Origin of the sequence: Paenibacillus sacheonensis (assembly GCF_009909195.1) — a bacterium.
GTDB lineage: Bacteria > Bacillota > Bacilli > Paenibacillales > Paenibacillaceae > Paenibacillus_Z > Paenibacillus_Z sacheonensis.
In genome coordinates, this window is record NZ_JAAAMU010000006.1 from 115,344 (window position 1) to 173,014 (window position 57,671).

45 protein-coding genes (2 of these 45 cut by a window edge) are annotated in these 57,671 nt (G+C 57.9%); 16 read left to right on the forward strand and 29 right to left on the reverse strand.

The window, feature by feature from the left end; translation table 11 throughout:
• Positions 1–21 carry the 5' portion of a cache domain-containing sensor histidine kinase gene (locus GT003_RS13435; RefSeq protein WP_161698485.1) on the reverse strand. Its footprint begins 1,794 nt before the window's first position, so 21 of the gene's 1,815 nt are visible here — the first part of the coding sequence; its start codon is at positions 19–21; its stop codon lies off the left edge, out of view.
• A gap of 559 nt (positions 22–580) precedes the next feature.
• Here GT003_RS13435 and trpS point away from each other — a divergent pair.
• A complete protein-coding gene (gene trpS / locus GT003_RS13440) occupies positions 581–1,585 on the forward strand; it encodes a tryptophan--tRNA ligase (protein ID WP_161698487.1) in 1,005 nt (334 codons plus the stop codon).
• A 126-nt stretch (positions 1,586–1,711) separates the two neighbouring features.
• The gene (locus GT003_RS13445) at positions 1,712–2,023 is read left to right on the forward strand and encodes a putative quinol monooxygenase (protein ID WP_161698489.1); all 312 of its coding nucleotides are present in this window, start codon (positions 1,712–1,714) and stop codon (positions 2,021–2,023) included.
• A 148-nt stretch (positions 2,024–2,171) separates the two neighbouring features.
• On the opposite strand, the gene GT003_RS13450 is transcribed toward GT003_RS13445, so the two are convergent.
• The 3 genes from GT003_RS13450 to GT003_RS13460 all read right to left on the reverse strand — a co-directional run bounded on the left by GT003_RS13450 (position 2,172) and on the right by GT003_RS13460 (position 5,243).
• Positions 2,172–3,167: a phosphotransferase enzyme family protein gene (locus GT003_RS13450; RefSeq protein WP_161698491.1), complete on the reverse strand. Its 996-nt coding sequence runs from the start codon at positions 3,165–3,167 to the stop codon at positions 2,172–2,174.
• A gap of 307 nt (positions 3,168–3,474) precedes the next feature.
• Positions 3,475–4,515, reverse strand: a complete 1,041-nt coding sequence (locus tag GT003_RS13455; RefSeq protein ID WP_161698493.1) for an ABC transporter substrate-binding protein — start codon at positions 4,513–4,515, stop codon at positions 3,475–3,477.
• A gap of 203 nt (positions 4,516–4,718) precedes the next feature.
• The gene (locus tag GT003_RS13460) at positions 4,719–5,243 is read right to left on the reverse strand and encodes an SgcJ/EcaC family oxidoreductase (protein ID WP_239565781.1); all 525 of its coding nucleotides are present in this window, start codon (positions 5,241–5,243) and stop codon (positions 4,719–4,721) included.
• A gap of 70 nt (positions 5,244–5,313) precedes the next feature.
• On the opposite strand from GT003_RS13460, the gene GT003_RS13465 reads away from it, so the two are divergent.
• The 4 genes from GT003_RS13465 to GT003_RS13480 all read left to right on the forward strand — a co-directional run bounded on the left by GT003_RS13465 (position 5,314) and on the right by GT003_RS13480 (position 9,460).
• Complete coding sequence (locus GT003_RS13465; RefSeq protein ID WP_161698495.1) at positions 5,314–6,423, forward strand: undecaprenyldiphospho-muramoylpentapeptide beta-N-acetylglucosaminyltransferase; 1,110 nt, start codon at positions 5,314–5,316, stop codon at positions 6,421–6,423.
• A gap of 183 nt (positions 6,424–6,606) precedes the next feature.
• Positions 6,607–6,888, forward strand: coding sequence for a chorismate mutase (locus tag GT003_RS13470; protein ID WP_161698497.1), 282 nt, complete (start codon positions 6,607–6,609; stop codon positions 6,886–6,888).
• Between the two features lie 209 nt (positions 6,889–7,097).
• Positions 7,098–7,952 (forward strand): AraC family transcriptional regulator, encoded by an 855-nt coding sequence (locus GT003_RS13475; protein WP_161698499.1) that lies wholly within the window; start codon positions 7,098–7,100, stop codon positions 7,950–7,952.
• A 113-nt stretch (positions 7,953–8,065) separates the two neighbouring features.
• Complete coding sequence (locus GT003_RS13480; protein WP_161698501.1) at positions 8,066–9,460, forward strand: ADP-ribosylglycohydrolase family protein; 1,395 nt, start codon at positions 8,066–8,068, stop codon at positions 9,458–9,460.
• Positions 9,461–9,596: 136 nt separating this feature from the next.
• Here GT003_RS13480 and GT003_RS13485 read toward each other — a convergent pair whose 3' ends face one another.
• The 4 genes from GT003_RS13485 to GT003_RS13500 all read right to left on the reverse strand — a co-directional run bounded on the left by GT003_RS13485 (position 9,597) and on the right by GT003_RS13500 (position 13,668).
• The gene (locus GT003_RS13485; protein WP_161698503.1) at positions 9,597–10,631 is read right to left on the reverse strand and encodes a phosphotransferase; all 1,035 of its coding nucleotides are present in this window, start codon (positions 10,629–10,631) and stop codon (positions 9,597–9,599) included.
• A 145-nt stretch (positions 10,632–10,776) separates the two neighbouring features.
• A complete protein-coding gene (locus GT003_RS13490; RefSeq protein WP_161698506.1) occupies positions 10,777–11,766 on the reverse strand; it encodes a helveticin J family class III bacteriocin in 990 nt (329 codons plus the stop codon).
• A 194-nt stretch (positions 11,767–11,960) separates the two neighbouring features.
• Positions 11,961–12,464, reverse strand: a complete 504-nt coding sequence (locus GT003_RS13495) for a hypothetical protein (protein WP_161698508.1) — start codon at positions 12,462–12,464, stop codon at positions 11,961–11,963.
• A 94-nt stretch (positions 12,465–12,558) separates the two neighbouring features.
• Positions 12,559–13,668: a CobW family GTP-binding protein gene (locus GT003_RS13500; RefSeq protein ID WP_161698510.1), complete on the reverse strand. Its 1,110-nt coding sequence runs from the start codon at positions 13,666–13,668 to the stop codon at positions 12,559–12,561.
• Between the two features lie 143 nt (positions 13,669–13,811).
• Between GT003_RS13500 and GT003_RS13505 the strand changes: the two genes are divergently transcribed.
• Both GT003_RS13505 and GT003_RS13510 read left to right on the forward strand, forming a co-directional pair.
• The gene (locus tag GT003_RS13505) at positions 13,812–15,026 is read left to right on the forward strand and encodes a CobW family GTP-binding protein (RefSeq protein WP_161698512.1); all 1,215 of its coding nucleotides are present in this window, start codon (positions 13,812–13,814) and stop codon (positions 15,024–15,026) included.
• Positions 15,027–15,197: 171 nt separating this feature from the next.
• Positions 15,198–16,373, forward strand: a complete 1,176-nt coding sequence (locus tag GT003_RS13510; RefSeq protein WP_161698514.1) for an MFS transporter — start codon at positions 15,198–15,200, stop codon at positions 16,371–16,373.
• A gap of 217 nt (positions 16,374–16,590) precedes the next feature.
• Here the strand turns inward: GT003_RS13510 and GT003_RS13515 are convergent, their stop codons facing one another.
• Together GT003_RS13515 and uxaC are read right to left on the reverse strand one after the other, a co-directional pair.
• Complete coding sequence (locus tag GT003_RS13515) at positions 16,591–18,183, reverse strand: ABC transporter substrate-binding protein (protein ID WP_161698516.1); 1,593 nt, start codon at positions 18,181–18,183, stop codon at positions 16,591–16,593.
• A 196-nt stretch (positions 18,184–18,379) separates the two neighbouring features.
• Positions 18,380–19,789 carry a glucuronate isomerase gene (gene uxaC, locus GT003_RS13520; protein ID WP_161698518.1) on the reverse strand — a complete coding sequence of 470 codons (1,410 nt, stop codon included), beginning with the start codon at positions 19,787–19,789 and terminating at the stop codon, positions 18,380–18,382.
• 189 nt (positions 19,790–19,978) lie between these two features.
• On the opposite strand from uxaC, the gene GT003_RS13525 reads away from it, so the two are divergent.
• The 3 genes from GT003_RS13525 (at position 19,979) to GT003_RS13535 (ending at position 21,791) form a co-directional block, all read left to right on the forward strand.
• A complete protein-coding gene (locus tag GT003_RS13525) occupies positions 19,979–20,836 on the forward strand; it encodes a helix-turn-helix transcriptional regulator (RefSeq protein WP_161698520.1) in 858 nt (285 codons plus the stop codon).
• 371 nt (positions 20,837–21,207) lie between these two features.
• Positions 21,208–21,375, forward strand: coding sequence for a hypothetical protein (locus GT003_RS13530; protein WP_161698522.1), 168 nt, complete (start codon positions 21,208–21,210; stop codon positions 21,373–21,375).
• A gap of 134 nt (positions 21,376–21,509) precedes the next feature.
• Positions 21,510–21,791, forward strand: coding sequence for a hypothetical protein (locus GT003_RS13535; RefSeq protein ID WP_161698524.1), 282 nt, complete (start codon positions 21,510–21,512; stop codon positions 21,789–21,791).
• A 721-nt stretch (positions 21,792–22,512) separates the two neighbouring features.
• On the opposite strand, the gene GT003_RS13540 is transcribed toward GT003_RS13535, so the two are convergent.
• The 3 genes from GT003_RS13540 to GT003_RS13550 all read right to left on the reverse strand — a co-directional run bounded on the left by GT003_RS13540 (position 22,513) and on the right by GT003_RS13550 (position 24,864).
• On the reverse strand, positions 22,513–23,358 hold the full coding sequence (locus GT003_RS13540; protein WP_161698526.1) for a hypothetical protein: 846 nt from the start codon (positions 23,356–23,358) through the stop codon (positions 22,513–22,515).
• 113 nt (positions 23,359–23,471) lie between these two features.
• Entirely contained in the window at positions 23,472–23,840 is a 369-nt protein-coding gene (locus GT003_RS13545) for a VOC family protein (RefSeq protein ID WP_161698528.1), read from the reverse strand.
• Positions 23,827–24,864, reverse strand: coding sequence for a dienelactone hydrolase family protein (locus GT003_RS13550; RefSeq protein WP_161698530.1), 1,038 nt, complete (start codon positions 24,862–24,864; stop codon positions 23,827–23,829). Before GT003_RS13550 ends, GT003_RS13545 begins: the two co-directional genes overlap by 14 nt.
• Positions 24,865–25,268: 404 nt before the next feature.
• Here GT003_RS13550 and GT003_RS33020 point away from each other — a divergent pair, with 404 nt between their 5' ends.
• Positions 25,269–30,494, forward strand: a complete 5,226-nt coding sequence (locus GT003_RS33020) for an S-layer homology domain-containing protein (RefSeq protein ID WP_161698532.1) — start codon at positions 25,269–25,271, stop codon at positions 30,492–30,494.
• 186 nt (positions 30,495–30,680) lie between these two features.
• Here the strand turns inward: GT003_RS33020 and GT003_RS13560 are convergent, their stop codons facing one another.
• From GT003_RS13560 to GT003_RS13590, 7 genes are all read right to left on the reverse strand, one after another.
• Positions 30,681–32,285, reverse strand: a complete 1,605-nt coding sequence (locus tag GT003_RS13560) for an ABC transporter substrate-binding protein (RefSeq protein WP_239565780.1) — start codon at positions 32,283–32,285, stop codon at positions 30,681–30,683.
• 6 nt (positions 32,286–32,291) lie between these two features.
• On the reverse strand, positions 32,292–33,053 hold the full coding sequence (locus tag GT003_RS13565) for a response regulator transcription factor (protein WP_161698534.1): 762 nt from the start codon (positions 33,051–33,053) through the stop codon (positions 32,292–32,294).
• Entirely contained in the window at positions 33,028–34,794 is a 1,767-nt protein-coding gene (locus tag GT003_RS13570; RefSeq protein ID WP_161698536.1) for a sensor histidine kinase, read from the reverse strand. Before GT003_RS13570 ends, GT003_RS13565 begins: the two co-directional genes overlap by 26 nt.
• A 144-nt stretch (positions 34,795–34,938) precedes the next feature.
• On the reverse strand, positions 34,939–36,456 hold the full coding sequence (locus tag GT003_RS13575) for an ABC transporter substrate-binding protein (protein ID WP_161698538.1): 1,518 nt from the start codon (positions 36,454–36,456) through the stop codon (positions 34,939–34,941).
• 157 nt (positions 36,457–36,613) lie between these two features.
• Positions 36,614–37,543 (reverse strand): carbohydrate ABC transporter permease, encoded by a 930-nt coding sequence (locus tag GT003_RS13580; RefSeq protein WP_161698540.1) that lies wholly within the window; start codon positions 37,541–37,543, stop codon positions 36,614–36,616.
• A 16-nt stretch (positions 37,544–37,559) separates the two neighbouring features.
• Positions 37,560–38,504, reverse strand: coding sequence for an ABC transporter permease (locus tag GT003_RS13585; protein WP_161698542.1), 945 nt, complete (start codon positions 38,502–38,504; stop codon positions 37,560–37,562).
• Between the two features lie 405 nt (positions 38,505–38,909).
• A complete protein-coding gene (locus tag GT003_RS13590) occupies positions 38,910–40,865 on the reverse strand; it encodes a GTP-binding protein (RefSeq protein WP_161698544.1) in 1,956 nt (651 codons plus the stop codon).
• A 216-nt stretch (positions 40,866–41,081) separates the two neighbouring features.
• Between GT003_RS13590 and GT003_RS13595 the strand changes: the two genes are divergently transcribed.
• Positions 41,082–42,950: a 3-oxoacyl-[acyl-carrier-protein] synthase III C-terminal domain-containing protein gene (locus tag GT003_RS13595; RefSeq protein ID WP_161698546.1), complete on the forward strand. Its 1,869-nt coding sequence runs from the start codon at positions 41,082–41,084 to the stop codon at positions 42,948–42,950.
• Entirely contained in the window at positions 42,947–43,822 is an 876-nt protein-coding gene (locus GT003_RS13600) for a DUF6999 family protein (protein WP_161698548.1), read from the forward strand. The genes GT003_RS13595 and GT003_RS13600 overlap by 4 nt, the downstream gene beginning before the upstream one ends.
• Before the next feature lie 61 nt (positions 43,823–43,883).
• On the opposite strand, the gene GT003_RS13605 is transcribed toward GT003_RS13600, so the two are convergent.
• Entirely contained in the window at positions 43,884–44,591 is a 708-nt protein-coding gene (locus GT003_RS13605; protein ID WP_161698550.1) for a DNA alkylation repair protein, read from the reverse strand.
• 299 nt (positions 44,592–44,890) lie between these two features.
• On the opposite strand from GT003_RS13605, the gene GT003_RS13610 reads away from it, so the two are divergent.
• Entirely contained in the window at positions 44,891–45,652 is a 762-nt protein-coding gene (locus GT003_RS13610; RefSeq protein WP_161698552.1) for an SDR family oxidoreductase, read from the forward strand.
• A gap of 121 nt (positions 45,653–45,773) precedes the next feature.
• Here GT003_RS13610 and GT003_RS13615 read toward each other — a convergent pair whose 3' ends face one another.
• From GT003_RS13615 to GT003_RS13645, 7 genes are all read right to left on the reverse strand, one after another.
• Complete coding sequence (locus GT003_RS13615) at positions 45,774–47,216, reverse strand: ABC transporter substrate-binding protein (RefSeq protein ID WP_161698555.1); 1,443 nt, start codon at positions 47,214–47,216, stop codon at positions 45,774–45,776.
• 101 nt (positions 47,217–47,317) lie between these two features.
• Positions 47,318–48,115 carry a carbohydrate ABC transporter permease gene (locus GT003_RS13620; RefSeq protein WP_161699106.1) on the reverse strand — a complete coding sequence of 266 codons (798 nt, stop codon included), beginning with the start codon at positions 48,113–48,115 and terminating at the stop codon, positions 47,318–47,320.
• Positions 48,116–48,159: 44 nt separating this feature from the next.
• A complete protein-coding gene (locus GT003_RS13625) occupies positions 48,160–49,107 on the reverse strand; it encodes a carbohydrate ABC transporter permease (protein ID WP_161698557.1) in 948 nt (315 codons plus the stop codon).
• Between the two features lie 974 nt (positions 49,108–50,081).
• A complete protein-coding gene (locus GT003_RS13630) occupies positions 50,082–50,915 on the reverse strand; it encodes a sugar phosphate isomerase/epimerase family protein (protein WP_161698560.1) in 834 nt (277 codons plus the stop codon).
• A gap of 24 nt (positions 50,916–50,939) precedes the next feature.
• The gene (locus tag GT003_RS13635) at positions 50,940–52,019 is read right to left on the reverse strand and encodes an oxidoreductase (RefSeq protein ID WP_161698562.1); all 1,080 of its coding nucleotides are present in this window, start codon (positions 52,017–52,019) and stop codon (positions 50,940–50,942) included.
• Positions 52,016–52,774, reverse strand: a complete 759-nt coding sequence (locus GT003_RS13640) for a sugar phosphate isomerase/epimerase family protein (protein WP_161698564.1) — start codon at positions 52,772–52,774, stop codon at positions 52,016–52,018. Before GT003_RS13640 ends, GT003_RS13635 begins: the two co-directional genes overlap by 4 nt.
• Before the next feature lie 81 nt (positions 52,775–52,855).
• The gene (locus GT003_RS13645) at positions 52,856–53,962 is read right to left on the reverse strand and encodes a Gfo/Idh/MocA family protein (protein WP_170312230.1); all 1,107 of its coding nucleotides are present in this window, start codon (positions 53,960–53,962) and stop codon (positions 52,856–52,858) included.
• 334 nt (positions 53,963–54,296) lie between these two features.
• Between GT003_RS13645 and GT003_RS13650 the strand changes: the two genes are divergently transcribed.
• Positions 54,297–56,672: a discoidin domain-containing protein gene (locus GT003_RS13650; protein WP_161698568.1), complete on the forward strand. Its 2,376-nt coding sequence runs from the start codon at positions 54,297–54,299 to the stop codon at positions 56,670–56,672.
• A 790-nt stretch (positions 56,673–57,462) separates the two neighbouring features.
• Here the strand turns inward: GT003_RS13650 and GT003_RS32260 are convergent.
• Positions 57,463–57,671, reverse strand: partial view of an antibiotic biosynthesis monooxygenase gene (locus GT003_RS32260; RefSeq protein WP_275589155.1) — the 3' portion only. 190 nt of this gene lie beyond the right edge of the window; 209 of the gene's 399 nt are visible here — the last part of the coding sequence; its start codon lies off the right edge, out of view — the gene reads right to left on this strand; its stop codon occupies positions 57,463–57,465.

A 57,671-nucleotide genomic window follows, 5' to 3' on the forward strand; every position in this document is an offset into this window, starting at 1 on the left:
CCATCGTACGGCTCCTTGCATGGCGATCCCCGCAATCGTTTACATTTTAATGTCCATCGTAACCGAAGGCCGTCGAAATGATCAATTGCTTTTTGTCGGTCGGGCCTCTTTCGGCGGAACTCGCTTGACTCGCGTGCGCGTCCTGCCTTATAGTTATTGCTAACCATTACCAGAAAATAGATATTTAAGGCTATGAACGGAAATAGTACTTCTGCAGCGACTGTCCCAGCGAGCCGGCGATCGGTGAAAGGTCCGGCACTTTCAAGCAGAACGAATGGCTCCGTTCGCTTCGATCCGAATAGGGCGATTGAAGGCGATTGGTTTACATTTCCATTGCGAGATGGGATTGCAGCATTCGCCTGCTTCCTCGATAAGGGGAATGCAGCAATTGCCTTTACTAGGCGTCGACGGCAATTCCCTCCGTTACCTCGGGGAAGCATGTTAGTCGTTTTGACATGAGCTGAGCGCGGCCTTCGGCCGAATTCGGGTGGCACCGCGGAGAAGACACTTCGTCCCCTTTTTGGGGATGGCGTGTCTTTTTTTGTATGCTCCAACAAATCGACTGAGCGGAGGTCGCGGTATGAAACAAGCTGACAGAAAACGGGTGTTATCGGGCATCAAACCGAGCGGGGAATTGAATATCGGCGGGTATGGCGGCGCGCTGCACCAATTCGTGAACATGCAGAACGAGGGTTACGATTGTTATTTCTTCGTGCCGGACCTCCATGCGATCACGGTACCGCAGGATCCGAAGCTGCTCTTCCAACGCTCCAAATCAGTCGCCGCCTACTACATCGCGGCGGGCATCGACCCGAAGAAAGCGACGATCTTCATCCAATCCCATGTCGCCGCGCATGCCGAGCTCGGCTGGCTGCTGGAAACGCAGGCGCATTTCGGCGAGCTCGGACGAATGACGCAGTTCAAGGAGAAGTCGGGCGGCAAAGAATCGTTCAGCTCGGCACTGTTCACGTATCCCGTGCTGATGGCGGCGGACATCCTCGTACACCAGGCGACGCATGTCCCCGTCGGCGACGACCAGAAACAGCACTTGGAGCTCACGCGTGACCTTGCCGTTCGGTTCAATCATCGGTTCGGCACGACGTTCAAGGTTCCGGATCCGATTATTCAACCCATCGGTTCCCGCATCATGGGCCTTGACGACCCCGCCAAGAAGATGAGCAAAAGCAATCCGAACCGAAACAGCTATGTCCTGCTCGAAGACCGGCCGGACGAGATTCGCAAGAAGATCTCCCGCGCCGTGACGGACTCGGAAGGCACGGTTCGCTACGATTGGGAGGCAAAGCCCGAGGTGAGCAACCTGATCGAAATCTATGCCGTATTCTCCGGCGAAAGCGTCGCCGCGATCGAGCGGCGGTACGAAGGCATCGGTTACGGACCGTTCAAGCAGGATATCGCCGACGCGGTCATCGCGAAGCTCGCCCCGATGCAGAGCCGCTTCAACGACATCGTCGAATCGGAAGAGCTGCTCTCGATTCTACGGGACGGCGCGCGGAAAGCAGCCGAATCGGCCGCCAGTACGCTCTTGAAAGCCAAGCAGGCAATGGGCTTGCTCTCGCTGAATTGACTCGATACGCCCACCTTGCCCGTCGACAGACAAACGCCTTCTTTTCTCGCCCTCTCCGCTTGCTTTATACGAAATTCGGGTAAATTGATAGTAAGCTATAAATTTGCTCAGATAGGACGTGTGAAGATGGCCAAATTCGGATTATCCGGCAAAATGATGGCGCAGCCCGGCAAACGGGATGAGCTGGCGACGCTGCTCTTGGAGGCGACGGCCGCGATGAAAGACGTGAAAGACTGCCAGGTCTATATCGTCAGCGTGCTGCCGGAAGAGCCCGACGCGATTTGGATTACCGAGGTATGGAGCAGCGCCGAGGCACATCAAGCCTCCCTTGCCTTAGACACGACGCGTGCGATGATTCAGCGCGCAAAGCCGCTTATCGCGGGCTTCGAGCAGCAAATCAGGCATGTGCCGCTCGGCGGAATAGGCGTTACCCCTTAAGCGCAATTACGCCGGGAGAGCTAGCAGTGACTGCTGCCGCAAGCGCGCGGTTCAACAAGAACGAATAATAGAAATACGAAAGGAGCAGGCGACTCGCCTGCTCCTTTCTCGTTCCAATCAAGCCTTCCCTTGGCGATAATTCCCGGCTTCAGAAAGAGCCTGCCTCCTGAAACCATCCTCTGCGCCGGTCGCAGTGACCCCGGAATTTCGCCAGAAGCTGTTTCATCCATTCCGGCGCGGAAGCTTCGTCGACCCGCTCCATGCTGCGAATGATACGCGCGAAGCCGTACAGCCGGTCGAAGCGCCGAAAACCTGCGAACGTCTCTTCCAGGGAAATGCCGAGCGGCCTCGCCGACGTATATCCACGGATGAAGATATCACGGATCGCCCGCGTCTCCGGATCCGAAAAATCATCCAAATCCCCTAGCGCCGCGGCAATGTCCGCCGCGAACCAATGCTGCATCGCATCGTCGAAATCGATGACGCCATAATCGCCTTGAACGCCTCTGTCGAACACGTTGTCCGGCTGAAAATCATAATGAATCAATCCGACATGGTTCCCGTCGGCCGGAAGCGACTCCAGCCAAGCCTGCACCCGATTCCACTCGCGCAGCGCCTCCCCTTCGCGGTGCCGCTCGAGTACTTCATAAGTCCATGCCATAACATCGCGCCAGCCCCATCGTTCCGGCCTGCCCGCATCCGGCGCATAGCCCGCCGACAGCTCATGAAGCCGAGCGAGCGACCGTCCCCAGCCGAACAGCTGCTCCGCCGACATGTCGCCGAGCGGCACATGGCTGCCTTCCGCCTGCTCGAACGCAACGCCATAATAAACGCCAAGCTCTTCATCCGCCATTCGTTCCAGCCATCGTCCATGGACCGAAGCGACCGGCTTCGCTGCCGGATAGCCATTCGCGGCCAAGTACACGATAAAGTCCAGCTCGGCCTCGATTTGCGCAGCAGAATTATCGCTCGCATGAATGAATCGCAGAAACTGCCGCTTGCCCTCACGTGTAAATACATATACGAAATTGCTGCTCGCCCGCCAGAAACGGAGCGAATCCTCGTCATGCTTCCATTTCTTGATCAGCTGCTTGGCCGGACGGTCATCCGCCATCCCCTGCAGCATAGTGGACAAATTCATCATCGAACATTGCCTCCCGCGGCTTGCCCGAGCGAGAGGTCCGGGCCTCTATCGGATCGCGCGACCTCTCGCCGGCATCTGGATTTGTTTGAGCTTCAACAAACATCATCACTCCTCTACTTGGGATTGGTCGTAATCGTTGACTTGCATAATGCAGCAGGACGTCCGCAGGCGCCCCAACAAAGTATAGCAAGGGATGGTAATTCATTCCACACCTTATAAATAAAAAACGCATACCCCGTGAATCCGAAGATTCGTATGGGGGATGCGTCGGTCTTGCACGGATTATTTCGTTTTCGGCCGGAATCGATTATTTCGCTTCCGTCAGGAATTTAACGGCTTCGTCCATGATTTGTTCGCCGGCGATTTTACCGGAGTACAGCCAACTGCTCGTGCTCGGAATTTCGAACACTTGCTTGTTCTTCACGGCCGGAATGCCCTGCCACAACGGGTTCTTCAGCGTTTCCGCAGCGTCGGCCTTGTCGCTGTTCACGAGGAAGATGTAATCCGCGTCGAGCGTCGCGAGTTTCTCGAGCGAGATCGGATTCCATACCGCCTTGGATGCGGCCGGAATTTCGTTCACGATATTCGGAGGCGTAAGGCCGAGATCCTTGTAAAGCACCGCGCCGCTCGCTTGCGTTTCGTCGACGATGTAGAAGTTCTTGGCTACGAGCCACAATGCTGCGGCTTTCTTGCCATTGACGACCGATGCCAGCTTGGCCTTCGCATCCGCTGCCTTCTGATCGTATTCTTGCAGCGCCTTGTCCGCTTCGCCGCTCTTGCCGAGCAAGGCGCCGATCGTCTTCAGCGCTTCGCGCCAGTCTTTGTTGACTTTATCGCCAAGCACGTACGTAGGCGCGATCTTGGCATATTGCTCGTAAAGGCCTTTTTGAACGGCCGATTCGGAACCGATGATGATCAGGTCAGGCGCGTAGCTCAGCACTTTCTCGACCGGAAGATCGTAAGCGATCGTCGGCACGTCCTTGAGCTGCGGAGCCAAGTAATCTTGAATGCCGTTCGCTACCGACCATTGCGCTACGGGCGTTTGGCCCAGCGTTACGACCGGATCTTCCAGGTAAGAAGCAAGAATTTTCTTCGGTTCAGCCGGGATCTTCACTTCATGGCCCATGCCGTCCGTTACCGTTTGCGGTCCGGCCGGGGCTTCGTTATTGCCCGCGCCCGCAGCGTCGTTGCCGCCGTTGTTCGTCGTTTCCGTTTCATTTGCTGCATTGCCGGCATTGTTGCCGCCGTTATTGCCGTTGTTGCTGCCGCATGCGGACAATACCAGCATAACCGCCAGCAGTCCAACCAGGATGAAGCTCATTTTTCTTGCCGATCTCGCGTTGCGCATTTGTCTAATAACCCTCCTGAATGATAGCTCATAAGCTCATATTCCTAGATGATAATGAATCTCATTTTCAATGTCAAGTGAAGGATGTGGAAATAACAATCGGCTGCCGCAGGAGCATGAACCTCTTCCATCGGCAACCGACCTGTTTCGTTCCCATAAATCAACCGGTATCGCATGCCGACAGCCGCACTTAACGGATCATGTCAGTCCGATGCAGACGGGAGCTTGCGAAGCGCTTCCGTCAGGGCCGCCCCTCGCTCGGGCTCCATATGAAACTGCGCCGGCGTGTTCTGGAACAGCGCGATCTTCCATTCGCCGCCTCGCTTCACCGCCGTCAGCGAATGCTGGGCATTCAGCTTCGGATCGATGTCGGACGCGCCTTCCGGCACCAGCCCGGAATAGGCGCGCAATATCGCGGTTCCCGGCGCAGGCAGCTTGACCGATCGGACGATCGCGCAGTAGCGCGGCGTCTTATGATGCGCGAAGATCGGCGCAAGATGATCGTGAATGCCCTGTCTTCCCGCAGCCTCGCTTCCATCGAAGCCGATCAGCTCGCCGTCCTCCGCGAACGGAGCCGCCATCTCCTCCGCGCTGCGCGCGTTCCAGCCGGCCAGCATCGCTTGGTACGCCCGCAGCACTTCGATTTCGTCCGGCTGCACAATTTCGTCATGCGCGCGCCGTTGTTCCGCATACTGTTGAAGCATATAATCCAAATCGGAAACGGACATCCATTTTCACTCCTGACGAGATGGTTTTGTGATACGCTTATAAGAATAATTGTAGCAAGGAGAGCCGTCCATGCCAAATACAGCCCTGAACCGCCCGCCTGACGGGAAGCCGCGCCGCATTCTGTTTACCGGAGGCGGATCCGCGGGACACGTAAGCGTCAATCTCGCGTTGATCCCCCTGCTCCAGTCGCGAGGCTGGGAGGCCCTCTACATGGGGTCCAAGAGCGGCATCGAGAAGCAGTTGATCGACAGGCTGGCCGATGTCGAATATTATGGGATCTCGACGGGCAAGCTGCGCCGCTATGCGGATCTGCAGAACGCGAAGGATCCGTTCCGCGTCGCGAAGGGCGTCATCCAAGCCTACCGGCTGATTCGCAGGCTGAAGCCCGACGTCGTCTTCTCCAAAGGCGGCTTCGTCTCCGTGCCCGTCGTGCTCGGCGCCTGGATGAACCGCGTGCCCGTCATCATCCACGAATCGGACCTGACGCCGGGGCTGGCGAATCGGATCGCGAATCCGTTCGCCAGCAAAGTATGCGTGACGTTCGGCGAGACGGCTGCCCATATTAAAGGGAATAAGGCCGTTCATGTCGGCCCCATCGTCAGAAGCGAGCTGCTTCGGGGCAGCGCCGTGAAGGGGCTCCAGTGGAGCAAGCTTCTTCCGGGCAAGCCCGTCGTGCTTATCATGGGAGGCAGCCTCGGATCGAAACGGATCAACGAGGCGGTTCGCCGCAACCTGCCGGCGCTGACGAAGACGTATCAGCTCATTCATCTATGCGGCAAAGGCGAGCTCGATGACGGCTGCAACGGCGTGCGGGGCTATCGCCAGTACGAATACGTGCACGACGAGCTGCCCGATCTCGTCGCTTGCTCCGAGCTCGTGATCTCCCGCGCCGGCTCCAATTCGATCTTCGAATTCCTCGCGCTGCGCAAGCCGATGCTGCTCATTCCCCTCTCGAAGAGCGCAAGCCGCGGCGACCAGATTCTGAATGCGGAGTCGTTCCGGAATGCAGGCTACTGCGAGGTGCTTCAGGAGGAAGAGCTGACGGACGAAGCGTTCCTGGCTGCGCTCGGCCGCCTGCATGCCGACCGGGAAGCCATTCGCGCCCGCATGGGACGGAACGATAACGGCGATCCTGCGGGCGCGATCGCGGCGCTCATCGATGCAGCCAGCCGGAACTGAGCCAAGTCGAATCATTACGCATGCGAAATGCACCTCTCGCTGAATCTACCTCGTACCCGTTCCAAAGCCGGCTGGGTAATAGCACCGTTTACATCCCATGCGGGTATATGGTAAGGTGAAAGGAATCATTGCTTTATTGCGTAGAAGCGTCTATGCGCGAAATTATTCGAGGAGTGCATGACAATGGCAGACTTGGCAGAACTGAGAGCGAACATCGACGATATCGACCGGCAGCTGGTCTCGCTGCTGGCCAGGCGGTTCCAATGCACCGAAGAAGTCGGCAAGTATAAAGAACGTCAGGGCTTGCCCGCGCAGGATGCGGTCCGCGAAGCGCAGCAATTCCAGAAGATCGAGGCATACGCCCGGCAGCATGGGTTGAATACCGACTATGCGGAGGCGATCTTCCGGCATATTATGGACTTGGTCATCGCCAGGCATATCGAGCTGCGTGCGGTCAACAAGTAACGAGCCGGGCCGACCATCACGCGCCGACGGAGGCCGTTCCGAAGCTGAGCTTCGGGGCGGCCTTCTTCTTATTCAGCCGCGCATGAAGCGGTGTTCGGCACTGTGTTATGAACCGCGGCCCGATTGTTGAAAGCGCCGTCATGTAGTATCCTATTCGCGAGTCTACCATTGGGGCGAACCGGTCCCCCCGCTAGGAGCACGAGAAAATCATGAAGCTGACTATCACCTACGAGCATGACGTGCCGATCAATGCGTTTCAATGGACGCCCAAGACGTACCGCCAGCCGCTCCACGCGCATTCCAGCTTGGAGATGGGGCTCTGCCTGTCTGGCACCGGCACGTTCTTCTTTGGCAGCAAGCAGTATCAGGTGCGGCAGGGCGACGTCTTCCTGGTCAACAACGAGGAACTGCATATCGCCCAATCCGATCCGAACGACCCCAGCCATTATCTCTTCCTGAACTTCGACGGCGCGCTCTTGATGTCCGAAGATCCGAGCCTGCTGCTGCCCTACTCCTACCGCTCGGCGAATTTCAACAATCTGATTCCGGCGGGATCGCCGCTAGCGGAAGCCGTTATTCCTTGGATGACAGCGGTCGAACGGGAGCTTCGCGATCGCGAGCCGGGCTATATGGCCATGGCCAAAAGCGCGCTCATCCAGCTGAGCGGCCTGCTGCTTCGGCATTACCATGCCGGCCTCACCGATTCCGAGCAGCGGTCCATGGTGCAGTCGGTGACGCAGACCAAGGCGCTGGCCGAGCTGGTCGAGCAGCGTTACCGCGAGCCGATCGGCCTGCAGGATATCGCGAAGGAGCTCGGCATCAGCGTATCCCGCGCAAGCCGCGTCTTCCATGAGACGACGGGACGCCGCTTCGCCGATTACGTCTCGCTCCTGCGGGTGCAGGAAGCGAAGCGCCTGCTGGCCGGCAGCGACCGGCAGGTGGCGCATATCGGATTCGAATGCGGCTTTCAGAGCCTTGCGACCTTCTATCGCGTGTTCAAGGAGTCGACCGGCGTCTCGCCGGTTCATTTTCGCCAGACGCTCGGGCTGGAGGCTCCCGGTTAAGCCTATCCGGCTAACGCAAATAGTGAGAAGCCCGCGCCGCATTCCTGAGAAGATCGGCGCTCCGTAGTCCCGTACAATGAAAACATCATGTACAAGAAGGGGATGTGACGAAGATGGCAGGTTGGGATTCGTTATTCGCGCTAGTGAAGGAAGAGGTTAAACAGCGCGGCGAGGAAGGCTGCAGCGTGGAGGGGTTTGCGGAGCGGGTACAAGCGGCCGGAGAAGACGAGGCCGAGCTGATGAAACTGTATCGCGAGCTGATGGCGCTTCCGATTGCCGCGGACTTCCCGTACAGTGAACCTTCGGAGCTGGAAGACATCCGGGCGCAGCGTCCGGCTGCCGTTGCGGTCGCCTCGCCGGCATGGACCGATGCCCAGTGGCTCGATAAATTCAACGGCGCTTGGCTGGGCCGGGCCGCCGGCTGCGCGCTCGGCAAGCCGCTGGAAGCAGGCCCGTTCATGAACGGCTCGGGCGGCCGTTCCGGCGCCGAGAACGTGAAGCTGTGGTTCGAAGGCGCGAACGCGTGGCCGATCCAAGGCTACACCCCGATCGAATCGGAGAGCGTGAAGCAGTATCCGGACCTGCACATCGCCATGTGGTGCAAGGACAGCACGCGCGAGCATATTCGATTCATGGAAACCGACGACGATATCCGTTATACGGTGCTCGGACTCGCCATGCTGGAAGAGAGAGGCACGGCATTCGATTCCTGGGACGTCGGCAAAATGTGGCATAACCGCCTCAGCTACGGCCAGGTGTGCACGGCCGAAACGCAGGCTTACTTGAACTTCGCCCGAATCACGTCGCATATGCGCTACCAGAAAGACAAGTTTACTGCCGAAGACAAGGACTGGGTTCGTACCTACCTCAACCCTTACCGGGAATGGATCGGCGCCCAAATCCGGGTCGACGGCTATGCCTACGGCGCGGCAGGCAACCCGGACCTGGCAGCCGAGCTGGCCTGGAAGGACTCGTCGTTCTCCCATATCAAGAACGGCATCTACGGCGCCATGTTCTGCGCGGCCATGATCGCCGCCGCCTTCGTGGAAACGGACGTACGCCGCATCGTGGACATCGGGCTGGGCGTTATCCCTGCGAACAGCCGGCTTGCGAGCGACATTAAGCTCGCCATCGAGATCGCGGAATCCACGAACGGCCAAGTCGAGCTGACGCAGCGCATCTGGGACGCCTTCTGCCACTACGACGCGGTGCATACGAATAACAACGCGGCATTGTGCGCGGCGGCGCTCATCTACTCCGGCGGCGATTACGAGAAGGGCATCACGACAGCCGTCCTCGGCGGCTGGGATACGGACTGCAACGGCGCGACGGTCGGCTCCATCCTCGGCGCGATGCTGGGCGGCAGCGCGCTGCCTTCGTCCTGGACGGCTCCGCTCAACGACCAGCTGTATGCGGCCGTGAACGGCTTCCATCCCATCGCGATCTCGGAATGCGCGCGCCGCAGCTATGAAGTATTCCGCAAGCTGCAGGCGGTACCGGCGGTATAGATCGTTAAGTCGGCATAGCTGAGCAGAAGAAAACCGAAAAACAGTGGCGCCCCGGACGCGAGAAATGATCGTCTTGGGGCGCCACTGTTTTAATTTGCTCCCAGCAATCTTGCTTGCTGCGTGCTTCCCGCCTCGCTTAGCGGCTTCCATCCCTCAGCCATTGTTGGATGTCCGCCGCCCGGTCCGCATAACGCCGAAGCGCATGCAGGGTTGCCGTCGCTTGCTCCGTCCCCAGCTGTTGTTCCTCGTCGTCCGTGCATTCGATTCGCAGCGACCGCTTCAAGCTGTAGGCCAGCCAGCCCAGCATGCCGAGGCAGCCATGGGCCACGACCGCCTGCCAATCGGCCTGCAAAGGACCCGACCGCCGCGAATAGGCGCGCACGAAGGCCGAAAATTTGTCCTTGTCCAAATCGCCCGTCCCGTCTTCCGACCAGTACACGGCGGTGTCGGACAGATTCTGCATCGGATTCACGGATCCCGATGCTTCCCAATCGATCAGGATCGGACCGTCTTGATTCCACAGCACATTCTTCGCGTCTAAATCCAAGTGACTGATGACGGTGTCTGCCGCAAGCAACCGCGCGGCATGATTCGCTTGCGCCTCCCAGTCGTACAACGCGTTCACGGACGCCTGCACCGCGTCCGCCCAAGGGGCACGTTGGGCCTGACCTTGCTGCAAGTAGGCGCGCCAATCCGTCGTTTTTGCTTGATTTGGACCAGCCGCTTCGCGTTCTGCCAGCGAAAAATCCGTCCAATGGATATCCGCCAATAGCCCGCCTATCGTCTCGCAGTGATCCACGGTGATCTCGCTCGGCTTCAAGCTTCTTCCCTCGACCCAATCGAACACCAGATAGTACCGGCCGTCCGCATGCTGCACGGAAGTCCCGTTGAATCGCTTGGCCGGAAGTGCCGGAACGGTACGGGCCGCAATCGCGGCGATTTCTTCCGAACGGAGGAAGTTTCGCATCGCTTCAGGCCTCGTCATGATGTGGGGGTTCAACGCTTTGACCGCGAATTTCCCCGCCGTGGTCTCGAGTGCATACATGCGATGCAATAACCCGCCCGTGACGGCGTGCGGCGTGCGGACCAACGCCCCTAATTGCAGATTCGCACACAGCCGGGCGAATTCCGCGCCGTCCTGATCCGATCTGATTTCAATATGCTCGCCCATGCGCATCTCCTTGATTCGTCCGGCTGCATCGGCATGGAATCGGGCATCGTCCCGGCCGTGAAGACAATGCCCGCTTTATCGCCAAGCCCGCTTTATCGCCAAGCCCGCTTTATGGGAATTACACCAACTCCATTATACGTGGCGTTCACTTGAACTTGCTATCCGAAACGTAATAGATTTTCTGCGTATTTTGCTTATTCACGGGATCCGTCACGATCGTAAAATAAACGTTGCCGTTCTTCGTCTGCACGCCCTCGATCTCGTGTTTCCCCACGTTCGTGATTTTCACGAGGCTTTTGAAAGCCCCTCTGTTCGACATCATCGCCAGCTGCGGAACTTGGCCTTCCGCGCCGCCCGACGTATAGAGCTCCGTCTTGCCCAGCATGTCGAGCCCCTGGAAGGATCCGTTCGGTCTGACGATTCCGCTGCCGGACTGCGTAAAGCTGGCGACGCAGGCGCTCTTCGCCGCCTTGCTGTCCAATCGGACCAGCTCGTTGCCGTCGAGAAGCTTGTTCAAGGCAACCGTGTCGTAAATGGACCATGTTACGGCGCCTGCTTTCGTTTGCACCCGGAATATCGTATGCGTGCTGTTGCCCCCGCCGTCGACGCGATAGGTATCGCCGAGCCGCGTTCCGGTCCGATTGGCGTAATTCATGTAAGTAATGCGGTGAAGACTCGTATAGTCGACCGTCTTGCCGGCCGAGTACTGCATTCTGGCGACCTGAAGCGACCAGTAATAAGAGGTCGACGGATCCGACTTCGAGCTGAAGTAGAAGTAATCAACGCCTTTGTACGTGTACATATCGAGGCTTTGGCAGTGTCCCGAATTGGTAACGGCCATCTCGTCGACGTAGGAAGCGTTCTTGCCGCCGATGAGCAGTCTGGAGAGATAGCATTTCCCGCCGGACCGCTGGGTAACGTACACGTATTTGGTCGCGATATACGCTTTTTGAACGGCCGCGTTGTGCTTCAGTCCTTTGAGATTGTACGCGAGCGCTGCCTTGGCGCTGACCGTCTTCCCGGGGGATGCCGCCACTGCGGGCAAGGCCGACAGGCTGAACATCAGAATGGCGAGCAGGACGGATGCGAGCATCTTCAGCGGCTTTCTCGGTCCGTTCGCTTGAAGCTTCATCATGGGGGATACCTCCGTTAGATAGGATTGAAAGGAGTTCGATTATCGCGCGGCTGTCATGGGACTGCCGGAATGCCGGACTGCCGGAACGCCGTTTTATTTACCCGATTTTGGCAAGTTTGAATAGGCAAAAGCAAAAAAAAACAGCAGCCGAGCACGAGGCGCTTCGAAACGCCGATGCTTGCTGCCGTTTATGGTTACGCGGGTTCTTTGGCTTTCGCGTCCGCGGACGGCTTGTCGCCTTTTTCCTTGATCATGCGGTTCTTGCATTTCTCGCGGATTTCCTCGTGAAGCTGCTTGGCCGTCTTGCCTTCCGTCGAGATGCCGAGCTGCTTGGCCGTCTCCTGCATGCGAAGCATGCGCTGCGCCTTCTTCTGGGCTTTGAATTTTTCCCATTTGGCCGGATTCGCATCGCGGGCGGCCTTCAATTCCTTATGCAGCTGCTCGGCGGTTTTGCCCTCCGTGGAGATGCCGAAATATTGCGCCGCTTCCGTCATGAACTCCAGCTTGCGGGCTTTGCGCTCCTCTTTGTTGTGACCGTGCCCGCCAAAACGCCAATGGTCCCGCTCCTGCTCGTGCTGCGCCTGCAGCTGCTCGGAGGAAGGCGTCGCGGCTTGCGCGAACGCCGGCATTGCCGTCAATAGAAGCGCCGCGGCCGTTCCGAGTACGACCGCTTGTCTGCGCCATAAAGAATGTTTCATCTTCTGTCAGCTCCCTTCGCGGGCCATGCTTCGACCCATTCTGAGGTAGCTTGTCCAACAGGGAAACGATTTATCCAACAATACCCAATTTATTTCAGCGCTGCAGCTTCGCTAGCTCCGCCAAGAGCGCGTCCTTGTCGAAATGCTCGCCGATAAAAACCGCCACGTCGTGCACGTCTCCCTGCGGGGTAATGCGGATGAACTCCGTCTCGCGGTAGGCGAATTGGAACAAGAACCGGCTGTTGGTATCGTTGAACGTCACGATTCCTTTGGCTCGATACACGTCCTGCGGGAGTCCGTTCAACAGCTCCTCGAAGTCGTGGCTGTTGATCGGTCCGGCAAAATAATGCGTCAGCGTCATCACGTGCGAATGCGAGTCATGGGCATGGGAATGATGGCTGTGGTCATGTTCATGGCTGTGACTGTGAACATGGTCGTTACCGTGTTCATGGTCATGGTCATGGTCCTCATGAAGGCAATCCGCGCCGCATGCATGGCTGGCTGAATCGTCCGCCGCTTGCCGCGCTGCCGGCCGTGCCGCCGCAGGCTGATCGGCCGCCGGCGCATCGAAGATCGCAAGATCGATCACGCTGCGTACCGTCACCGTCAGCGGAGCGAAGGCGTTCAGCCCGCGTACGAGCTGCTGCACCTCGACAAGCTCCTCCGGCTGCAGCTTGTCCGCCTTGTTCACGATTAGATCGGTCGCGCAGCGGATCTGCTCCTGCATCAGCTTGAACGTGCGCCCGCCGCGCTTGCTGCGCGCAAGCAGCTCCGGTCCGTCGACGACGGTGGCGATCGTGCGCAAATCGATGCGCATCAGCAGCGCGGCTTCCGTCACGGCGTCGATGATTTCCATCGGATTCGCCGCGCCCGTCGATTCGATCAGCACGACGTCCGGCGCATGCTCGTCGATCAGCTCCTTCAGCTCGATGCCGAGATCGCCGCGGATCGTGCAGCAGATGCAGCCGCCCAGCATTTCGGCCATCGGAACCTCGCCGTCGATCAATTGTCCGTCCAGGTTGACGTCGCCAAGCTCGTTCATGATGACCGCCGCTTTAATATCCTGCTCTTTATAGTAATCGATGACCTGGTTCAGCAGCGTCGTCTTGCCGCTTCCCAGGAAGCCGGACAGCAAATGCACCGCGACCGCGCGGCTGTCCCGCCCCTTCGTTTCGTTGTTGGGTTGTCCGTCTGATGGGGTCATGCGCTTCTTCCTCTCTTCAATAAACTGGCACCATTATACCGTTCTCCGCTCGAATTTAACAGACATGCCGAAATCGGTGTTATTTCGTGCCCGAGCCGCATATTGTTCATGGATGTGAACCTTGGAGGGAGGGTGTGGCCAACATGGAGCAACATGCGATACCGGTGATCGTCCTGAGCGGCTTTCTGGGCAGCGGCAAAACGACCCTGCTGCTAAGGCTGCTGCAGCACGCCAAATCCAGCGGTCTGCGGGCGTCCGTGCTCATGAACGAGATCGGATCCGTCGACGTGGACGGCACGCAGGTGAGCAGCGAATCCGCCTACCAGCTGCTGGAGCGCGTTACCGAGGGCTGCCTGTGCTGCACGAAGAAGAGCGAGCTGGCGCAGTGCCTCGAGCGGCTGGCGCTCATGCGCCCCGACGTCATCGTGATGGAGCTGACCGGCGTAGCGAATCCGGAGGAAATTGTGGACGCGATGACCGAGCCGTCCGTCATCGGCAAAGCGGCGCTGCATCGCATCGTCACCGTGCTCGACGCGGAGCATGCGCTTGACTATAACAGCATATTCTCCTCGGACCGGGAGCTGATCCGCACGCTGCGCCGGCAAATCGAGGTGGCCGATATCATCGTAGCCAACAAATTCGACTTGATCTCGAACCGTACCGCGGACAAAGTCAGAGCGCTCGTCAAGGATCGCAACGGCTCTGCCATGTTCGTCAGCGCTGTGCGCTGCGAGCTGGATGCGGCCCCCATCTTCGAAGGCATCTCGGCCGCGGCCGAGCGGCGGCAGCCCGTCATCTCCGGCACGCGGCCGTCCGCGTCGATCGCGCGCGCCGCGGCAGGCTCCGCGGGCTTGCCGCAGGCAGCGGTGCCGCGCGGCGGCAGCGCGTTCGCCGGCGCCGGCGGAGCAGCGGCGCAGCCGATCGTGCGCGTGAGCGCCGGAGCCGGCGCGGCTCGAAGCGGCGCTCCCGGCGGCGCGGGCCCGGCCGACCAGCCAGCAGCCGGCAGCGGGCCATCCTCGGCTGGCAAGACCTCGCGCGGGAATGCGGCCGCGGCATCCGCACCCGGCGGTTCGTTCTCGCGCATTCGAACGGCTGCGATCTATCCCGACGCGGAGGCGGCCGGCGTCACTCGCCGCCAATTCGAAGCCTTCCTTGGCGGGAGAGGCAGCGTCTGCCTGCGCGCCAAAGGATATATGCCGTACGGCAAAGACGGCCGCTTGATGCTCTTCCAGCTGGCGGGCAAGCGGCTCGAATGGTCGCCGAGCACCTACGAAGGCGCCCCGTATTTCGTCATGATCGGCATCGACTTGGACGAAGCCAAGATCAAGCAGGAGTGGGAGCGGCTCGCGCGCAAATAGGCGCGCGGCAGGCGAATAATCGGCGGGGAAGGCGACGCAGCTCGCCTTCCCCGCCTTTTTTCAAGACGGCGCGGCTTCGGGCGGCAGGAAGGAATTCGCCGGCGGGCGGGGAACTACATATACGAAGCATGTTCACATTCCGCGCCTAGAGCACCAAGAAAGGTAACTTCCATGCCGGTTAATCTCGTTTATTTTCTGCTCTTCTACTTCTTCTTCTACATGGGCAACGCCGTTTACGGCACGTTTATTCCGCTGTACTTCCAGCACGCCGGCTTCACGCAGTCGCAGATCGGAACCCTATTAGGCTTGGGTCCGCTAATCGCAGTTTTGGCCCAGCCGTTCTGGGGCTTGCTCAGCGACCGCGCGAAGACCAAGAACAGCATTCTGATCCTGCTGCTTATCTGCACCGGCCTCTCGTCGCTGCTCTATCCGCTGACCAGCCAGTTCACGCTGCTGCTGCTGATCATCTGCGTCTTTACGTTCTTCCAATCCTCGATCTTCCCGCTCAGCGACGCCGTCACGCTGGAGGCGCTGGACAAGCGCGGACGAGGGGATTTCAGCCGCATTCGCCTAGGGGGCACGGTTGGCTTCGCGATCATGTCGATTCTGTTCGGCATCCTCGCCGAGAAACGCATCGATCTCCTGTTCGGCGTGTATGCCGCGCTGCTGGCGATCTGCCTGCTGCTCGTGCTGCGCTTCCCGGCGATCGAAGGGCACCAGACGAGAAGCCGCCAGCGCATGTCCGTTTGGGCATTGATGCGCAACCGCAAGCTGATGCTCTGCATCGGCGCGAACTTCGTCTTCCAAGTAACGCTGGGTTACTACTACGCCTTCTTCCCGCTCTACTTCAAGGAGATGGGCGGCGACAGCGCCTGGCTCGGCTGGTCCATGGTCATCTCGTCCCTAAGCGAGGTTCCGTTCCTGCTGCTCTCGAGCCGTATTTTCAAACGTTTCCGAACCTGGCATATCCTGCTTGCGGCGGGAGCGGCCGCGGCGCTGCGGTGGTACCTGTTCTCGGTAATCCACAGTCCCGTCTGGCTGCTGCCGACGCAAGCGCTGCACGGGTTGATCTTCATCGTGCTGACCGTCACGATGGCGAACTTCATCAACAAGGAAGTGCCGAACGAGCTGAAGGCCAGCGGGCAAACGCTGAACGGACTGATCACCATGGGTCTCGCGCGCATCATCGGCAGCCTGGTCGGCGGCGTCGGCAGCGAAGCGTTCGGCATGCGCAGCATGTTCTTCTATAATTCGCTGGCTGCCGTCTTCTGCGTCCTCGTGTTCGCGCTCGTCTTCCGGTCGCAGGAGCGCAAGGAAGCGGCCGATTCGCGGCATGCCGCGGTCTAAAGACCGTATAGGGCTGCCGCGCAGGACATGCCGAGCGAGCAATTTGTCCGTTGTCCGTTTTCCGTTGTCCGTTTTCCGTTGTCCGTTCCCGCTCGCCGAAAAAGCCTTCAAACCCATAAAACGAATCATGGGGATGAAGGCTTTTTTCTTTGGCTTCATGAAATCCTGCAGAGTGCCGATTGGTCTCTACTGCGCGGCAGCAGCTGCGCGCCTGCTGTCACTTTTCGAAATACCCTCGCGTATACGCCACGCTGCCGCCCGAATCCAAGTACACCTGCTTCAATGTCGCGCGATGCACGATGTTGGACACGTAATAGTAAAGCGGAAGGAGGACCATATTGTCCATCAGCTGCTTCTCCGCCCTGGCATAAAGCTTATTCCTCGCGACGATATCCGTCGTTCGGTTGGCTTGCCTCAGGATGGCGTCGTAAGCCGGGCTGCTCCAGCCGGAATCGTTGTCGGCGCTCCAGGATGAGAAATACGTCAGGAAGCTGGCGGGGTCGTTATAATCGGCGCCCCATCCCGCCCTCGCGATATCGAAGTGCTGCTCGCGGCGGTTCTTCAGCAGTTCGCCCCACTCCAGCACCTTGACGGAGGCCGACACGCCCAAATTGCGCTTCCACGCTGCGGCAACGGTCTTTGCAACCGATTCATGAGCCCCTGCGTTCAGGCTGATCGCGATGGGAGGCAATTTCTTCAGTCCCTCTTCCGCCAAGCCTTTGGCCAGCAGCTGCCGGGCCAGCGCCGCGTCTTCCGCGAAATACGCCCCATCGGGCACTTCGGCGCGGAAGGATTGTTTCGCTCCCGCGATTCCGTCGGCAACGAAGCCGAACGCCGGTGTCCCGTACCCGATCGAACGGCGATCGATCGCCATGGCCAGCGCCTTGCGAATGTTCAGGTTCGTAAAGGGCCGTTTGTTTAGATTGATTTGGTAGTAATAGGTAGAACCGCTCGGCATGGCCTCCATGGCCGTATCCATCGCCACGGCTGATTTGACCAGAATACTCGCCAGATCCATCCCGGTTGCGTCGAACCAGTCGAGCTTCCCTTCCCCGTACCGCGTCGCCTGCGATTCTCCCGTAGAAGCGTCGAATCTTACGGTGGCAAAATGAACGGAGGCTGCGTCGTAATAATCCGCGTTCTTGGCGAGCTTCACTCCGCTCTCGTCCCAAGCCATCAGCTTGAAAGGCCCGTTGGTCGCAAGGTCTCCCCGCCTTTGCGCCCATCCCGGGTCGGCTTTCGCCCCCGGCGCGTAGACGGGATCGAAGATTGGTTCAGCCAACATCCGCGGAAAATACGCGAGCGGCTCCTTCAGCGTTACCCGCAGCGTATGCTCGTCGACGGCCTTGACGCCGATCTTGGCGTCATCCTTCAACGAGCCCGTATTGTACGACTCGGCGTTCTCCAAGACATACAGCTTGTAGACCGTGGGTTTGATCGACGCCGGCGCCAGACTGTTCTTCCAGGCGTATTCGAAATCCGAAGCCTTCACCGGCTGCTTGTTGCTCCACCTTGCGCCGGCACGAAGCGTAAATGTATAGGTCCTTCCATCGGCCGAGACGGTCCAGCCTGCCGCCATGCCCGGAACGGCTTTTCCCGTTTCGTCCAGCCGGACCAAACCCTCGAACAGCCCGCCCACGACCGATATGGTGTTCGAATCAGCCGCATCCGAGGGATCTAGCGACGCGGGGCTCGAGTATGACCCGATCGCAAGCTGCTGCTTCCACGCCGGCGCAGGTTCGGAGCTTACACCGGCTCCTGCCGTACCGAATCCGAGCACGCCCGCCAATAATAACTTGATTCCAATCACGTTAAGTCCTCCCACGTTGTCTAATCTTCCAAAACTATAGCATGCATAGGAAGCCGTTGGTAGAACAATCTCGGTTGGAACACTTCGGCCCGGTCAGCGCAAAAAGGACCTCAAGTCCGCCAAGACGGCGAACCCGGGTCCTTTGGTATTTTCGGTCCGTTCACGCGAATCATTCAAAACTCTCAAGAGCTATGTCCTAAAACCTAAAATACGCCTTCGCGTTGTTATAACAAACGCCCTGCACGATCTCGCGCAGCAGCTCGGGATCGTTCGGCGCTTCGCCCTGCTCCACCCATTCGCCGAGCAGATTGCAGAAGATCCGGCGGAAATATTCATGCCGCGTGTACGACAGGAAGCTGCGGGAATCCGTGAGCATGCCGACGAAACGAGGCAGCAGCCCCATATTGCCGAGCGACTTGAGCTGCTCCAGCATGCCGTCCTTCGTATCGTTGAACCACCATGCGGCGCCAAGCTGGATTTTGCCCGGGATGCCGCCGCCCTGGAAACTGCCGATGAGCGCGGCCAGGACGTTGTTGTCCGACGGATTCAGCGAATAAACGATCGTGCGCGGCAGTTGGTCGTCGGCGTCCAATCGGTCCAGCAGCCGGACGAGCGCCACCGCCACCGGGCTGTCTCCGATGGAATCGAAGCCCGTATCCACGCCGAGCGATGCCAGCCGGCGCGCGTTGTTATTGCGATGCGCGTTCATATGGTACTGCATGGACCAGCCGAGTTCCGCATAGAGCCGCCCCAGGAACAGCAGCGTGTAGGTCTTGTATTTCCGCTCCTCTTCCGGCGTTACGCCATTGCCCAGCAGCGCTTTCTCGTAGATAAGCGCCGCTTCCTCGTGCGTCGTCTCCGCCCAAGGCACGTAATCGAGCGCATGGTCGGATACCCGGCCGCCGACGGCATGGAAGAACCTCGCCCGCGCCTCCAGCGCATGAAGCAGATCGTCGTAGCTCGCCAGCTCGCGATCTGCCGACTCGCCGAGTTTCTCGAGATAGCCTAGAAAAGCGGGACGGTTGATTTCCAGCGCCTTGTCCGGACGGAAAGAAGGCAGAACGCGGAAGCCGAGCTCCGCTTCCTGCTCGGCGAGCAGACGGTGATGCTCCAGCGAATCGGCCGGATCGTCCGTCGTGCACACGACCTCCACGCCAGCTCCGCGGATAAAATCCTGAACCGAGAAGCCCCCGCCCTGCAGCTTGGCGTTCGCTTTCTCCCAGATGACCGGCGCGTTCCGCTCGTTGATGAGCTCCTCGATGCCGAACAGCCGCCGCAGCTCGAGATGCGACCAGTGGTACAGCGGGTTGCCGACCGTCATCGGCACCGTCCGGGCATAAGCCAGGAACCGGTCGTAGTCGCTGACGCCTTCGCCGCCGGTAATATATTTCTCCTCGACCCCGTTCGCGCGCATCGCCCGCCATTTATAATGGTCGCCGTACAGCCATACTTCCGTCAGGTTGGCATAGCTGCGATTTTCGTAAATCTCCTGCTGGCTCAGATGGCAGTGGTAATCGATAATCGGCATGCCGGCCGCGTAATCGCGGTACAATTGCTTGGCAGTCTCGTTATTCAGCATAAAGTCGTGATCCATAAACGCTTTCATAAGCGGCGGACACCATCCTTTTTCCTATCGTTTATTGCCAGCATACCGCAACATTTGCTTCGAATCGCGGCTTTTCTTGCGCAATGCCATTCAATCTTCGCTTATTTTGCGATAAAATCAACCTAGAATAATAGGCTGCTTATCGACCAAAACCATGTGGGCAAGCTCGAGAACGATTGGAGGACCGTCATGAAGCTTATACCGGACCAGCCCGTCACGTTCGGGGACGAGGAAGGGGATTTCCATATCCATCAGGTGCATCGGACGAAGCCGTTCGGGCGCGTGAACCATTTTCACCCCACCTACGAAATCTACTACTTGCGGTCCGGAGAGCGGGTGCATTTTATCGACCGCCGAACCGTGCGACTGGTGGCTGGCGATCTCGTCCTCGTGAATAAAGGCGTCGTGCATAACGCTTCGGATATCGGACCGCCGGAGCATGAGCGCATCGTCGTCAATTTCAGCGACGCTTTCCTCGGCGCGGGCCATCCGCTTCATGATCCGCTGCTCCTCGGGCCGTTCGCGCATCAGGCCTGCGTGCTCAAGCTAAGCTCCCAGGAACGCGTCTTCGTCGAGCAGCTGCTTGCCAAGCTTGTCGCCGAAGCGGCCCAGCGTCGCCCCGGCCGCGAGGTTTATCTGCGCGTGCTGCTCACGGAGCTGCTGCTGTTCGCCGCGCGCCATCCGATCGACGATCGGCCCGAGGACGGCGGACAGCGGGACTCGCTGCATCGGAAGATCACCGAGGTCGCCGCGTTCATCGGCGGCAGCTTCGCGACGAAGCTCACGCTGCCGGACCTTGCCGGCCGATTCTTCGTCAGCCCGTATTACCTCAGCCGCTCCTTCAAGGCGGTGACCGGCTTCACGCTGATCGAATACGTCAATCTGACCCGCGTCCGCGAAGCGCAGCGGCTGCTTAGGGAGACGAACCTCAAGGTCATCTCCGTCGCGGAGCAGACCGGCTTCGAGAGCGCGGGTCATTTCGACCGCATGTTCAAGAAGCTGACGGGCACGACGCCGCTGCTCTATCGGAAGCTGAACCGGCTTTGAAGCGGCACCGAACGAGGGGAGTAAATCGAACGAGGGAGTAATTGGGTGCTTTTAGCGTTTAAGTTGGCGTAGTTAGTATGAGGCTGACAGCCGTCATGCGCCGTCACACCTCGCAGGGGAGCCGCGCGAGGTGCCGAAAGTATGCTTTTGAAGCGCAGTTAGGCGTGGTAAGTCGTAGTTGTGCGTGGTTAGTCGCAGTTAGGCGCAGTTGGCTTGCTTAGCTGGACGCAATAATCGCATCCGCGTGCCGAATGATCAAGGGGACGAAAGTTATGTCAGTTTATCTAACATATACATCTAGCCATTCGGAGCCGATTACGCTATACTTCTAACCATAGCTTACCCAGCGATGAAGCGAGGTGCATAGTAAAGTGAATCCGCGTTTGCTTGTGGTTGTCAGCATCTTCTTTATCGGATACGGAATCGTCGATATTTTGTTCGTGAATTACGTGCTCGGCGTCGCATTGCTGCTGATTGGCGTTTGGATGAACGTGAGCGCGTACAAGAAGCGTAAGGCGGCGCGCGCGGCGAAGGAATAGCGTTTTTGAATGCGAGGCAGGATGAATACCGCGCAGCTTCCGGTCGGAGGCTGCTTTTTCGTGCCTTGATGTCGAATATAATTAGAACTTAATGTATTAGCCCGTCGTCTGTAAGGAAGAACGAAGGGAATTCCATGATACGCAAATCGCTGCCTGTAATCGTTGCTCTTGCCTTGTTACTGAGCGCATGCCGATTAGGAGAACGCACGATCCATCTGAGCGATTCGCCCCCGCAGCCTTTGGTAACCGCTAACGGAAAAGCGGTTCAGGTCTATCAAAGCAGCTACTGCTGGGGCGACGAATGTGCGGATTACGTCAGCGCGGAAGAGATGTTACAAGATAAAAAGAAAGATGCGATAGCCGCAAATGCAACCTTTACGTTCCAATACGAAGGAAAACAGCCGAAACCAGCTTGACCCAATTCCATGACGGCGCATATAAACAAATAACGATAACCGATAACGCCTTTCAAGGCCCTGGAGAACATGGAATCTATTACTATGCGCTGTCCGCGACATGGCTGAAAAACAAGAAGAAGCGAATCGCCGAGGGGGATTCGAGCTCCGTTTTCGCGATCGAAATCACCGGAGATGCTGAAGGGAAATGACGAAGGGGCGTGATGCGCGCGTCCGTTTCGAATCCATTCGATAAGTGAGCAGTCGACTGCGAACTTCATCGCAGTGCTCGCTCGCCTTCCATAGAAATAAGTGCAGATCTGCACTTATTTCTATGATTTCGCACCGTAATTCGGAAATAGGTGCATTTCTGCAACTAATCCATAAATAAGGTGCAGTTGTGACGATGAATTGGAGGAATAGTTGCAGTTTTGCACTTATTTGCTCCCATTTCGCTAATAGTCGCAAAATAAGTGCAGATTAGCACTTATTTTCCAATATTGTTGGCTGTTGCGTCCCCCGCTGGCTTCTTCGCGAGCGGCTTCTACTGCAAAATCTACTGCGACATTTACTGTGACATTTACTGCGACATTTACTGCGACACTTTCTGCGACATAAGGATACACGCCGTTTCCGATGCCGACAGTTCGTATCCGTTCCTCAAAACAAATAACAACAGCGTGTCCGGTTATCTTCGGACACGCTGTTAAGTTGCGCCAGCAAGACCTTGCACTGCAACGCTTCACTTCAGCAGCCGCAGCATCTGCACCACCGGCCGCCCGTCGCCGCTCAGCCGGATTTCGCGGCTGCGAAGCTGCGAGGAGCCGTCCCCGTCGAGGAAGATGCCGCCGGAGAGCCTTCCTCCGCCGATCCGCTCCACGATCGCGGAACGGAAGTCGGCGAGCGTTCCTCTCGTCGTGCTGACGACGAGATACAGGCTGCCGGCGTCGTCGTAGACCGCCGCGGAACGCAGCCGTTTGTCCTCGATGTTCGGCGCCTGCTCCGCTTCCGCCTGCGCCAGCCACTTATCGTCTCGGCCGAGGCTCATGGAGATCCCGCCTTGGGCCCAATAATGCGAGCGGTCCGTGACGCGAAGGTCGGATGCGGAGCTGACGGTTTGCACGCTCAGCTTTCCCGCCGCTTCGTCCCACACGAGCGTTCCGCGCGCGTATTTGGCATTGAGATCGCCCGCTCCGTAGACATTCGGCGCCGCATTGACGGGCATGTCGTCCACGACGGCGATGCTGAGCAGCGACTCTTGGAAGAAGAAGCCGCCGTTCACGCCGTAATACGGTCCAAGCGATACGTTCTTATGAATCGACTCCGGGCGGACGTTGTCCGGACGCGTCATCAAGTAGTGCAAGTCCATTCCGTTCGCGGCCGAGACCTCGCCGTAGACATAGGCATGGGGCATGCTCAGCTCGTCGTCCTCCGGCTGCCCGCCGAACGGACGAATCAGCAGGAACAGCACGGCGCCCAGCATGAATATAAAAGCAAACCCGCCGCAGAGGACGGGCGCCAGCAGCGATCGATTGTCTTGAGGCGCCTTGCCGCGCGCGCCTTCCTCAACGGTCGGTTTATCCGTCATTTCTTCTGACCTCATCATTCCATTGTATGCGACGCTTCGTTTCCTGCATTGTAAAGGAAATCATCGGCAGCGTCACGGCCCATCCCGTTTCTTCAGCTCTTCCGGCTTCCCGTTCATTCCGTCCCGTGCCATTCCGAGAAGTGCCAGCAGACCCCTGAAGGATCGATCAGATGCACTTCGCGCTTGCCCCACGGATAACGCGTCGGTTCCTTTGCCTTGATCCGGTAAGCCCCGCGCTGCGAGACGGCTTGAATACGGCTCCACCAGCCGTCCAGATCCTCGACCGCCAGCTCCAGCATGAACTGGTTCTGGAACGCTTGGTCATGGAAGTTCTGCAAATAAAACTCCTGTTCTCCGACCCTGAAAATGCTGATCGACTCATCCGCATAGCGCTTCTCGAAACCGAGCTCTTCGAAGAACCGCTGCGCGAGCGCGTAATCTTCCCCCGACGGCACGAATGGCCTGAGCTTACGCGCGTCCATCGTCGTCCGCCTTCCGAGTTTGCCAGATGCTTCCGAACCAGTCGAACGCGACCTTCCCCGATATCTCGTGCTTGCCCTCGAAACGGTCGTAAACCAAATTCGTCTCCGCGTCCAGCAGATCATAGATGCCGCTCAGCTTATCGACCGCCGCGTCGGCTGCTTGAATCGGGAAGATGTGATCCTTTGTTCCCGCCTCGATCAGCAGCGGGCGCGGAGCGATCAACCCGAGCAAATCCGGCATCTCCGCGAGCTGCGACAGTCCCGGTACGAAGTTGTCGATGCAGTGCGGAACGGCCAGCACGCTCGCTTGGAACGTGTTGGCATAGCCGCTGACGACGGCGGCCGACAGCCGCTCGTCGATGGCCGCGGCGAACGCCGAGACCAGCCCCCCGCCGGAAATGCCCATGCAGCCGATCCGGTCCGCCGCCACGTCCCCGCGCGCAAGCGCGTAATCGACGCAGCGCAGCGTCTCGAACACGCGGTGGCCGGCCATCGTCTGTCCCATCGCGAGCAGATTCGTGGACAAGCGGTAGCACGAATCGCCCTTCTCGGCATCCTCGGCAAGCTTGCGGTCGCCGAAGCCGAGCAGCTCGGGCGCGATGACGAGATGGCCGCGCCGTACCAGCTCGACGGCGAAGTTCTTATGATAGCCCGGTTCGCGCGCCTTCTCCGTCCCGTCCGGCTCCAGCCCGACAAGATCGCGGCTGCCGTAGCCGTGCCCGTGAATGGCAATAACGGCGCCTCGCTCCGGCTCATATTCCTTCGGAATCAAGACGTACACCGGCATGACCAGCGGACCGTACGTCGCGATGTTGATCCGTTCCCTCGTGTAATCGCCGCAGTCAACCGACTCCAGCAGCACGGGCGAGAGCTCCCGCTTCCCGTCCGGTTCTACGAGCAGCCCCTCAAACCGCTCCCGCAGGCGCGCCTGCCATGCCTGCCATTCCCCGCGCGTCCGGGCGCCGAAGCGCTCCTCGGGCGCGATCGCATACAAATGCTCCAAATAATCGTCCGTCTGCCACATGACCGAATCCCTCCCAGGGTGAATGCGCTCGATACGCGCTCTGAACTTTGTTCGCGGCTCGCGGCGGAACTCCTGTCTCGCGCGGAAATTATCCGGCGCTGCCGCTTTGCTAACAAGCGGTCCGCCATGCGTTACAGAAGGTCGCATAAACGGCGTTCGTCGCCGACATCCCTGTTTAAATTCGGGATATTGCGGTACGAAGTCCGCTTTTTATAGTGCCTTATCGCGATATTAAACTACTAAATCAAAATCGCGCAGTGCTATTATAACGGAGCATAAATGACAGCGTTTGCAAAAAATGTATCGATTCTGCCGTGCGCCTTAGAAGGAACTGCGGTCTGGCATTTCAGCATGATTAGCGCACGCGGCAAGTCGAACGTTAACAAATGGAGGAGGAACGGTCCGTGAAACAAATCGGAAACAAACGGCTTAGAAGCTGGCTCGGAGGCGCATTGGCGGCAATCATCGCGATCTCGCCCCTGACGGCCTATGCCGAAGAAGGAGGCGCAGGAGCCGCAAGCGCATCGGCGGCTTCGATTTATGCGTACGACACGGCGACGAAAGGCGCCTGGAACGGAACCTATGGAAGCGACGGCTACGTCCTGTTCGGCTACGACGGAAGAGAGGCCGAAGCCATAGAGAACCAGGGCGATGGCAAAGAAACGGCTTTATACGACAGCGACGTGGCCGCGCGTCCTTCCTACGTGGACGAGCAAGACGGTCATATGTACAGCGTGGATCCAAATGCCCGCGCCTGGGTCAAACTGACGGATCAGAGCGCCAATACGGATGTTCTCGCTCCCCCGGCCGGCAGCGGTCTGACGAAAACCGATGCCTTTATCTCCAGAGGAACACCGGGAGACGACGGCGATATCAGGCAATTCAAGTTTGTGCTGAACGATAACGAAGAGCATCTATTCACCGTTTACTTCGCTCAAGATATGAACCATAAGTATTATTCCGTCAAGGATTTGGACGGCAAGGCGCTTGTCGGCACGTTCCGCGGCATGAAGACTCACACTCCGCCTCTACCCGACGCGCCGGGACTTCCCGAAGGCTGGAACGGGCTGGGTTCCGCCGCTTACATCACGTTCAAGGTCAAGGGCAGCTTCGTCTTCGAAGTCATGGGCCCATGGAGCGAGGGACCTGCCGGCATGTTCTTCGATCCGGTGCCAAGCGATCATCCGCCGGCGGATGCCGCCGAAGCGGGATTGGTTGCGACCGACAACGACACGCATGGCGACTGGATCGGCCATTACGGAGCGGACGGCCATATTTTGTTCGGCTATAACTATACGGGCGCTGTTCCGGGAGACAATCCCGCTTGGGGCACCTGGTTATTGATGAAGGCCGCGCAATACGATTATGCGGTCAAGCCGGGCTATCTGAATAAGTTCACTTACAACATTAACGGCGACCTGTGGGCAAAAAGCTCCGCCTCGGACGACGCGAGTCTGACGCTGCCGAGCGACGCCGCCTCTCCAGCGAAACACGACACGTATGGCGCGGGCGGGGGCCCGGGATTGTTTTCCTTTGAACTAAACGACAATGAATGGCATCAGTTCACGTTCTATTCCAACCAGGTTCCGAACAACGACATTCAAGTCACTTTCCAGGGCAATCAGGGGCAAACTTTAATTCCGAAGCATGCCATTCCGAAAAACACGTTCGATGGCGGCGCCTATGTCACGTATTTCGTGAAGGGAAGCTTCACCATGCGCCTGGATAAAGCGGACAGCGATATGACGTTCGGCCCGCAAGCCTTCTTCTTCGATGAATTGGCCGATAACGCCTTGTCCGATTTTAGCGCAGCGTACGAAGACCCGCGTTCCGCCTCGCTGCAGTGGACGAACGGCAATCCGTCCTCGAACGTGCTAATCGAGCGTGCCGAGCAGCCGGAAGGCCCATTTGTCCAAATCGGCCGGGCCGAGTCCGGCGTTCATGCGTATACGGACGCCAATCTGAACGCCGGCACCACCTACTACTACCGTCTGCGCATCCAAGAAGGCACGCGCTACTCCATGCCTTCCGCAGGCGTAGCGAGCGTTACGACTCCAGCTTATCGGCAGGCCGAGCTTGCGTTCTCCTCCGATGCCTATCGATCGCCGGACGCAGGCGCGCCTATTCGATTAACCGCGACGCTGGAAGCGAACGGCGAACCCGTCGCCGGCAAATCGATCGTATTCGAGCTGTCCGGGCCAACCGTCGGCGATTACATCCCCGCCAATCTTGGCACAGCCGTAACGAATCAGGACGGAATCGCCGCATTCGAGTTTACGCCTGGTTATTTGGGCGCATTCCAGGTACAGGCTTCCTCCGGGGCGGACGACGTTTTGCAAATCGCGGCAGCTTCGGCGGAAGCTTCGTTGACGATCGGCAATCCGTCATGGGAACATCCTCCCGTCGTGTACAAGGTATCCGACGCGGTCAAGCCGGGAGAACTGATCTCCATTAACGGCTACGGCATGAAGGCCGACGATCCGGACGACATCCAAGTGAAACTCCAGGCGCATACCGGCGTATCGGGCAGCCTCCCTTCCGACTCTGCCGTATCGCTCGCCATCGCGCAGCGCGATCAACGCGACGGTTATTTCCTCATGACCGAGTTCTCGGAAAACCTGCCCGCGGGACTCTATGACCTCTGGGTCGGGAACGAATACGGCTGGAGCAAGCCGACCGTGCTGAATATCGCGAGGCCGCTGTTCATCTCCGAATACGAGGCATGGACCGGTCAAAGCATCGAGATTTCGGGAAGAAACATGCTTGCCGAGCAATTCGGGCTCCAATCCTCCACGAAGGTTCGGTTAACTCGACCAAGCGGAACGATCGAGCAGAAGCTTATCCGCTATACGCCGTATTCCCTTACGTTCGAGGTGAAAGCTCCGCAGGGCGTCTACGGCGTAGAGGTCAGCAATGACGGCGGGACCGCATGGAACGCTCTATCCAGCGGCCAAACCTTGACCGTCGTACCGAAGAAGCAGGATCCGCTGCAGCTGGGCGTCGCCTGGGCGGGCGATTTCAACTGGGATGCGCGCTTCAGCGTCCTGTCCTACGGCGCCGTGAACGATGACGACAAGGACGATACCGCCGCGGTCATCGATGCAATCGAAGCCGCCAAAACGGCGGGCGGAGGCGTCGTGTACTTCCCTGCGGGCGATTATTACGTCGGCCGAATTCCGATGTACGCGGATATCGTGCTTCTGGGCGAGAATAGGGACAGCACGCATTTAATCTATAACAGCGCCCGCGCCAACATGTTCGAGTCCGAAGGAGACGGCGCGGTAAACGGGCATTACGGCGTGTCGGGCTTTACCGTAAGCTTGAAGGACGAGGCCAAGCGCCCCGATATGTTCTTCGCTTGGGGTCAGCCTTGGAGCGATGCGGCAGGCAATATGAAGCTCCGCACGGCTAGCGAGATGTTCATCCATAACGTCAAACTGGACTATGATCTGGACAGCGGCTTCGGCCAAGCCACTCCGGATCCGTATGCCGGCATGCGTGGACTCGGGGTCGTCATCATCGGCCAGGAACGCTTCCTCGTGAAGGACTCCGACTTCAGCGGCTGGTCCGCAGGCATTACCCATGCGTATTTGAACGAGTACACGTCTTATCTGGGCAACGACTTCCGTTATTCGCACGAAGGCTACTTGCAGACGGTTTCCAATTATTCCTTCGCGGTCGGCAATACCATTCACGGTCCCGGTTGGAAACGAGGAATGATGAAGGACAACCACGGCATATTCGGCCGCGCGAACGTGCACATGGAGAACAACGAGGTCTATGACGTCGGCAGCGATTACAACGACGGCGAAACGTATGCCGTGGACAGCCCTGCCGGAAATTTCAATATGGGCTACGTCACGAATGCGACAGCCGATACGCTGACCACCGCGCCCATCGCGCCTTATCAGGATTACGCCGTCATGTTTAACGAGCTGGCCGTCCAAATCGTCAGCGGACGCGGCATGGGACAGCTTCGGGAGGTCACCGGCATCGAGGGCAACCGGTTGACGATCGAGGGAACCTGGGATGTCATACCGGACGGCACCAGCAGATTCACGCTGATTTCGCCCAACGACAACGTCACGATTTATAACAATTACGCCGAAAACGCATCCAAGGGCATTTATATTTTCGGAAATTCCTTCGACGTGGTTGCCGCCAACAATCATCAGAAGGATACGGAGGGCGCTTTCGTCTGGACGGCGCTGATCCAAGACGCGCCGGCTTTCGTGCCTGCCGCGCATGTCGCGATCCGGGACAACGATTTCTCCGGCGTCTCCCCGAAGACGCAGACGGGCGGAATCTTGCTGAATACGCAGCGGTACGGATCGTCGGGCCGCTATTTCTCCGTCGGCGCCTACAATATCGAGCTTCGCAATAATCAGCTCGTCGGCGTTCCCTCCGCCGTACCGAACAATTTATCCGAGGCTCCTTACGAATCCGGCATCGTCTTCTGGTCGGGATTGAAAAGCTCCGATCTGATTACCGACGGATACAGCGGAGACGCGACCAACCTGCTCGTTCAGAATAATAAGCTGAGCGGCTTCAATCGCGGAATCAGCTTGACGCTCGGCGACTACGGCATCCTTATGGCCGATAATACGTTCAATCAGGTCGGCGAGCCCGTCTACAATGCCGGGAAGGATCGCGTGGCAGGAGAAGCGGAGAATGTGATCAATCTAGGCGGAGAAGCGAGCGTGGACAAGGGCACCTTGCAGCAGCTGTACGCAGCGGAAATCGCTTTGAACCGCTCGGAGGCAAGTTACGAGGTGCCATCGTGGACCGCCTATTCCGTGGCGCTGGGTTCGGCAGAGGCCGTTCTGAATGACGGAACGGCTACCGAGCGGACGGCGCAAACGGCGCTTCACGCCTTGCGTTCCGCCATCGCTTCCCTGGCGCCGATAAGCGTATCGCCGCCTGGCGGAGGCGAGAACCCGAATACCGCGCCGCCCCGCGGAAACGAAACCGCCGTGCCGCCTAGCGGAGGCGAAGACCCGGACGTGACGCAGCCCGCAGCTGAAAAAGCTTGGCCTGCCAAAGGCGAAGCGGTTCACTACAACGGACCGTATCTATCCGGCTACAGCAAGGACAAGATCGGCCCGGACAACAAGCTTACCCGCGCAGAAGCGGTCCAATTGGCTTACAATCTCTACGAGCGGCCGACATCGCAGCTGAAGCTTGGCGCATTGAGCCCTTATCCGGATCTCGACGATGCGGCATGGTATGCGCAAGCGGCCGCGTTCAGCATCCAGCTGGAGCTGGTCAGAGGCTACCGGGACGGAACGTTCCGACCGGACCGCGATATAACGCGAGCGGAATTCCTATCCTTGATTCTTCATTTGCGACAGCTTGAGCCTGCGGCAACCGCCGCTCCGTTCGTGGACGCGCAGCTGCACTGGGCCAAGCCTATCCTCGACATCGCTTATTCGAACGGCCTGATTCAAGGATACCCGGACGGAAGCTTCAAGCCCGACAGTCCGATTACGAGAGCGGAAGCCGCGGCGCTCGTTAACCGCTTGCTGCAGCGCGGCGAGGAATGGACGGGAACCCGCGCCTTCGCCGATTTGCCCGAGAGCCATTGGGCATACGATGCGCTTATGAACGCCGCAAACGGAAATAATCAGTAGCCTGTTAGAACGGTACGTCAAGGACAAAACAAACAAAGCCCTTTCGTTTCCCGTGCGGGAAGCCGAAAGGGCCTTGTTTTGTTACGCGGATCAAGACATGCACGCGAACCGCATTGCGGCCCCGCAACCCGAGCGGCCATGTTATTGTTGACGGGGTAGCGCCGGAACTCCTGTCACGCGCGGAAATTATCCAGCGCTTCCGCTCTGCGAACGGGCGGCCCGCCAAGCATCAAGCTGCCGCTGCACCTCGGCCCGCAGCTCGTCGACGCCAGCCTGCCGCAGCTCCCGATTGAACTTCGGCAGCTCCGTATCGACATCCACGCTGCCTGTCATCAGGCTGGGAAAGTATTTGTCCCATACCATCTGGACGTTCTGCATCTGGATCGGCAGGCGCGACAAGTCCGGGGTAAAGCCCAGCGTGCTCGAATTGACGGCTTCCTTGTTGGCGGCGCGGAACTGATCCCATTTGTCCAGCGGATCCGGGAATTGGCCGCCCATCGTCTTCAGGATGAACCAGTTGCCCTGCGTATACTGTACGCCCGCATAGCTTCGGGGCGCGTCCGGGATCGGTTTGCCCTTGCTGTCCATTGGCGAGATCGGCACCACCTGGCCGTTGCGGTCGAGCGTATAGTGAACGCCCTCGATGCCGAAATTGATCAGATTCCGAACCTCGGGATCCGTGTTCAGCAGATTGAGAAACTTGACGGCCTCCACGGGATGCTTCGTATCCGCGCTGACGGCCATGACCCCTCCCCGAATCGATGTCGTCGTAATCAATGCGGGCGTTACGGGGTAGGCCACCAGCTTGTAGCCGCGATCCTTGCTCCAGCTGTTCTCCGACAGCGGACCGCCTCCCGCCGCTTTCCAGAAGACCGGCGCGCCCCGTTCCAAGCCTTGGCTCTCCCGCATGGCCGCATCTTCATTGATATAGCCCGCCACATAATAGCGCCGAAGAATATCAAGCACCTTCCGGGCTTCCGCGGTTTCGAATATATTCACGACCCTGGAGTCGGGATCCGTGGCCTTCACCATGAGCGGAAACGGTTGATCCGATAAGTATTCGTAACCGTCCAGGGCGAAGAAGTTCTGCGAGCCCTTGTCCAGCTCCATCGGCTGATACGACGGTTCCTTCTGCTTGATCATCTTGAGCAAGGGTTCAAGCGAGGCCAAGGTGTCGTACTTCGAGATGTCGATGCCGTACTTCTTGACCAGCGCATCCGGGTACATCCACTGATCGCGCACGGCCAGCTCCTTGTTGGTCGGCACGCCGTAGATGCCGCCGTCGTCCATGCGCACCCCTTGCCAGAACAGCGGATCGATCGCGTCGTACATGTCCTTCCCCACGCTGGATAAATAGTCGTTCAGCTTCAGCCACGCGCCGCGCTGCGCATAGGTCGTATATTCCGGCGCAAACGCGATATCGAAAGGCGTCCCTGCAGACACGAGGGTGTTGAGCCGGCCCTCATACTCCTGCCAGCCTACCTTGATATACGTGACGGTAACGCCGATTTTCTTGGCCAGAATCTCGTTAAGCTTGTCGTTGACCATCCGCAGGTCCGGATCGGGATCCCCGATCGTGTAATAGATCAAGTTCACCGTGCTGCCGGGCGATACGGGATTCTCGGGATTATCGGACCCGGAGAAACAGCCCGCCAGCGGCATCAACAGCATGGCGGCAAGCACGCAGCCGCCAACGAGGCGAAGCCATCCCCGATTGCGATCCCGTTGCGACTTCCAATTCAATGGCCATTGCCATGTCCATCCCACATTCCATTTCCATTGTCGTCGCATCGGGCGCTATTCCTTCTTTCGCAAATCCGATGGCGATTTGCCGAAATACGCATGGAAGTGGGAGTAAAAATAGTTGACGTTGGGATAGCCGACGGAAAGGGCGATATTCGCGATCTTCTCGTCGGTGTTCTGAATGTGCTCCTGGGCCCGAAGCATCCGGTAGGCCATCAGATACTCCGAAAACTTCATGTGCGCCTCCTTGAGGAACAGCTGTCCGAGATAAGTCCCGTTCATGCGAAACCGCTCTGCAACCGATTTCAAGTTGATGTTCTGGTCGTACTCCGCTTTGACGATCAGCAGAATCCGGTTCGTCAGCTTGGACAGGCTGTCGTAACGTACGCCGAGTACTGGATCCATGTCCAGATCGCCGCAATCCGCTCCCTCGACCGTGCCGTGCAAATCCTCGACGATAATCCGCTCGACCAGATGCTGCAGCTTCGTGCGGTCCACGGGCTTGAGCAGGTAGTCCTTCGCCCCGCAGCGCAGCGCCTCCAGCGCATACTGGAATTCGCCATAGCCGCTCATGATGATATATTTCGCGGGGAGCCGCAGCTCGTTAAGCTTATGGATCGCGTCATAGCCGCGCTTCTTGCCGATGCAGACGTCGAAGATCGCCAGGTCGGGCATGAACTCCACCGATTTCGCGATCGCGCCCTCGTAGGTCTCGCTCGTCTCGATCTGCCCGAAGCCGTATTTCTCCCAATCCAGCGTTGCCTTCATACCCTCCAAAATCTGCGGCTCGTCATCTACGATGAGCAGTTTGTACATCTCGAATCGCCCCCTTGGACAGGATAACGGATATTTTGACGCCGGCTTGCTCGTTATTGTCGATGGTCATGAAGAACCCCTGCCCATAGAAGAAATGCAGGCGGGTATAAACGTTGCGCAGGCCGATGCTTGCGGTATTCGCGTCGTCGTCCCTGGCAAGGCTGTTGCGGATTTCGGACAGACGCTCCTCGGAGATCGAGTTGCCGTTGTCCGTGATCTCCAGCACGAAGCGCTCCTCTTCCTCCCAGCCGCTGACGACGATCAGGTTGAACTCGCTCTCCGGGTTGAACCCGTGGATGAAGAAATTCTCCGCAAGCGGCTGCATCCAGAACTTGACGGTCGGCAGGGCAAGCAGCGATTCTTCCACGTTGACCTGATAATAGAATCGGTCCGGATATTTGAACTCCATGATTTTCAAGTATTTCTGAAGCAGCGCCATCTCGCCGCCGAGCGTAATGATGTTCTCGTTCTTCACGATGTCCCGGTACAGCGCGCCCAGCGTGGCGATGGCATCCGCCGTGTCGGAGGCTCGGTTCACGAGCGCGAAGGAACGAATCACTTCAAGCGTATTATACAGAAAATGCGGATTGATCTGATGCTGGAGCGCCTTCATCTCGGTCTCCTGCTGCTTGAGCTTCAGCAAATAATTGGTGCGGATATGCCGATCGAGCTGATGGATCATATCGTCGAGCTCCCGGGCGATCATGCCGTATTCGTTGCGCCGGTAGCTGGCCGGATGGACCGGCGTGAAATCCGCGGATTTTACGCGGCCGATGGAATTGATGATCCGCCGCAGGAAATTCGCGTCCTCGCGCAGATTGTATACGATGAGCAGCAGCACGCTGATCATCGCCGCCAGCACGATGAGAAACACGATGAGCAGCACGTCCGCCTTCTGACGAATCAGCGAAGCCAGATCCACGATGCTGACGAATTGATAATCGAACTCGGTGGAATGAAAGGTAACGAAATACGCGCGGTCCAGCAACCCTGTCGATAGGAAGCCATGACCTCGCCCGTCGGCCGCCGCCCGGCGAACCAGCTCCTCGGTACTGCTGCTGCGGTTGCTGCCCGCTATGAGATATACGTCTCCGGAGCCGCTGACTGCCGCCGCTTCGTTCAAGGCGTACTGCTGCGCGGTCTTAAATATCCGGTCGCTGCTGACGAGGAACCGGAATTCGCCCAATTGGCGGGAGATTCGGTTCGGATCCGACAGCTTCTTGCGGTAAACGAAGCCGTTTTGAATCGTCTCCTTGAACGTTGCATCCGCGTTCGGCAGCCGGAACGCGAAGCTCGTATTCCCGTTGCTGTCGAAGCGCACGACGTTGCCTTCCTGCGCGGTATGCAGGCTGACCTGCGTAATATCTCCCTGTCCGCCGCTGCTCAGGAAGGACTTCAAATCGTCGGGGAAGGAGACGAGCGGCCGGTTATAGCGGCTGTCCTGCAGCCTGTTCGTCAAGTAACCCTGCGCGCTGTTGCCCAGGAAATTGCGTATATCGGTTACCAATCCGTCATTGGAATAGACCCGCTGCATGTAAGCTTCGATACGGTCGGCATCGTATTGAAGGGTATTTTCCACGCGTGAGAATGCGCCGTCGGCCTCGTTCCGCGAACTGCTCACCCATTGATCCAGCAGCACCGCGCAGGTGAGCGCGCCTAACGCCAAGCCGATGAACACGACGAATATCGCATAGGCAATGAATTTGCCGCGGTAGATCTTGATCTGCATAAATGAACGCATGCGGCGTCTCCTTTGCACCAGGCTTTTGTCGTATCTCACCGTTCAACCATATAACGTCATGATGCCTAAAATCAAATCTTCGGCGCAGAAAACCCGAACGGCAAGATCCGTTCGGGTTTTCTGGATGCCGATCACATGCCGGACTTATTTGAAATAAGCGTCGATTTGTTCTTGAGCCGCTTTCGTGATCGTATCCATGCCGGCAGCTTTCAGTTCCGTCATGATTTTCGGAATCGTTTTCTCCGGATCCGAAGCGCCCGTCATCAGTTCATAACGGTATTTGTCCCATACGGCCTTCGTATTGGCCACTTCCGTGCTCAGCTTGCTGATATCCAGCGCGAAGCCGAGGGCAGTGGAGGACGTCGCTTGATCGTTCAGCTTGCGAACTTGATCCCATTGATCGACCGGAGCGCCTTTGGTCACGGCCAGGTCGAAGAACGTACCTTGTGTGTAAGCAGCCAGCGGCCACGTATCCGTTTTGCGCTCGATGACTTTCTCGCCGTCCACGCTGTCGTAGTCGACGCCCAGCTCGCCGAAGGCCAGCATGTTGCGCAGTTTCGGATCGGTGTTGACCAATTGCAGGTATTTCAGCGCTTCGCTCTTGTATTTCGAGTTAGCCGAGATCGCGTTCAGCGAGCCTTGGATCGTGCTCGTCGTGTAGATCGGGCCGAAGATTTGGAACATGTCGTACTTCGCTACGCCTTCGTTGATCTGCCAGCTTGCTTCCGCGCCGGGGAATGCTTGCGCCGCGAAGAACGGGCGGCCTTTGTCCGCTTCCGTCTTCGTCGGAGCGTCCGGGTTGATGATGCCGTCTTGGTACCATTTGTGCAGCAATTTCAGGCCGTCCATTACGTCCGGCTGTTCCAGCACGGAGACGACTTTGCGGGAAGCGTCGTCGACTTTCACGCCGATCGGCGGCAGACCCAGCGTCATGTCGTCGTAGCCGTTGAAGAAGCCGTTGAAGCCGTCGCCTTGCGTAAGCGGAAGCGGATAGAAGCTTTTGCCTTCGCCGGCCTTGATATCGTGAAGCGGTTTGTCGAGATCCGCCAACGACTTGATTTTGGTCGTATCGATCGCGTATTTCTGCACATACTTGTCATCGAATACCCAATACTGCGTCAATGAAGAGTCTTTATACGTTGGAACGGAATAGACTTTGCCGCCGACCTTCGTGCCATCCCAAACCTTCTCCGGGATAAGCTTGTAGAGATCGGGCGTCTCGCTTTGCACCAAGTCGGTTAGGTCCGCGAAAGCGCCCATGTTTACTTGTTGGTTGTACTTGCCGTTGTTCGTGAACATGATGTCGAACGGCTCGCCGGTGTTCACGATCGTATTGATCTTCGTGTCCCAATCGCCCCAGCTCGCTACCTTGATATCGACCTTCACGCCGATTTTCTCGGCCGTGTATTCGTTCATTGCCGCGATGGCTTTGTCGAAGTTCGCCGGCACTTGGCCGCCGATCGTCCACCATACCAGCGTAGGCACTTCGCCGGAAGCCGGCGCGTTCGCATTGGTTCCAGCGTTGGCGTTCGCATTGGCGTTCGTGTTGGCAGGCGCATTGCTTGACTCGGCATTGTTATTCGAGTTACCGCAGCCGGCAAGCGCGGTTGTCAGCAGCGCCGCGGCGCTGACGGCAACCAATTTTTTCTTTGTCTTGTTCATGTACATTTCCTCCCTATAATTCTTACTGGTTCCCACCTTCAGCAATGTGCGGCGGGTATCATAAACGAGGCAGAGCCAGGTTTATTTCGGAAGTCCTTGTTACCGGTGTAATTACGAAATGCATCTTGTTACCCTTTTTAATTATGAAGTGCTCCCGTTACCCTTTCACGGCGCCGACCGTCAGACCGGAAATAAAGTATTTCTGGAAGAACGGGTAGGCGACGGCGACGGGAACGACGATCACGATCGCCACGGCCATGCGCGCGGATTCCTTCGGCATGGTGGCGACAAGCTCCGCGTAGCTGATGCCCATGGTGGACGCGTTCTTCGCCAGGGCGTCGACGTTGCTCATCAAGCTGTTCAGCAGCGCCTGCAGCGAGTACAGGTCCTGGTTGTTGATGTACAGCATGGATTGGAACCAATCGTTCCAATACGAGAAGCAGAGGAACAATCCGATGGTAGCCAGTACCGGCAGCGAGATCGGCAGCACGATCGAGAAGAAGATGCGCAGCTGGCTCGAGCCGTCGATCTCGGCGGATTCGATCAGGGCATCCGGAATGGTGCTCCTGAAGAAGGTTTTGCAGATAATGACGTTGAAGGACGAGACGGCCAGCGGCAGAATAAGCGCCCATACCGTATCCTTCAAGCCCAGCAAATTCGAGTTGATGTAGTAGCTGGACACCAAGCCGCCGTTGAACACCATCGGGATGAAGACGATCCAGGTCAGCAGCCCTTTGAGCTTGTAATTCGGCCTGGAGAGCGCGTAGCCCATCGTCGTCGTAAGGATGACGCCGAGTATGGTGCCGACGCCGGTCACGAGCACGGAGATGCCGAGCGCTTTCGTGATCATGGCGCCTTGCTGCGCGATATAACGGTACGCGTCTCCGGAGAATGCCGCCGGGAAAATATGGTATCCGCTGCTGCGAATCGAATCTTCGCTCGTCAGCGATATGGACAGCACCACCAGGACGGGGATGAGGCAAAGCAGCGCCAGGATGATAAAGATTAGATTGAAAACAACGTTCGTGCCGGTTCCGATCCGGTTGAATTTATCCAGACCCGATTCGTATTTCGCTTTCGTAGACATATCTGGCTTCCTCCCTTTACATCATTGCGCTCTCTCGGTCTACGCGACGAACGACCCAGTTGGCAATCAGAATGGTCACACAACCCATCACGGATTGTACGAATGCGGAAGCCGAAGCCATGCCTACCGTAGCGGTCTTAAGCTGCTTGTACACGAGAACGTCGATGGTCGTCGCTACGTTGAACAGCGAGTTGGAATCCCGCGGCACTTGGAAGAACAGCCCGAAATCCGTGTAGAAAATGCGACCGACGGCCAAAATGAACATCATGACGATAACCAGCTTCATCAGCGGAAGCGTAATGTATCTGGCCTGCTGCCACTTGGAAGCGCCGTCGATGACTGCGGCTTCGTAGTACGTGCTGTCGATGCCGGTGATCGTCGCCAAGTAGACGACCATGCCGTAGCCGAGGCCTTTCCAGACGTTCATGAACACGAGGAAGTACGGCCAATATTTCGGTTCCATGTACCAGTTCACGGGATCCTTGCCCAAGCTGCCCAGGAACTGATTGGCGATCCCTTTATCGAAGCTCAGGAACGCCCAAGCGACGGCGGAGACGACGACCCAGGATAAGAAGTAAGGCAGGAACATCATCGTTTGATACATTTTTCCGGCCTTGCCGCTGTGCAGCTGGCCGATCATCAGGGCCAATGTAACCGGTACCAAAATACCCAAAATGATAAAGATCAAATTATAGCCGAGCGTGTTGCGAATGACGACCCATGCGTCGTTCGACTTGAACAGAAACTCGAAGTTTTTGAAGCCGGACCATTTGCTGTGGATGACATTGCTCAGGAAGCCCCCGTGGATCTTGAAATCCTTAAAGGCGATAATGAGGCCGAACATCGGCAGGAAACAGAACAAGATGTACCAGATCGTTGTCGGTAAAGCCAGAAGCGTGAGTTCGGTATCTTGCGTGCGCCAGCGCGTACGCCAGCGTTTTCGCCCGCTCTTCGTGTCCATGTTAGCCACTCCTTACGTTTGTTCATATTCAGTGTGTACACGCTTTCAGATTCCGGTAAGATCGAGGGCCGGCGTTCATGCAGCGTTCGAACCGCCCCGATCCGGATTGCGCGGTTACAGCGCTCAAGTAAGCGGTATGCCCAACGGGGCTCATCCAACTTTTGTCGCGAATTCCATATACAGCGTCATCAATTCGTGCTTCTTGATGTTATTGTAAAGAATCCGGGCGGCCTCATTCTAGACAACAAACATGAGACCGCAGTCAACAAACGTTAGGTTTATAGGAATAAAGTTGGAGAAAGCCAATAAAAAAGAAGCCTCCGCTGCCGTAATTCGACAGTTCGAAGGCTTCTTTCGGTCATGGTTGGAAACAATTCCTTACAATAGAAATGTGGAGAACGAAGGCTATAAGAGATGCATTTTCTCTTCCGCTTCCTCCCACGGCACCGTATACCCATGGCCCTTGGCGCAAAAAATCGATGACGAGCTGTACAGCGGGTCCGCGTCTTTGCGGTAACCGCGCTGCTCGATCACCTCGCGTTCGTTATGGCAGCGCTCGTAACCGCCGAAGGTCAGACGAACCATGCCTCTGCCATGCGTAAACGAAGCCAGCTCCTTGCTGTAGTCCATGAACGTGGCGACGGGAACTTGACCCGTGATGACTGCATGGGCGGCCGTCGTCTGCGGCGGGTCGAATCGCCCGGAGGCCCGTTCGATATCGGACAGCACCCTGCCCATATCGTCGATCTCGACTTTGATCTTATACGCGTAATAGGGCTCGAGCAGCACGTTCTCCGCTTTCTCCAAGCCTTGCCGCAAGGCACGGAAGGTCGCTTCGCGAAAATCGCCGCCGTGCGTATGCTCGTTGTGCGCGCCGCCCTTCAGCAGCGTAATCCGGATATCGGTGAGCGGCATTCCCGTTAACAGCCCGTGATGGTCGCGCTCGTAGAGATGCGTCTTGACGAGATTTTGATTGCCCGCGCTTAGATCGCTCGCGTGGCAGGCATTCGCGAACGTGATTCCGCTGCCCCGCTCCCCCGGTTCCAGGCGCAGATGCACTTCGGCATAATGCTTGAGCGGCTCGAAGTGCCCGTAGCCGTTCACCGCGGACGCGATCGTTTCTTTATACAGAATTTCCGGTCTGCCGAAGGAGACGGCGATCTGGAATCGTTCGCTCACCAGCTGCTCCAGCACTTCAAGCTGAATAAGGCCCATCACGTGGATGTGGATTTCCTGCAGGCTTTCCTCCCAGACGACGTTCAAGGAAGGGTCTTCGGCATTCAGGATTCGAAAGGCTCCCAGTACGTCCTTCACGTTCAGGGAATCCGCAAATTCCACCTTCGACGTCAACGTCGGCACCAGCTCGTAGACCAGCTTGTCCGAATAGATGCCCAGACCTTGGCCTGCCTCTGCGCCCGACAGTCCGGTCACCGCGAACAAATCACCGGCCGAGACCTGGTCGACGGCATGCATTTTGCTCCCGTTGACGATGAGAATCCGGGTCGCTTTCTCGCAAACGCGAACCTCCCCGCTGTCATAGCACAATTCGTCGCGAACCTTGAGCGTTCCGCTTAACGCCTTGACGTAGGTCAAGCGCACGCCTTTCGGATCATGGCGAATTTTATAGATGCGTCCCCCGAAGGGCGTCCCATCGTCATAGTCGACGGTCGCCAGCCGATGAAGCTGATCCATGAATTCGATCACGCCGACATCCTGCAGGGCGGAGCCGCTCGCGCAAGGAAAGAGCCGATGTCCGCGAATCTGCGCCTGCAGCGTCCGCAGCCAGAAGGCCTGGTCTCCCGTACCCGCCAGAAACGTTTCCAATAACGACTCGTCCCGCTCCGCCATGAATTCCAACAATCCTTCTCCTACGATGCCGTCCGCGAAGCTGCCGGTCAGCATGCAGACATCCGCCGTCAGGTGCATGCGAATGTCCTCGGTCACGCGTTCAACGTCCGCGCCGACCCGATCGGTCTTATTGATGAAGAAGAACGTCGGAATGCGATGCTTATGAAGCAGCTGCCAGACCGTCTCGGTGTGGCTCTGAATGCCTTCCACCGCGCTGATGACGAGAATCGCGGCATCCATCACTTGGACCGCCCGTTCCATCTCCGGCGAGAAGTCGACGTGACCCGGCGTATCGATCAGATAATAGGTCGCCCCTTTATACGTCATGACCGCCTGATCCGCGAACACCGTGATGCCTCTGGCCCGTTCGATATCATGACTGTCGAGGTAGGCGTCCTTGTGATCGACCCTGCCCCGCTCCCGAATGCTGTTCGTATGGTAAAGCAGCTGCTCGGCAAACGTGGTCTTCCCCGCATCCACGTGAGCGAACAGACCAATGGTTGTAGGTTTCATCGTATCCCCTTGATTTCGTTATGTCTTGGCTTGCCTGCAACTATCCTAACATAGTCATGGACGATGTTCATGAAACATTTCGCGGTCCCGATCGTCTCTTAGCGGTCGCACCCATGCTCCACATGCAGGTACCAGAACAATTTAGTACTAGGCATTCAACCTCATATAGCCGATGATAGAGCATAGTATACAAATTTTCCATAAAGGAGAATTGCTATGAATGCCGTTTATATAACCAGCATCGGGAAGTTCCTGCCCGGCGCGCCCATCGGTAACGACGCTATCGAAGCCTATCTCGGGCAGATCGGCGGAAAAAGCTCGAAAGCCATGCGGCGCGTGCTGGACCAAAATAAGATCCGCACCCGTTATTACGCCATCGATACCGATCAGAAGAGTCTCTATTCCAATGCGGAGATGGCTGCCCATGCGATTCGCGATTCGCTGGAACGGAATCACGACGATCTCGCCGATCGCATCGACTTCTTGGCCGTCGGCACGACGCAGGGCGATCTGCTGGTTCCCGGGTTTGCCAGCATGGTTCACGCGGAGACCCGCCTGCCCGCCATGGAAATCGCAACGCATCACGGCGTCTGCGGCAGCGGCATGCAGGCGATCAAGAATGCCTTCCTCCAGGTGCAGTCCGGGGAGAAGAAAGCCGCCGTCTCTTGTGCCAGCGAGTTCTCCAGCCGCGTCTTCAAGCACACCCGCTTCGAGGCGCAGGCCAAATTCATGGACCATGCGATTCCGTTCGATACGGACTTCCTTCGCTTCATGCTGTCCGATGGCGCCGGTGCAGCCGTGCTCCAGCATAAACCGAGCGATCAGGGGCTGTCCCTCCGCATCGAATGGATCGACAACAAGTCGTACGCCAATCTCTACGATACCTGCATGTATGCGGGCATGAATAAAGACGCCGGCGCGGAAAGTCAGCCCGGCTGGCTCGATTATGCATCCATCCATGAAGCGGCAAACGACGGAGCCATTAATTTGAAGCAGGACATCCGCCTCGTCAACGAAATGCCGAAGGTCGGCGTGAACCGGTTCTTCGAGCTCGTGGACGAAGGAAAAGTGAATCCGTCCGACATCGATTGGATGGTGTGCCACTACTCGTCCCATTATTTCCGCGAAGAGATCTTCCGGCTCATGCAGCTTGGCGGGATGACCATTCCCGAAGACAGATGGTTTACGAACCTCTATACGAAGGGCAATACGGGCGCCGCTTCGATCTATATCATGCTGGAGGAACTGTTCAACGAAGGGCATCTGAAACCGGGCGAGAAGGTGCTCTGCATGGTGCCGGAGAGCGGAAGATTTCAGACCTCGTATATGCTGTTGACGGTCGTCGGCACAGAGAGCAGGATCGTCGCCGACGCCATGGAGCGTCAGCCCGAAGCACCGCATTTGGACTACGACGCATCCAACTCGGTTCAGTCCCATCTGGTGCGGAAGCTGGTCAACGTATGGATCGATTTTGAACAAAAGCTTGCTCGCGTGCCAATCATTCATAAGCTGTATCGGGGCAAATTCACGTTGGACGATTACAAGCTGCTCATGGAGAACATTCGGCAGCAGGTCATCGACGGGTCCCAGTGGATCGCGCGCGCGGCCTCCTACATCGCGATCGAGCATATCGAGCTGCGCTCGATGTTTATCGCCCATGCCCGCGACGAGCATCGCGATTTTCAAATGCTGGAACGCAATTACGCGGCCGTGGGAGGGGATCTGGCAGTCATTCAATCCGGGGAGAAAAACATCGGCAGCGAGGCGCTGTCCGCCTACCTGTTCCAACGGGCAAGCCGGGAGAATCCGGTTGATCTGATGGGCGCGATGTGGATTATCGAGGGTCTCGGATGCCGCATGGCGAGGCATTGGGGCGAGGCGATCCGCGACCAGCTCCGCTTGAACGACGATCAGGTTTCCTTCCTGCTCTATCACAGCGACTCGGACGAGAAGCATTTCGAGCGTCTCGAGGCCGGCATTCAGCATCCGATGCTTACGATGGCGCTTGCCGAGCGGATCGTAAAAACCGCGAAAACGACAGCACGGCTGTACTTATTACAGTTAGAGGAGCTGGGCAACGTATGAGCCGGTCCGATTATTTCAAGAACATGCCGCACGACAAGCAGAACCCGAATCCGTTCCTGGCGATCTACCTGGACCAAAGCATCCCGTTCAACGAAGAAGCGAAGGCCTCGTACCTAAAGGACTGCTCGAGCAAATCCAGGCAATTCGTGCTTCCGATCTTGAGGCCGCTGTCCCGGCTGATGATCATTCTGTTCCAAATCTACAAAATCATCGTCCCGAAAGCATTCACGTCCTCCAAATTACTGCATCGTTTCTTGTATTGGGGCATGAAGACCTTCGTGAGCCCGGACGCCAACTTTATGATTCTCCGTCACTTTTATCTCGGTTCCGAGATTCTGCAGTTCATCCGGGACAACATTCCCGGCGTCCAGATCGAGATGAATCCGCTGAAACCGATGAATCTCGAGCCGGTCAAGGACGATTTATTTCTCGTTCACGACCTCAACTTATACAATTTCATCATCAATCTGAATATCCAAATCCGCGAGAATAACATCGAAGTGACCAAGCAGGAACGGCTTCGTTTCGATGCCATCACTTCGTCCCCCATTCCGATCGAACGGATGCCCGATCGGTGGACCAACAAGCTCGATCTGATGACGGCGATCGAGTGCTTCACGCCGGTCTATCAGTTTTTCTTGACCGATAACGACTTTTGGCGGGCCACGAACTCCTTGCAGCTCGATGAGACGATCGGCATTTTGGCCTCCAAGCTGATCGGCAGCAACGACAGGCTGGCCTTGATCAACAACAAGCACCCGATGGTGCCGCTCTCCACGCTTCGGGCCGGATTCCGGCTCGTGCTTCACGGACTCGCGACCGAGCAGCTCCACGCGCTGCTCGTGGAGTTGAAAAACAAACAGGCTGCTTAACGGCAGCCTGTTTGTTCTTGATCGGGGTATGGTCAGGAGCGCGGTCCGGTTGGTTAACGCGTTAACACCTCACGTATTTGCGTTTGAAGCCGAGCCGTCCTTTATCGACCGTCTTCTGGATATTGACGGATGCATCCAGAAGCTTGCTCTTCGCAGTCCCTTGATTCACTTCCACCGGACCTGTCTCCTGCGCGATTCGGACCGCCATGTCGTGGAGCGGCGCATAGGATACGGCCACCGTGTACAAGAACATGTTCATCGCGTATTTCGCGCGGTCGGGGGCTTCATGTATCGTGTCCCGAACGAGCCCCAGCATATCGGCTAGTTTGGCCTCCGCGAATTCGCTGTCCGGACGGCTGCCGAGCAGCCAGCAATAACAGCTCCAGCCAGCCGAGCGGCGCAGCTCGCCATCGCTTGCGATCCATTTGTCGGCCACCTCTTGCGCGATATCCGTCTCGGCCAAGCTAACGGCCACCACGTAATCCGACAGCATATAGAAATAAGCGCTCTCCAGCCAACGTTCGAAATCCGCTTCCGTCATCGTTTTCGGATCCGCGATCACCCCGGCGAAGTACATGGCGTCGTAGTTCCCCGTGGCATACAGCTCCTCGGCCAACGGCTGATTGCGTTTGATTTTCCGGAAGATCGGCTTCATCTCGCCCGTAGCCACGCCGAACAGCGGTTCGCGCGCGCCGTTGGACTGGTAGATCTTCTTGGTTCGTTCCTTGCCGAGCGCTTCGAGCTCCTGCATGACCGCTTCTAGATTCATGGTTGGATCGCACGTCCTTTTCATGGAATTAACAGTAGGAAGAATGCCTCTTCCTTGAATATATCACAAAGCGGATCGGCGCGTTAAATCTCCCGACATTCCGGTCGATGCGCACGCAAATAACCCGCCTGGAGGCAGGTTAGCCAACGCACTTGCTCCCATGCAGGACATCCCGTTTCGAACCGTCTCTTCTTCGCGGCCATCCGAAAATTCCCGAGCACCCGGGGTTGACTTAGAGCGAGCTTTAAGTCGTAAGCTAATGAGGTCAAAAAGCAGAATAAAGGAGACGTGAAACGACCATGAAACTATCGGGAAATACGATTCTCATTACGGGCGGCGGCACGGGCATAGGATTCGCTTTTGCGGAACGTTTCATGAAAGCCGGAAATACCGTTATCGCGACCGGACGGCGCGAACGCGTTCTTGAGCAGGCCAAAGAACGACTGCCCGGCCTCATTACGCGCGTCAGCGATTTGGATATCGAATCCGAGCGGATCGCGCTGTTCGATTGGGTGACGACGCATTATCCGGACGTGAACGCGTTAGTGAACAATGCCGGCATTCAGCAGCGCTTCAATGCGTTGACTGTCGATGCGAGAACCGATTGGAAGGCATATAACAAAGAAATCACGACCAACCTGGAAGCCCCTGTCCATCTGGCCCTGCTGTTCGCGCCCTGGTTTGCGGCCCGCGAAGCGGCAGCGATCCTGAACGTGACTTCCGGGCTCGCATTCACTCCGTTTGCGATCGCTCCGATCTACTCGGCGACTAAAGCGGCGCTTCATTCCTTTACGATGAGCCTCCGGCTTCAGCTTTCCGCTACGTCCGTAGAAGTCATCGAGGTTGCTCCCCCGGCGGTCAACACGGATCTGGGAGGAACGGGGCTGCATGTGCACGGCGAACCGTTGGATGCCTTCGCGGACGGCATCTTCAAGGGATTGGAAGAGGGCAAAGCGGAAGTGGGCTACGGCACTTCCGTCGATCGCCTGCGCATGTCGCGCGACGATATCGATGCCTATGCAGCCAAAATGTACGAGTCGTCGAAGGGCCTCATCGAATAACGATCGGAAGCTTGCCACGAGCCGGCGATAACATCTGGAAAGACAAGGAAACCCCGTTCCGCGCTTCCTCAAGCGCGGGACGGGGTTTCTCGCTTCATGCCGGCATGCCGGCCGACTCGTCTTACTTAACGGTCTTGTTATACGTCTCGATCTTCTCCGTAATCGCCTTGGCGGCATCATCGAGAGCCTTCTTCGAATCCTTCTGGCCGCCGATCGTTTCTTCGATGGCGCCCTCCACGATCTGGCGGGCTTCCGGGAACACGCCCATAACGGCACCCTGCGTAGCCGGAGTCAGCGTCGTCGCGTGCAGTTGGTCGACGGCCGTCTTGAACTGCGGGTACGCCGCCATGTTGTCCTTCACGCTTTGTTCGTCGTAAGCCTTCTTCGTAATCGGGAAATAGCCCGTGTTGATATGCCACTTGGCCTGCGTGTCCGGTTGGGCCAAGTATTTGATGAATTCCCATGCGGCCTTCTGCTCCTCGGCCGGCTTGTTGTTCATGATCCAGAGGCTCGCGCCGCCGACCACGACGCCGCCGCCCGATGCGCCTTCCGGCTTCGGCAGGAACGCCGTGCCGACCTCGAACTTATCCTTCGCTCCGTCGACGATGCCGCGCAGGCTCGCCGTGGAATCCAGCGTCATGCCGATTTGGCCGGCCAGGAACGCTTTCTTCGTATCGTCGGTTTTGCGGCCGAGATTGAGCGCGTCCTTGCTGTCGATGAGGTCCTTCAGCCAGTCCATCGTCTTCAGGCCAGCTTCGCTGTCGAGGAGCGACTTGGTCGCCATGCCGGTCCGGCCGTTGCCGTTATCGAGGTACTCCGCGCCTTGGTTCGCGAAGAACTGCTCCATGAACCAGCCGTAGATGGCGAACGACGCGCCCGTCTTGCCGTCCTTCGTCAACGCCTGCGCATCCTTCTTCACGTCTTCGTACGTTACCGGCGGCTTCTCGGGGTCGAGGCCCGCTGCCTTGAACATGTCCTTGTTATAGTAGAGGATCGGATTGGACGTGTTGAACGGCATGGAGTACAGCTTGTTATTGAACGTATAGTAACCGAGAATGTTCGGCTCCAGGTTCGATACGTCATAGCTTTCCGCATCGATGAAGTCCTGTACCGGCGTAATCGCCTTGGAGTCGACCATAAATTTGGAGCCGATTTCGTAGACTTGGATGAGCGATGGCCCGGACTTGGAATCGAGCGAAGCCTTCATTTTGTTCAGGCTGTCGTCGTAGGTGCCTTGATAGGCTTCCTCCACTTGGATGTCGGGATGCGAAGCGTTGAAATCCGCCACCAGCTCCGTGACTGCCTTGCCCAGCTCGCCGCTCATGGAGTGCCACCAGACGACCTTTACCGGTTCCTTCTGCGTGTCTGCAGCCGCATTCGCCGTATTCGCGCCGCTATTCGCGGCCGCCGCCGCGTCGGCATTCGCTGTGTTCGCGGCCGCCGCATTCGTCTTGTCCGTACCGTTTGCATCGTCAGCCGCGTTAGTCGTTCCGCAGGCGGCCAGCAGCACCATCAAGCTTGCCGTTGCCAGCGGCAGCCCCGCTTGTCGCTTCAGTGATTTCATTCTCGTTTTTCACTCCCGTTACTTTTTTTATATATGGATGCACGTCCGAGGACGATTCCCCCAATCCAAGGCGTCCGAATGGACAAAGCTGCTCGCTGGCCTCAGCCTTTGACGGCGCCGGCGGTCAAACCGCCCACCAGCTGCTTAAGCCCGAGCGCGAGCAGGAGCATCGACGGCAGCAGGACGAGCGTGACGCCCGCGAGCACGAGATTCCACACGGTCACTTCCTGAAACTGCAGCATGCTGATGCCGATCTGGACCGTACGCATCGTGTCGCTGTTCGTGACCAGCAGCGGCCATAAGTACATGTTCCAAGCATTCAGAAACGCATAGACTCCCAGCGAAGCGAGCGCCGGTCGCGACAGCGGCAGCACGATGCCCGTGAAATGCCGAACATGGCCGCAGCCGTCGATTTTCGCCGCCTCGTGCAATTCGCGGGGCAGCTGTAGAAAGAACTGACGGAGCAGGAACACGCCGAAACCCGATGCAAGGAACGGCACGATCATGCCTTGATACGTATCGAGCCAGCCCCATGCTTTGACGGTGAGGTAATTCGGGATGACCGTCACCTCCCAAGGGATCATCATCGTGGCGATGAACACCGCGAACCAGAAGGCCCTGCCGCGAAACGACACGTACACGAAGGCATACGCCGCCATGCTCGCGGTGATGATTTGTCCGAGCATGACCGCCGCGGAGATGACGAAGCTGTTCAGCACGAACGTTTGAAGCGGTACGAGATCCAGCACCGTTCGGAAGCTCCCCAGGTAGAGATGGGACGGCAGCAGCTTAGGCGGATATTGAGCCGATTCGTCCGGCGTCATGAACGACGCGAACGCGGTATAGACCAGCGGGTAGATAACGGCCAACGCGCAAATCGCGAGAATCGCGTAATGCATCAGGCGGCGCAGCAGCAGGAGCGCCGGACGCGGCAGCAGGGTCGTCAATGGTAATGCACCTTCCTTTCGCCGAGTCGGAACTGCAGCAGCGTCAGCAGCAGGATGAATGCGAACAATACCAAGGCCAGCGCGCTGCCCGTGCCGAATTGATAATTAATGAACGCTTCCTTATAGATGGAGTAAACGAATACCTCCGTGGAGCCCGCCGGCCCGCCTTTGGTCAAGATGTTCATTTGCCCGAAGGATTGGAAGGCGCTCATGACGGAGATGACGCACAGGAAGAAAAGCGTCGGCGATACGAGCGGCACCAGAATCTGGACGAAGCTGCGGAACGGCCCGGCACCGTCGATGCGCGCGCTGTCGAAGATATCGTCGGCTATGCCCTGCAGGCCGCTCAGCAGCACGATGTACGAGAAGCCGGAATTCATCCAGATCGTCATGATGGAGACGGAGACGAGCGCCCAGGCCGGATCGGTCAGCCATTGCACGGGCGCGATGCCGAGCTTGGACAGGAAATAATTGAGCGTGCCCGTGGTCGGATGGTACAGCATGGACCAAATGACGGAAGAGGTGCTCACGGAGAGCGCCACCGGCAGGGAGAAAATAAACCGGAACGCGCGCATGCCCCGCAGCCGGCCGAAGGTCAACGCCGCCAGCAGCAGCGCGGCCAGCAGGCCCGTCGGCACGGTGAACGCCGTGAATTTCAGCGTGACGAGCAGGCTGTTCCAGAACGCGTCCGCGCGAAACAGCGAGATGAAATTATCGAGTCCGACGAACATCGCGACACGGCCGCGGGGATCCGTTAAGTACATGCTCAAGTAAACCGATTTTGCCAGGGGGTAGAAGAGAAACACCGCGAACAGCACCAGCGAAGGCGCCATAAAGAGGTACCCTGCCGCCGTTTCTTTGCCGATGACAGCCAGGGAGCGCCTCGTTCCCCGCGTCCGTGCGTTCACGCGCTTTACGGCTAGCTCGGCTTCTGTCGTATTCATTGCCAGCCACCTTTCCTCGTAATTTCCTCGTAATTTCCTCGTGGATTGCTCGTAGATTGCTCGTGAATCCCTCGTAGATGCCTCGTGGATGACTCGTAGGTTCCTTGTAGATTACTCGTAGATTGCTCGTGGATTCCTCGTAGGTTCCTTTCGTAGGATAAGCCCAGCATGTTCGACGGATGTTTTCCGCAGGTGAAGAAATTGTAACCGCGATCCAATTCTAGAAATAAAGGGAGAATAGAAGTGCTAGGAAGAGTGGATTGAGAGATGGGGCAAGAGGGGAAGGTGAGGGGATGGAGAGGGGAGGGCATGAGGAAGGCAGGCTTGAGCATAGGGCTGAGGACGGGCGTATGCGTGCAAGGGGATTCCTTCCGCTTCTTCGAGCCAGTGAAGGAATGGAGCAGTCCGACTGCCTTCTCGAATAAGGCAGGTAGGCAGCAGTCCCGCTTCCCCAGTCAAAGGAGCGTACGATCCCCTTATCCTCGAAGCCGGTAAAGGATGCACTACTCCGACCGTTCCTCGAAGCCAGATCAGGATGCACATCTCCCGCTTCCCCAAATAGGACTGGAAGGCAGCAGAATCTGCCCATAGAAATAAGTGCTACTATGCACTTATTTTCAAGTAACAACGTGATTTCAGCGGAATAAGTGCAACTATGCAACTATTCCTTCGATTTCAGGCCAAAATGACTCGAAGTCGACCCAATAGTTGCAGATTTGCACCTATTTCAGATTTCCGGGCTTAAACCTCAAAAATAAGTGCACATATGCACGTATTTGATATAGAAGCTGCCTACGATCGCAGCGCCCCGGATCGCCGGAAAGCAAAAAAAGAAACCCGCCGTTTGGGAAAACGGCAGGTTTCTTTCGCATACGGCAGGTCGCTCGGCTAGTTAACGGCCGCCATCCGGCCGTGAACTCCATCTGCGCTCATACCACCTTCGCATTGCAAGCGAGCGAAGCTGCAAATCCGAGTTACGCTTCGACGCTATAGGCCGCCTTCAATGCCGCCAGGCCTTTCTCCGCAACGTCTGCCGCCGTTAGGCCGCCGAAGTCTGCAATGAAAAGCTCCAGCGACAGGAAGCCGCGGTAGCCCGAGTCGTAGAGCTGCCGCGCGATTGCCGCAGACGGCGCCACGCCTTCGCCCGGGAAGACGCGTTCCGCGTCCGTGATGACCGCCCGCGGCGGATTCGCCGGATAATCGTTCACATGGAAGATGCCGATGCCGCTTCCATTCACCTGCTTCAAATCATCGACTTCGCTGCCCCCGGTATACATGTGGAAAGGATCAAGGAGCAGCTTTGCCCCGTTGACGCCGCTTTCCCGCTGCACGATGACCGCTTCGTCGATCCGCGACAGCGTGCTTGCGCGACCCCAGAATTCCAGGTACACGTCTATGCCGATGCTGCGCCCAAGTGCCGCAAGACGCGCGTAGTGGCGGGCCATATCGGCCAGTGGCACGTCCGCCACGTCGCCGAACGGCGGCGCGGCAACGGCCGCGCAGCCGAGCTCCGCCAGCATGCGCATCTCGCGTTCGGCCTGAGCGAAGCCCTCCTCGCGCACTGCCTCGTCGTTGTCCGCCCATTTGAAGAACGCAATTGCATTCGCCAGCACGACGCCCGAACTCTCGAGGCATTCCCGAAGTTCCGCCGTCGTACCGCCATCGCGCAAGTAAGCTTCGATCTCGCCAACCCACAGCTCAATGCCCTCGTACCCTGCGTTAGCCGCCACGCGAACCTGCTCAAGCACGTTCAGCTTGAACGGGAACAAGGTCGAGGCGTTAAGGGCCGCTTTGAATGGAAACATCATCGTTATCGCTCCTTCTTCTGCTTCTTAGATGATCGACGCCGCAGCGGCGAACGGGACAGGCAATGCCCGGCCGTCCTTGCTGCTCTGGAGCGCCAGCTCGATGAGCTGAATGGCGAGCCTTGCTTCCTCCGGCTTCACTTCCAGTTCCGCTTTTCCGTTGATATGCTCCATCACGTTGCGATAGTAATCCACGTAGGATCCAGCGATCGTCTCGATGACGCCTTCGACGTGCAGCCCGCCGACGGACGTGTTGATTTTGCCCCACAGCTCCTTCGGTTCCTTGCCCCAATGGCGCGCCGTGGATGGCTGCAACCCCGCGATCAGCGCCGCTTCCTGCGGATCGATGCCGTATTTGACGAACGAGCCCTTCGTGCCATGCAAGGAATAACGCGGGAAAGCTTCCCGCACGAACTTCGACGACTTCAGCCGCACCTTCAATCCGCTGTCGTACAGCAGCGTCACGTCGAAATAATCATGCGCTTCGGCATCGTCGCGCTGGATTTGGACATCGCCGGCGATGGAAGCCGGAACGCCGAACAGCTTGACGGCTTGATCGAGGAGATGGACGCCGAGATCGTAAAACACGCCCGTTCCCGGCTCGTTGCCTTCGCGCCAGTTGGTCGAACGCATGACCGGATCGAAGCCGTCCCAGTGGAATTCGGCTTCTTTCACTTCGCCGAGCAGCTCCTGGCGGAGCAGCTCGCGAAGCGTCAGAAAATCGCCGTCGAAGCGGCGGTTGTGATAGACCGTCAGCACTTTGCCCTGCTTCTTCGCCAGCTCGATCAGTTCCTCCGCGTCGGCGGAGGAAGGAGTGAACGGCTTCTCGACGACGACATGCTTGCCCGCGAGCAGCGCTTTCTTCACGAAAGCATAGTGGTCCGTGCTCGGCGTCGTCACGACCACGAGATCGATCGCGTCATCCGCATAGAGCTCTTCCGCGTCCCGCACGACTTCCACCCACGGATAACGCTCCTTCGACTTCGCGCTTCGGCGCTCGACGACTTTGGTCAGCTCCAGGCCCGGCACGGACGTGATGACAGGCGCGTGAAAGACGCTTCCCGCAAAACCGTACCCGATCAGACCGACCTTGACCGTATCGCTCATTGCGCGGCAACCCCCATTCGGCTCAAATTGTTGTAGCTGATCGCAATGCTCTCGAACGGCGAACGGCGGCAGGCATCCTGCTCGACCACGAGCCATTCCGTACCGATATCCTCCGCCGCCGCGAGAATGGCCGCGAAGTCCAGCACGCCCTCTCCGACTTCCGCGAAGAAACGCTCGTCGCCCGGTTCCATATCCTTCACATGCAGCACCGGGCAGCGCCCCTTCAGCTTGCGAATATAGGCGGCCGGATCCACGCCGCCCTTCTGCGCCCAGTAGACGTCGAGCTCCAGCTTCACCAGCTCGGGATCGGTCGCTTGCAGCAGAATATCCAGCGCGGACTCGCCGTCGAATTCGTTGAATTCCCAGTCATGGTTATGATAGAGGAATTGTATGCCCCGCTCGCGCAAGGCCCCGCCGACGGCGTTGAATCGCTTCGCCGCCTCCAGCACGGCCTCGCGGGATTCGAAGCGGTAGGACAGCGCGACATAGCGCGCGCCGAACAGCTCCAGGAAGTCGACCAGCGCCTTGCGCTCGTTCTCGTCGGTCAGCTGATCCAGACCGGCATGGCAGCCCATCACTTGAAGACCTAACTCGTCAAAATGAGCCTTCATCTCGTCAATCGTCACGCCTGCCGGCGGCGGTCCCGCTTCGACGGCTTGATAGCCGATTTCGGCCACTTTCGTAAAGCTGCCTAGAAAATCCTGCTTCAGTTCCTCGCGAATCGTATACGGCTGCAGCGCAATCGGAAATTTCATGGTTTACTCAACCTTTCTGTTCGGGAATGGGAAGGGAGCGACGACGACGAACAAAGAACAGGAACAATCTTCCAGCAAAATTTAATCCAGCAGACCGTATTTCAACCCGAGCGGCAGCGGCGCCGGCTGCTCGCATCCGGCCTCGATCGCGACATGGCGGCCTTCCTTGGAGGAAGCCAGGATGCCCAGCTGAATATCGAGCACGTGACTGGCCAGCTCGCCGCTTGCCCGGTGCTTGCGGTCCGAACGGATGGCATGCGCCATGTCGGCCACGCCGATCCCTCGGCTGTTCTTGGCGAATTCATGCGAATACGGAAAGCTTTGCGTCGTCCCGTTGCGCTGCTGCAGCGTCACCGCGCCGTCGAACGCATTCGGGTCCGGAACGTGCAGGATGCCCTCCGTTCCGTAAATTTCAAGCCGCGGCGTGTAGCCGAAGCTTTCTTTGGCCGCCTGCAGCGCTGCAGTAGCGCCATTCGCAAAGTCGAGTATTGCGCTCACGTGCATCGGCGCTCCGATCGGCACCGTCTCGCCGTATCTAGGCGATAACGGGTTCGTCACCGTATGCTCGCCCTTCACGCTTCCGGCCGATCCGCTGACGCTCCGCACCGGACCGAGCAGATGAATGAGCGCAGTAATATAGTAAGGGGCCATATCGAACAGCGGATCCCATCCGAACTGCAAATAATTGTGGAAGCCCGGATGCATCCCGTCGTAAGCGTTTCCCATAAGAATCAAGCCGCTTGCCGCATAAGGCGTTCCAATCCAGCCGTCATCGATCAGCTTCCGGCTCGTTTGCAAGCCAGCTCCAAGGAACGTATCCGGCGCGCTTCCAATCCGCAGCCCTTTCTCCTTCGCGAGCGCCAGCACGCGGTCGGCATCCGCCCGGTTAAGCGCGAACGGCTTCTCCGCATAGACATGCTTGCCCGCCGCCAGAATCTGCAAATTCACTTCCGTATGCGCCTGAGGCGCGGTCAAATTCACGACCAACTCGATCTCGGGGTCAGCCAACAGTTCCGCGGGGGTGCACGCTTTCGGAATACCGAATTCCTCCGCCCGTTTTCTGGCAAGATCGACCGCTAGATCGGCAACCGCAACGACTTCAAGGATCCCGAATGTTTTCGTGCAGTTTTCCAAATAGATACCGCTGATAAAGCCGCAGCCGATTATGCCGATTTTCGTCTTCTGCATCACACTCACCTTCCATCTGCGTATTCGTATTAACAATTCAGCTTAGGCGTCCGGAATCCTCCCCCTTTTCTTATAAAAATCAATTTGCTTTTTCCTAAAACGTTTTACGCAGGAATGGCGATTCGCTTGGCTTTCCTTATCAGAAGAGCAGCGAAACGACCTAAAACAAGGAAATTTTCCAACCCTCTCGCAATTCTGAAGCGATTGACAATCATAAAACGTTTTACTATCCTCATAATGAAAGCGCTTTTATTTTTCGTTTCATGCCGTTTCCATTTGGGGGAGGTGAAGATCCGTTTATCGGTTTTATCCCATTCGCAAAGGACGTGTTTGAATGAAAAAAGCAACCGTGTTCCTCCTGTCCATCCTGCTGTCCGTCACTCTCCTGCTCCCTGCATCCGTCTATGCCGCCATCACCGGCACCTTATCTTCCGGCTCGGTCATCTATACGGCCGGCCAATACCGCTACGGCCCTTCGATTATCATGAACAGCGACGGCAGCGCGGATATGTGGACCTGCGCGCCCGGCTCCGGCGGCGCATGGGACTTCGTATATTACCGCCATTCCACGAACGGCGGAGCGACATGGTCCGCCGACAGCGTCGCCATCCAGCCGAACCCGGGCAGCCGCGACCAATTCTCCGCCTGCGATCCCGGCGCCGTGAAGTTCGGCGGCTACTATTACATCGGCTATACCTCGACCGAAGATAGCCGCGGCACGGACAACGACGTATACGTCGCCCGCTCCACGAGCCCGTCCGGACCGTGGGAAAAATGGAACGGCTCCGGCTGGGGCGGCAATCCGCAGCCGTTTATCGTCTTCGACGATCCGTACACCGACCCCTACGGCGCCGGCGAGCCAAGCCTCGTCGTCAAAGGCACGACGCTCTACATCTATTACACCTGGATGACCAAGGACGCCGGCGGCAATTCCGTCGAGCAGACCCGCGTCCGCACCGCTTCGACGGCCAACGCGAACTGGCCGGGCAGCACGACCTATCAAGGCGTCGCGATCAACCGCGTACCGAACAACGGCGAAGACTCCACCGACCACAAATACGTGCCCTCACTGAACAAATTCATCGCGGTCGGCACCGCGCAGCGCTTCACGGACAGCGGCTACGTCAAGCTCTACGAATCGACGGACGGCATCACCTACACGCTGTCCAGCACGATCACGAGCGGCCTGCAAACGAAAATCCACAACATGGGCATCAGCGGCAACGAGCTCGGCCAGCTGGACCCGGCGCAAAATAACTTCATCGCCTATGCCTATGGCGACAACTGGGGCCAATGGAATACGTACGAGAATCCGATCTCGATCGCCACGGGAACATTTGCGGGGACGGCCACGGCGTCCTCGTCGCTCTCGGGATGGGCGGCGTCCCGCATCGTCGACGGCGACTCCTCGACGAACTGGTCCAGCAACCCGAGCGGCTCCGCGGCCGGCACGGAATGGGTGTACCTTGACCTCGGCAGCGCCAAAACGGTGAATAACGTCGTCTTAACGCCGCGCAGCTCCGGCGAATGCTTCCCGGTCGACTTCAAGTTCCAAACGAGCAGCGACGCGGTCAACTGGACGGACGTGCCGGGACAATCGTACACGAACTACGTCAATCCGGGCGGCGCCTCGCAGACGTTCAACTTCGCGAGCAGCGTGTCGGCGCGCTACGTCCGTCTGTATATCACGAAGCTCGGTGCCGACTCTTACGGCAACCACTACGCGCAAATGGCCGAGTTCTCGGTCAACGGCACGGCGCCTTCCGCGCCGAACCTCGCCTTGAACAAAACGGCTTCCTCCAACAGTTCGCTCGAATCGACGGACTGGGGCGTCAGCCGCGCCACCGACGGCATCAAGACGAGCACGGCCGGGTCAAACGGCTATACGAGCACGAATTTCGGCTCGGCGAACGTTAGCGCAAGCCCGATCCGGCTTGCGGTCGATCTGGGTTCGAACCAGACCGTTAACCAATTGAAACTCTATCCGCGCACGAACGCGACGGGCGTAGGCGGCGGTTCCGCCGACTTCCCGGTGAATTTCACGATCGAGACCTCAACGGACGGCACGAACTACGCGGCCGTTTCCACCATTACGGGCCAAGCGAATCCGAACGGCTCAGCGCAGACGTATAATTTCGCGGCGACGACGGCACGTTACGTTCGCGTCAACGTCACGGGACTTGGCGCTCCGGCCTCCGACGAGCCGAGCTTCTATCGCCTGCAGCTGGCGGAGCTCGAAGCCTACAACGTTGCCTCCGCCGGACCGCTGAATACGTTCGTCAACGCCGGCTTCGAATCCCCCGCCGTGAGCGACTTCCAGTACGGACCGTTCACGAACGGCTGGAACTTCCTGAACGGCGCCGGCGTGCAGCATAACGGCGGCTCCTTCAATACGACTTCCGTGCCGGACGGCTCGCAGACGGCGTTTCTGCAGAACAGCTCGGAGATGAACCAAGCCGTCAATTTCTCGGCTGGCGCGCACACGATCAGCTTCAGCGCGGCCAAGCGCGCCACGTATCCCGGCACGCAATCGGTCACCGTCTATTACGATTCCACGGTCATCGGCACCTTCGCGCCGTCGTCGTCGACGTTCGCCACGTTCACGACGAGCAGCTTCACCGCCACGGCGGGCAACCATACGATCCGCTTCGTCGGCACGAACGCGAGCGGGGACAATACGGACCTGATCGATCACGTCGTCGTGAACTAAGACGCTATCGCTTCGCAGGCCGCTTGGGAGTACGCGCTCCCGAGCGGCTTTTTCGGCTTTCTTGCTCAGACATCAGACTGCCTTCCCCAACGAATAAAAAGCCTCCAACGGAGGCTAGTAGAATGTCGAGAAAGTAAAAAATGTGGAACTCTATTGGATTGTAAATCATCGATGCGAGCCATGAAAGTCCTGTTTGCGAAAATGTCCCTAAGGTTATGCCTAAGCGCCCTGGGGCTAACGCTTGCACGGATGCCTATTCGGCTCGAAATGCATCTTTTATAACGCTAACGATTACCAGGAGGCTTATTCGGCTTGAAATGCCCCAATTATTTCGCTAACGATTACCAGGAGGCCTATTCGGGAGATTAGCCGTGTGAATCGGTGCTTAAACGGCAAATAACGTCTGTCAGAATCGTTAAAGATTAATTCACCGTGTTTTTGAGAGATTAGCGTCGCTGAGAGTCGTTAGAATTTTAGAAGCTAGAAGCTAGAAGCTAGAAGCTAGAAGCTAGAAGCTAGAAGCTAGAAGTTAAACGTTAGAGTTAGACGTGGAATCAGCCCAACCAAACTCACGCGTTATACGATCAGCAGCCTCCGCCGCTAGCTGATATGTCTACCACCGTCTTAGACGTCCCCTAATTGGACCTGAATACGTCTCCCATTATTGTTCCTGAAACTAAATAAAGAAACCTGCCATTAAAACCGCAGGTTCCTCTACCATCAGAGAGCCTCCGTGGAGGCTCCTCTCTCGTAATCATGACAACGACGCATCCAAGCAGTCCGGATACCTTTAACGCTCGGCCTGAACGGTCGTTTTCTCGGGCAAGTGCGAAGCCACAAGCTTGTAGACGGTCACTTTGTTGCCGACAATCGGACCGTTCGCAGCATCCTTCGGAGCTTCACCGCCGCCTTCGCCGTGCGTGCGGCCGTGTTCGCCGCCCTGCGCGGCTTCCCGGCGCGCATGCGCGTGGCGGAAGGAATCGCTGTTGGCCCACGCAT

Excerpts from the sequence above, each read along its gene's own strand:
- trpS (WP_161698487.1), top strand. The coding sequence starts at position 581 with ATGAAACAAGCTGACAGAAAACGGGTGTTATCGGGCATCAAACCGAGC.
- GT003_RS13445 (WP_161698489.1), top strand. The coding sequence starts at position 1,712 with ATGGCCAAATTCGGATTATCCGGCAAAATGATGGCGCAGCCCGGCAAA.
- GT003_RS13450 (WP_161698491.1), bottom strand. The coding sequence starts at position 3,167 with ATGATGAATTTGTCCACTATGCTGCAGGGGATGGCGGATGACCGTCCG.
- GT003_RS13455 (WP_161698493.1), bottom strand. The coding sequence starts at position 4,515 with ATGCGCAACGCGAGATCGGCAAGAAAAATGAGCTTCATCCTGGTTGGA.
- GT003_RS13460 (WP_239565781.1), bottom strand. The coding sequence starts at position 5,243 with ATGTCCGTTTCCGATTTGGATTATATGCTTCAACAGTATGCGGAACAA.
- GT003_RS13465 (WP_161698495.1), top strand. The coding sequence starts at position 5,314 with ATGCCAAATACAGCCCTGAACCGCCCGCCTGACGGGAAGCCGCGCCGC.
- GT003_RS13470 (WP_161698497.1), top strand. The coding sequence starts at position 6,607 with ATGGCAGACTTGGCAGAACTGAGAGCGAACATCGACGATATCGACCGG.
- GT003_RS13475 (WP_161698499.1), top strand. The coding sequence starts at position 7,098 with ATGAAGCTGACTATCACCTACGAGCATGACGTGCCGATCAATGCGTTT.
- GT003_RS13480 (WP_161698501.1), top strand. The coding sequence starts at position 8,066 with ATGGCAGGTTGGGATTCGTTATTCGCGCTAGTGAAGGAAGAGGTTAAA.
- GT003_RS13485 (WP_161698503.1), bottom strand. The coding sequence starts at position 10,631 with ATGGGCGAGCATATTGAAATCAGATCGGATCAGGACGGCGCGGAATTC.
- GT003_RS13490 (WP_161698506.1), bottom strand. The coding sequence starts at position 11,766 with ATGATGAAGCTTCAAGCGAACGGACCGAGAAAGCCGCTGAAGATGCTC.
- GT003_RS13495 (WP_161698508.1), bottom strand. The coding sequence starts at position 12,464 with ATGAAACATTCTTTATGGCGCAGACAAGCGGTCGTACTCGGAACGGCC.
- GT003_RS13500 (WP_161698510.1), bottom strand. The coding sequence starts at position 13,668 with ATGACCCCATCAGACGGACAACCCAACAACGAAACGAAGGGGCGGGAC.
- GT003_RS13505 (WP_161698512.1), top strand. The coding sequence starts at position 13,812 with ATGGAGCAACATGCGATACCGGTGATCGTCCTGAGCGGCTTTCTGGGC.
- GT003_RS13510 (WP_161698514.1), top strand. The coding sequence starts at position 15,198 with ATGCCGGTTAATCTCGTTTATTTTCTGCTCTTCTACTTCTTCTTCTAC.
- uxaC (WP_161698518.1), bottom strand. The coding sequence starts at position 19,789 with ATGAAAGCGTTTATGGATCACGACTTTATGCTGAATAACGAGACTGCC.
- GT003_RS13525 (WP_161698520.1), top strand. The coding sequence starts at position 19,979 with ATGAAGCTTATACCGGACCAGCCCGTCACGTTCGGGGACGAGGAAGGG.
- GT003_RS13535 (WP_161698524.1), top strand. The coding sequence starts at position 21,510 with ATGATACGCAAATCGCTGCCTGTAATCGTTGCTCTTGCCTTGTTACTG.
- GT003_RS13540 (WP_161698526.1), bottom strand. The coding sequence starts at position 23,358 with ATGACGGATAAACCGACCGTTGAGGAAGGCGCGCGCGGCAAGGCGCCT.
- GT003_RS13545 (WP_161698528.1), bottom strand. The coding sequence starts at position 23,840 with ATGGACGCGCGTAAGCTCAGGCCATTCGTGCCGTCGGGGGAAGATTAC.
- GT003_RS13550 (WP_161698530.1), bottom strand. The coding sequence starts at position 24,864 with ATGTGGCAGACGGACGATTATTTGGAGCATTTGTATGCGATCGCGCCC.
- GT003_RS13560 (WP_239565780.1), bottom strand. The coding sequence starts at position 32,285 with ATGCGACGACAATGGAAATGGAATGTGGGATGGACATGGCAATGGCCA.
- GT003_RS13565 (WP_161698534.1), bottom strand. The coding sequence starts at position 33,053 with ATGTACAAACTGCTCATCGTAGATGACGAGCCGCAGATTTTGGAGGGT.
- GT003_RS13570 (WP_161698536.1), bottom strand. The coding sequence starts at position 34,794 with ATGCGTTCATTTATGCAGATCAAGATCTACCGCGGCAAATTCATTGCC.
- GT003_RS13575 (WP_161698538.1), bottom strand. The coding sequence starts at position 36,456 with ATGAACAAGACAAAGAAAAAATTGGTTGCCGTCAGCGCCGCGGCGCTG.
- GT003_RS13580 (WP_161698540.1), bottom strand. The coding sequence starts at position 37,543 with ATGTCTACGAAAGCGAAATACGAATCGGGTCTGGATAAATTCAACCGG.
- GT003_RS13585 (WP_161698542.1), bottom strand. The coding sequence starts at position 38,504 with ATGGACACGAAGAGCGGGCGAAAACGCTGGCGTACGCGCTGGCGCACG.
- GT003_RS13590 (WP_161698544.1), bottom strand. The coding sequence starts at position 40,865 with ATGAAACCTACAACCATTGGTCTGTTCGCTCACGTGGATGCGGGGAAG.
- GT003_RS13595 (WP_161698546.1), top strand. The coding sequence starts at position 41,082 with ATGAATGCCGTTTATATAACCAGCATCGGGAAGTTCCTGCCCGGCGCG.
- GT003_RS13600 (WP_161698548.1), top strand. The coding sequence starts at position 42,947 with ATGAGCCGGTCCGATTATTTCAAGAACATGCCGCACGACAAGCAGAAC.
- GT003_RS13605 (WP_161698550.1), bottom strand. The coding sequence starts at position 44,591 with ATGAATCTAGAAGCGGTCATGCAGGAGCTCGAAGCGCTCGGCAAGGAA.
- GT003_RS13610 (WP_161698552.1), top strand. The coding sequence starts at position 44,891 with ATGAAACTATCGGGAAATACGATTCTCATTACGGGCGGCGGCACGGGC.
- GT003_RS13615 (WP_161698555.1), bottom strand. The coding sequence starts at position 47,216 with ATGAAATCACTGAAGCGACAAGCGGGGCTGCCGCTGGCAACGGCAAGC.
- GT003_RS13620 (WP_161699106.1), bottom strand. The coding sequence starts at position 48,115 with ATGCATTACGCGATTCTCGCGATTTGCGCGTTGGCCGTTATCTACCCG.
- GT003_RS13625 (WP_161698557.1), bottom strand. The coding sequence starts at position 49,107 with ATGAATACGACAGAAGCCGAGCTAGCCGTAAAGCGCGTGAACGCACGG.
- GT003_RS13630 (WP_161698560.1), bottom strand. The coding sequence starts at position 50,915 with ATGATGTTTCCATTCAAAGCGGCCCTTAACGCCTCGACCTTGTTCCCG.
- GT003_RS13635 (WP_161698562.1), bottom strand. The coding sequence starts at position 52,019 with ATGAGCGATACGGTCAAGGTCGGTCTGATCGGGTACGGTTTTGCGGGA.
- GT003_RS13640 (WP_161698564.1), bottom strand. The coding sequence starts at position 52,774 with ATGAAATTTCCGATTGCGCTGCAGCCGTATACGATTCGCGAGGAACTG.
- GT003_RS13645 (WP_170312230.1), bottom strand. The coding sequence starts at position 53,962 with ATGCAGAAGACGAAAATCGGCATAATCGGCTGCGGCTTTATCAGCGGT.
- GT003_RS13650 (WP_161698568.1), top strand. The coding sequence starts at position 54,297 with ATGAAAAAAGCAACCGTGTTCCTCCTGTCCATCCTGCTGTCCGTCACT.